The organism is Paenibacillus sp. FSL R5-0908, assembly GCF_038006245.1.
Classification (GTDB): Bacteria; Bacillota; Bacilli; order Paenibacillales; family Paenibacillaceae; genus Paenibacillus_AQ; species Paenibacillus_AQ odorifer.
The window spans coordinates 519,042-576,712 of record NZ_JBBOUV010000001.1 but is presented as its reverse complement, the minus strand read 5'-3'; the positions used below and the strand labels follow the sequence as shown (position 1 = coordinate 576,712).

General features: G+C 46.3%; 53 protein-coding genes, 1 tRNA gene, 3 pseudogenes and 1 riboswitch (1 of these 58 only partly in view). Of the genes and pseudogenes, 14 read left to right on the top strand and 43 right to left on the bottom strand.

All coding sequences use genetic code 11. From position 1 onward, the window contains the following. Positions 1–285 precede the first annotated feature (285 nt). The 9 genes from MKZ09_RS02620 to MKZ09_RS02580 form a co-directional block, all read right to left on the bottom strand. A complete protein-coding gene (locus tag MKZ09_RS02620) occupies positions 286–1,200 on the bottom strand; it encodes a M23 family metallopeptidase (RefSeq protein WP_076208726.1) in 915 nt (304 codons plus the stop codon). 13 nt (positions 1,201–1,213) lie between these two features. After that, complete coding sequence (locus MKZ09_RS02615) at positions 1,214–3,067, bottom strand: TraG/VirB4 family ATPase (RefSeq protein ID WP_076208725.1); 1,854 nt, start codon at positions 3,065–3,067, stop codon at positions 1,214–1,216. Next, entirely contained in the window at positions 3,033–5,105 is a 2,073-nt protein-coding gene (locus MKZ09_RS02610) for a hypothetical protein (RefSeq protein WP_076208724.1), read from the bottom strand. Before MKZ09_RS02610 ends, MKZ09_RS02615 begins: the two co-directional genes overlap by 35 nt. Further along, the gene (locus MKZ09_RS02605) at positions 5,106–7,202 is read right to left on the bottom strand and encodes a hypothetical protein (protein WP_143766280.1); all 2,097 of its coding nucleotides are present in this window, start codon (positions 7,200–7,202) and stop codon (positions 5,106–5,108) included. It lies immediately after the preceding gene. 109 nt (positions 7,203–7,311) lie between these two features. After that, positions 7,312–7,569 (bottom strand): hypothetical protein, encoded by a 258-nt coding sequence (locus MKZ09_RS02600; protein ID WP_143766281.1) that lies wholly within the window; start codon positions 7,567–7,569, stop codon positions 7,312–7,314. Further along, positions 7,535–7,852 carry a hypothetical protein gene (locus MKZ09_RS02595; RefSeq protein ID WP_076161862.1) on the bottom strand — a complete coding sequence of 106 codons (318 nt, stop codon included), beginning with the start codon at positions 7,850–7,852 and terminating at the stop codon, positions 7,535–7,537. Before MKZ09_RS02595 ends, MKZ09_RS02600 begins: the two co-directional genes overlap by 35 nt. Before the next feature lie 7 nt (positions 7,853–7,859). Beyond that, a complete protein-coding gene (locus MKZ09_RS02590; protein WP_076161860.1) occupies positions 7,860–8,303 on the bottom strand; it encodes a hypothetical protein in 444 nt (147 codons plus the stop codon). 20 nt (positions 8,304–8,323) lie between these two features. Further along, positions 8,324–9,043, bottom strand: a complete 720-nt coding sequence (locus MKZ09_RS02585) for a metal-dependent hydrolase (RefSeq protein ID WP_179089671.1) — start codon at positions 9,041–9,043, stop codon at positions 8,324–8,326. A gap of 91 nt (positions 9,044–9,134) precedes the next feature. Beyond that, positions 9,135–10,115 carry a hypothetical protein gene (locus tag MKZ09_RS02580; protein WP_076161856.1) on the bottom strand — a complete coding sequence of 327 codons (981 nt, stop codon included), beginning with the start codon at positions 10,113–10,115 and terminating at the stop codon, positions 9,135–9,137. A gap of 972 nt (positions 10,116–11,087) precedes the next feature. Here MKZ09_RS02580 and MKZ09_RS34325 point away from each other — a divergent pair. Next, positions 11,088–12,205, top strand: a pseudogene (locus MKZ09_RS34325) (ISL3 family transposase); the annotation flags it as partial. Positions 12,206–13,326: 1,121 nt separating this feature from the next. On the opposite strand, the gene MKZ09_RS02560 reads toward MKZ09_RS34325, so the two are convergent. The 3 genes and pseudogenes from MKZ09_RS02560 to tnpC form a co-directional block, all read right to left on the bottom strand. Beyond that, positions 13,327–13,611, bottom strand: coding sequence for a transposase (locus MKZ09_RS02560; RefSeq protein ID WP_256708029.1), 285 nt, complete (start codon positions 13,609–13,611; stop codon positions 13,327–13,329). Then, positions 13,566–14,144 carry a transposase zinc-binding domain-containing protein gene (locus MKZ09_RS02555; RefSeq protein WP_179089672.1) on the bottom strand — a complete coding sequence of 193 codons (579 nt, stop codon included), beginning with the start codon at positions 14,142–14,144 and terminating at the stop codon, positions 13,566–13,568. Before MKZ09_RS02555 ends, MKZ09_RS02560 begins: the two co-directional genes overlap by 46 nt. Positions 14,145–14,242: 98 nt before the next feature. Continuing rightward, positions 14,243–15,778: pseudogene (tnpC, locus tag MKZ09_RS02550) on the bottom strand (IS66 family transposase). Positions 15,779–16,121: 343 nt separating this feature from the next. Here tnpC and MKZ09_RS02545 point away from each other — a divergent pair. Continuing rightward, positions 16,122–16,886: an SDR family oxidoreductase gene (locus MKZ09_RS02545; protein WP_076161846.1), complete on the top strand. Its 765-nt coding sequence runs from the start codon at positions 16,122–16,124 to the stop codon at positions 16,884–16,886. A gap of 281 nt (positions 16,887–17,167) precedes the next feature. On the opposite strand, the gene tnpB is transcribed toward MKZ09_RS02545, so the two are convergent. From tnpB to MKZ09_RS02530, 3 genes are all read right to left on the bottom strand, one after another. Continuing rightward, entirely contained in the window at positions 17,168–17,599 is a 432-nt protein-coding gene (gene tnpB / locus MKZ09_RS02540; RefSeq protein WP_179090533.1) for an IS66 family insertion sequence element accessory protein TnpB, read from the bottom strand. Further along, on the bottom strand, positions 17,529–17,900 hold the full coding sequence (gene tnpA / locus MKZ09_RS02535; RefSeq protein WP_025027559.1) for an IS66 family insertion sequence element accessory protein TnpA: 372 nt from the start codon (positions 17,898–17,900) through the stop codon (positions 17,529–17,531). The genes tnpB and tnpA overlap by 71 nt, the downstream gene beginning before the upstream one ends. A 261-nt stretch (positions 17,901–18,161) precedes the next feature. After that, positions 18,162–18,947 (bottom strand): hypothetical protein, encoded by a 786-nt coding sequence (locus tag MKZ09_RS02530; RefSeq protein ID WP_076161842.1) that lies wholly within the window; start codon positions 18,945–18,947, stop codon positions 18,162–18,164. 303 nt (positions 18,948–19,250) lie between these two features. Between MKZ09_RS02530 and MKZ09_RS02525 the strand changes: the two are divergent. Beyond that, positions 19,251–19,976: pseudogene (locus MKZ09_RS02525) on the top strand (ISL3 family transposase); the annotation flags it as partial. A gap of 120 nt (positions 19,977–20,096) precedes the next feature. Here the strand turns inward: MKZ09_RS02525 and MKZ09_RS02520 are convergent. The 3 genes from MKZ09_RS02520 to MKZ09_RS02505 form a co-directional block, all read right to left on the bottom strand. Continuing rightward, a complete protein-coding gene (locus tag MKZ09_RS02520; protein WP_076160313.1) occupies positions 20,097–20,768 on the bottom strand; it encodes a DNA-methyltransferase in 672 nt (223 codons plus the stop codon). Between the two features lie 73 nt (positions 20,769–20,841). Then, on the bottom strand, positions 20,842–21,450 hold the full coding sequence (locus MKZ09_RS02515; RefSeq protein ID WP_076160311.1) for a recombinase family protein: 609 nt from the start codon (positions 21,448–21,450) through the stop codon (positions 20,842–20,844). Positions 21,451–22,092: 642 nt separating this feature from the next. Continuing rightward, positions 22,093–22,755 carry a nitroreductase family protein gene (locus MKZ09_RS02505; RefSeq protein ID WP_076160310.1) on the bottom strand — a complete coding sequence of 221 codons (663 nt, stop codon included), beginning with the start codon at positions 22,753–22,755 and terminating at the stop codon, positions 22,093–22,095. 190 nt (positions 22,756–22,945) lie between these two features. Between MKZ09_RS02505 and MKZ09_RS02500 the strand changes: the two genes are divergently transcribed. Further along, a complete protein-coding gene (locus tag MKZ09_RS02500) occupies positions 22,946–23,536 on the top strand; it encodes a TetR/AcrR family transcriptional regulator (RefSeq protein ID WP_076160308.1) in 591 nt (196 codons plus the stop codon). A gap of 93 nt (positions 23,537–23,629) precedes the next feature. Next, positions 23,630–23,758 (top strand): hypothetical protein, encoded by a 129-nt coding sequence (locus tag MKZ09_RS02495; RefSeq protein ID WP_256719184.1) that lies wholly within the window; start codon positions 23,630–23,632, stop codon positions 23,756–23,758. Positions 23,759–24,281: 523 nt separating this feature from the next. On the opposite strand, the gene MKZ09_RS02490 is transcribed toward MKZ09_RS02495, so the two are convergent. The 17 genes from MKZ09_RS02490 to MKZ09_RS02410 form a co-directional block, all read right to left on the bottom strand. Continuing rightward, the gene (locus MKZ09_RS02490) at positions 24,282–24,467 is read right to left on the bottom strand and encodes a hypothetical protein (protein ID WP_076160306.1); all 186 of its coding nucleotides are present in this window, start codon (positions 24,465–24,467) and stop codon (positions 24,282–24,284) included. 34 nt (positions 24,468–24,501) lie between these two features. Next, positions 24,502–24,804 (bottom strand): DUF7678 domain-containing protein, encoded by a 303-nt coding sequence (locus MKZ09_RS02485; protein WP_076160303.1) that lies wholly within the window; start codon positions 24,802–24,804, stop codon positions 24,502–24,504. Positions 24,805–25,068: 264 nt separating this feature from the next. Next, complete coding sequence (locus MKZ09_RS02480) at positions 25,069–25,728, bottom strand: hypothetical protein (protein ID WP_143766246.1); 660 nt, start codon at positions 25,726–25,728, stop codon at positions 25,069–25,071. 170 nt (positions 25,729–25,898) lie between these two features. Next, the gene (locus MKZ09_RS02475; protein ID WP_143766247.1) at positions 25,899–26,180 is read right to left on the bottom strand and encodes a hypothetical protein; all 282 of its coding nucleotides are present in this window, start codon (positions 26,178–26,180) and stop codon (positions 25,899–25,901) included. 170 nt (positions 26,181–26,350) lie between these two features. Further along, positions 26,351–26,533: a DUF6906 family protein gene (locus tag MKZ09_RS02470; RefSeq protein ID WP_076203630.1), complete on the bottom strand. Its 183-nt coding sequence runs from the start codon at positions 26,531–26,533 to the stop codon at positions 26,351–26,353. A 39-nt stretch (positions 26,534–26,572) separates the two neighbouring features. Further along, positions 26,573–27,775 (bottom strand): replication protein, encoded by a 1,203-nt coding sequence (locus MKZ09_RS02465; RefSeq protein WP_076160295.1) that lies wholly within the window; start codon positions 27,773–27,775, stop codon positions 26,573–26,575. A gap of 27 nt (positions 27,776–27,802) precedes the next feature. After that, on the bottom strand, positions 27,803–28,012 hold the full coding sequence (locus MKZ09_RS02460) for a hypothetical protein (RefSeq protein ID WP_076160293.1): 210 nt from the start codon (positions 28,010–28,012) through the stop codon (positions 27,803–27,805). A 75-nt stretch (positions 28,013–28,087) separates the two neighbouring features. Further along, positions 28,088–28,258, bottom strand: a complete 171-nt coding sequence (locus tag MKZ09_RS02455; RefSeq protein ID WP_179089543.1) for a hypothetical protein — start codon at positions 28,256–28,258, stop codon at positions 28,088–28,090. A gap of 225 nt (positions 28,259–28,483) precedes the next feature. Continuing rightward, positions 28,484–29,173: a Rha family transcriptional regulator gene (locus tag MKZ09_RS02450; RefSeq protein WP_076160335.1), complete on the bottom strand. Its 690-nt coding sequence runs from the start codon at positions 29,171–29,173 to the stop codon at positions 28,484–28,486. Positions 29,174–29,379: 206 nt separating this feature from the next. Beyond that, positions 29,380–29,655 carry a hypothetical protein gene (locus MKZ09_RS02445; RefSeq protein ID WP_076160290.1) on the bottom strand — a complete coding sequence of 92 codons (276 nt, stop codon included), beginning with the start codon at positions 29,653–29,655 and terminating at the stop codon, positions 29,380–29,382. A gap of 82 nt (positions 29,656–29,737) precedes the next feature. Beyond that, positions 29,738–29,905 (bottom strand): hypothetical protein, encoded by a 168-nt coding sequence (locus MKZ09_RS02440; protein WP_179089542.1) that lies wholly within the window; start codon positions 29,903–29,905, stop codon positions 29,738–29,740. An 84-nt stretch (positions 29,906–29,989) separates the two neighbouring features. Continuing rightward, complete coding sequence (locus MKZ09_RS02435) at positions 29,990–30,193, bottom strand: hypothetical protein (RefSeq protein WP_076160287.1); 204 nt, start codon at positions 30,191–30,193, stop codon at positions 29,990–29,992. A gap of 131 nt (positions 30,194–30,324) precedes the next feature. Then, positions 30,325–30,528: a hypothetical protein gene (locus MKZ09_RS02430; protein ID WP_076160285.1), complete on the bottom strand. Its 204-nt coding sequence runs from the start codon at positions 30,526–30,528 to the stop codon at positions 30,325–30,327. Between the two features lie 38 nt (positions 30,529–30,566). After that, positions 30,567–30,881 (bottom strand): hypothetical protein, encoded by a 315-nt coding sequence (locus tag MKZ09_RS02425; protein WP_076274735.1) that lies wholly within the window; start codon positions 30,879–30,881, stop codon positions 30,567–30,569. Then, positions 30,856–31,347, bottom strand: a complete 492-nt coding sequence (locus MKZ09_RS02420) for a hypothetical protein (protein ID WP_076160279.1) — start codon at positions 31,345–31,347, stop codon at positions 30,856–30,858. Before MKZ09_RS02420 ends, MKZ09_RS02425 begins: the two co-directional genes overlap by 26 nt. An 86-nt stretch (positions 31,348–31,433) precedes the next feature. Continuing rightward, positions 31,434–31,640, bottom strand: coding sequence for a hypothetical protein (locus MKZ09_RS02415; protein ID WP_076160277.1), 207 nt, complete (start codon positions 31,638–31,640; stop codon positions 31,434–31,436). Positions 31,641–31,694: 54 nt separating this feature from the next. After that, entirely contained in the window at positions 31,695–31,886 is a 192-nt protein-coding gene (locus tag MKZ09_RS02410; RefSeq protein ID WP_076160274.1) for a helix-turn-helix domain-containing protein, read from the bottom strand. 163 nt (positions 31,887–32,049) lie between these two features. Between MKZ09_RS02410 and MKZ09_RS02405 the strand changes: the two genes are divergently transcribed. The 3 genes from MKZ09_RS02405 (at position 32,050) to MKZ09_RS02395 (ending at position 34,649) form a co-directional block, all read left to right on the top strand. Further along, a complete protein-coding gene (locus MKZ09_RS02405) occupies positions 32,050–32,394 on the top strand; it encodes a helix-turn-helix domain-containing protein (RefSeq protein ID WP_076160271.1) in 345 nt (114 codons plus the stop codon). 209 nt (positions 32,395–32,603) lie between these two features. Next, positions 32,604–33,449, top strand: coding sequence for an ImmA/IrrE family metallo-endopeptidase (locus MKZ09_RS02400; protein ID WP_076160268.1), 846 nt, complete (start codon positions 32,604–32,606; stop codon positions 33,447–33,449). Positions 33,450–33,473: 24 nt separating this feature from the next. Beyond that, complete coding sequence (locus tag MKZ09_RS02395) at positions 33,474–34,649, top strand: site-specific integrase (RefSeq protein WP_076160265.1); 1,176 nt, start codon at positions 33,474–33,476, stop codon at positions 34,647–34,649. Positions 34,650–34,742: 93 nt separating this feature from the next. On the opposite strand, the gene MKZ09_RS02390 is transcribed toward MKZ09_RS02395, so the two are convergent. Both MKZ09_RS02390 and MKZ09_RS02385 read right to left on the bottom strand, forming a co-directional pair. Then, positions 34,743–34,814 (bottom strand) — tRNA-Thr (locus MKZ09_RS02390). Between the two features lie 93 nt (positions 34,815–34,907). After that, the gene (locus MKZ09_RS02385) at positions 34,908–35,216 is read right to left on the bottom strand and encodes an MTH1187 family thiamine-binding protein (protein WP_036682575.1); all 309 of its coding nucleotides are present in this window, start codon (positions 35,214–35,216) and stop codon (positions 34,908–34,910) included. Between the two features lie 378 nt (positions 35,217–35,594). Further along, a riboswitch (cobalamin riboswitch) is annotated at positions 35,595–35,829 on the top strand. Positions 35,830–36,071: 242 nt separating this feature from the next. Here MKZ09_RS02385 and MKZ09_RS02380 point away from each other — a divergent pair. From MKZ09_RS02380 to MKZ09_RS02365, 4 genes are all read left to right on the top strand, one after another. Then, entirely contained in the window at positions 36,072–38,057 is a 1,986-nt protein-coding gene (locus tag MKZ09_RS02380) for an anaerobic ribonucleoside triphosphate reductase (protein ID WP_076203622.1), read from the top strand. After that, a complete protein-coding gene (gene nrdG / locus MKZ09_RS02375) occupies positions 38,054–38,569 on the top strand; it encodes an anaerobic ribonucleoside-triphosphate reductase activating protein (RefSeq protein WP_076134890.1) in 516 nt (171 codons plus the stop codon). The genes MKZ09_RS02380 and nrdG overlap by 4 nt, the downstream gene beginning before the upstream one ends. 55 nt (positions 38,570–38,624) lie before the next feature. After that, complete coding sequence (locus MKZ09_RS02370) at positions 38,625–40,958, top strand: ribonucleoside-diphosphate reductase subunit alpha (protein WP_036682582.1); 2,334 nt, start codon at positions 38,625–38,627, stop codon at positions 40,956–40,958. Between the two features lie 285 nt (positions 40,959–41,243). Continuing rightward, positions 41,244–42,275 (top strand): ribonucleotide-diphosphate reductase subunit beta, encoded by a 1,032-nt coding sequence (locus MKZ09_RS02365; protein WP_036682584.1) that lies wholly within the window; start codon positions 41,244–41,246, stop codon positions 42,273–42,275. Between the two features lie 179 nt (positions 42,276–42,454). On the opposite strand, the gene ssuE is transcribed toward MKZ09_RS02365, so the two are convergent. After that, positions 42,455–43,003 carry an NADPH-dependent FMN reductase gene (gene ssuE, locus MKZ09_RS02360; RefSeq protein ID WP_036682586.1) on the bottom strand — a complete coding sequence of 183 codons (549 nt, stop codon included), beginning with the start codon at positions 43,001–43,003 and terminating at the stop codon, positions 42,455–42,457. Positions 43,004–43,404: 401 nt separating this feature from the next. Between ssuE and serS the strand changes: the two genes are divergently transcribed. Both serS and MKZ09_RS02350 read left to right on the top strand, forming a co-directional pair. Then, positions 43,405–44,691 (top strand): serine--tRNA ligase, encoded by a 1,287-nt coding sequence (gene serS / locus MKZ09_RS02355; protein ID WP_076203617.1) that lies wholly within the window; start codon positions 43,405–43,407, stop codon positions 44,689–44,691. 418 nt (positions 44,692–45,109) lie between these two features. Beyond that, the gene (locus MKZ09_RS02350) at positions 45,110–51,412 is read left to right on the top strand and encodes a 5'-nucleotidase C-terminal domain-containing protein (RefSeq protein ID WP_076203613.1); all 6,303 of its coding nucleotides are present in this window, start codon (positions 45,110–45,112) and stop codon (positions 51,410–51,412) included. 104 nt (positions 51,413–51,516) lie between these two features. On the opposite strand, the gene MKZ09_RS02345 is transcribed toward MKZ09_RS02350, so the two are convergent. The 5 genes from MKZ09_RS02345 to MKZ09_RS02325 form a co-directional block, all read right to left on the bottom strand. Continuing rightward, on the bottom strand, positions 51,517–52,155 hold the full coding sequence (locus MKZ09_RS02345) for a histidine phosphatase family protein (protein WP_076134887.1): 639 nt from the start codon (positions 52,153–52,155) through the stop codon (positions 51,517–51,519). A 38-nt stretch (positions 52,156–52,193) separates the two neighbouring features. Continuing rightward, the gene (locus tag MKZ09_RS02340) at positions 52,194–52,997 is read right to left on the bottom strand and encodes an aminoglycoside N(3)-acetyltransferase (protein WP_076203610.1); all 804 of its coding nucleotides are present in this window, start codon (positions 52,995–52,997) and stop codon (positions 52,194–52,196) included. A gap of 73 nt (positions 52,998–53,070) precedes the next feature. Continuing rightward, entirely contained in the window at positions 53,071–54,630 is a 1,560-nt protein-coding gene (locus MKZ09_RS02335) for a response regulator (protein ID WP_076134885.1), read from the bottom strand. Further along, positions 54,627–56,537: a histidine kinase gene (locus MKZ09_RS02330; protein ID WP_081394231.1), complete on the bottom strand. Its 1,911-nt coding sequence runs from the start codon at positions 56,535–56,537 to the stop codon at positions 54,627–54,629. Before MKZ09_RS02330 ends, MKZ09_RS02335 begins: the two co-directional genes overlap by 4 nt. Positions 56,538–56,655: 118 nt before the next feature. Next, positions 56,656–57,671: the 3' portion of an extracellular solute-binding protein gene (locus tag MKZ09_RS02325; RefSeq protein ID WP_036682600.1), read on the bottom strand. It continues 679 nt past the right edge of the window; 1,016 of the gene's 1,695 nt are visible here — the last part of the coding sequence; its start codon lies off the right edge, out of view; the stop codon is at positions 56,656–56,658.

The following is a 57,671-nucleotide window of genomic DNA, read 5'->3' as shown; positions in this document are numbered from 1 at the left end:
GCTCGGATATAGGCCCGTACATTCGGCAGTTCGTCAGACCCCTGGGTCATTCTCACCATCATTTACTTTTCAGCCGTCCGGCCTATCTGTCAGCATACCTTCCCTTTCGGGTGGCTGTAGCTTTCATTCAGCCGACTTCACCTGGCTTTGTACAGGATGGATTCGCCATCGATCCTGCACACAGGAGGATTAACGAGAGAGTTTCAGGAAACATGGCTCCGTCATTCCTCTCTTCAGTTACAAAGTTAGATTCTTATGAATCCCTGCTTTTCCCGTTCATGACGGTTATAGCAGAACAAGTCGCACCCAGCAGCCAAATACATTCCACGGATTACGGATAATCTCCGAGGCATGGTTATTGTTTCTCGGCACAAAAGACTGCTCTTGACCGGTAATGGCAATCAGCAGATATGGAGAGACATTTTTGGTTCGCCCCGCATCATCAATCATCTGCAGCAGGCTGCGGTCCGCCAGGGCTGATTTACGCTTCTCCAGAAACTGCAGCACAACTTCGATATTTAAAGACTGATATCCTAGCTCTCTAGGCAGAGTAGGCATCTCTGTACCTGGAGCAAAGACATACTCCAATGGATCAACCGGCACCCCGTTCAGTTCCACTTGAAAATGTAAATGGGGGCCGGTAGAGCGTCCGACGATGCCTTGCCCAATAGCTCCGATCAGTTGCCCTTTGCTCACCACATCGCCCACCGATACGTTCATCTGAGCAGAAAGATGCCCATAGGTGGTTACAAGCCCGTTGCCATGATCGATCATAATCGCCTGACCATAACCACTGGCGGCTCCAGCCAGCGTCACCGTTCCCGCAGCCATCGCATAGACCGCCTGTAGCTCGGTGTTTGCGGCACCGTTCGCAATATCAATCCCCTTGTGCATTCGGGTGGTGCCAAACAGATCGCGTAGCGCAAATGGGGAAGAAACCCGGTCAAGGGTCGGCACCGGCCAGACATATGCCGTTCCGTCCACGTCCAGCTGCACGGGAGCCATCCAGGCATACTGACCACTTGATTGTGGCTTATAGCTGTCCGCATCCGAAAAGATCATGAACGGCAAGAAGACAAACAACATGATCAGCGCGGCAAGTCCCAGGAAGATCAGCACCAAACCGATTCCCGGGGAACTAAGCGCCGACAGCAGACCGATGATTTTCTTCATCTCCCTGGCCTTTTTACTGACTTCCACCTGTTCCCCTCCTCTACCCTGCAGTCTTCAGTCCCCGCGTTTTGTACAGGACATGTTCTTCCGGAGGGACATGCATAATCAGTTCATCGTAGCGTTTGTGGTTCTCTAAGATGTAGCGTTGCGTGCCTTCATTCTGCGTAATGAGATCCTGAATCTCGCTCGGCAGATCCGCGTGGGAGGAGAGTAAACGTACTGCGGATTGCTCCATGTAAAAGTACACGCGCACGCTCGTGTTCTCCCACATGCCCACCCCAGCTGCGGTATCCAGCATAATCGCCGGAGAATTGCCTGCCAGGATCATCATGCCGTTCTGCTTGCGAATCGCTGTGTACCAGGTGAAGACATAACTACGCAGTTCCGGATTTTGCAGCTGCCGCTGCCCTTCATCCACCAGCACGGCAGAAAAGTCAGCACCGGCAATTTTGAGCAGATGAATGTTCGCATTGACTTGTTCAAAGGCCATCGACATCTTGATCTGTGCTTGCTTCGCTGATTCATCCTTTTTGGATTCGTCCTCCTCGCCGGAGCCGACCCGGTAGACGACCAACGGCGCTTTCTGATCAAAGCTGGAGGCCTCTTCGATTTGGAAAATATCATCGTAGATTCCGATGAAATAGATCTTAATTTTGTCGTACAAACTTTTGGCATCGGCATTACTATGAGCAGCGTCCTCAATTTCTGCGAACACTGCATGAATGGTCGGTTTCGGTCCGGTAGGCGCATTCCAGGTTTCCGGCTGCTTCTTCTCGATCCCTGCAGCATAGTAAACTCTACGAATAGCTTCGCCCACTTCAAAGATTTCCGGACGGGTTAAATTCTCCCCGAGCAGCGAGAAGGTGCGCACGCCGCTTTTCTCAGCCATCTTGTACCGGGAGCGATTATACTGCGCACATTCCTCATCAATCTCGGTGATAGCTGGCATGATCGTCAGCGGTTCAAAATACCGTCCTTCTTCTGTGGTGTGGTCAATATAGACACCGCCCACATACGCACAGAGCTCCCGCCATTCACCGTCCAGGTCAAAGACAAATACATGCACGCCTTCTTCCAGCAAAGAGACCACCAGCGCCTTCAGGAAGTAACTTTTGCCTTCCCCGGTCTTGCCGAACACGGTCACATTCTGCGCCCGGGGATCATCCGGATCACAGAGATTCACAAAACAAAAGCCGCCGTCCTCGGTCCGGCGACCAAAATACAGTCCTTCGCTATCCGAGAACGAGCCTCGGGTCATGGGGTAGGTGCGTGCCGCGACCGAATCAGTCGTGACCCGCCCATAATGGGTCTTGTTGAAAAATTCACTGTGCTCACTGTAGGGGTCAAAGGCCGGGGCGGTTTGCCGCATCGCCTCCTGCTGCTCACGCTTCAGTTCGCTGAGCTTCCCGGACATGTTATCGAACCACAGCTTCAGCCCCGCCTCTGCCGCCTCGATCTGGTGCTGCTTCGGTGCGGATATCGTTAAGAAGGTCTGCACTTCAACCAGCTTGTGATCACTGGACAGCGTGGAATCCCGCAAGGCTAAAATGGTCTCCTTCGCAGCAATCTCTGCATTCCGCGCCGGATCGGTTTCACTCTGATCCTGAATACTGGCCGTTAGCCGGTTCAGCTTGTACTTCATTCGGGTGTTGAATTTAATATCGCTTTGCGCATACCGGATCGTCTTCCGTAAGGTGGCCCCGGCATGGGTCACGATGCCATCCAGCTGATCCAGATACCCGGCGATGATCTCCGGCGGATACTCCTGGACCATGAGCACCCGCACATAATGGCCGGTCTTCCCATCCTTGCCGTCCACCATGTTCACCACCAGTTGCCGGGGCTGCTTCTTCCACTGTTTAACTAACCGCTTCGTATGTTTGAGCAGGCTCATTGGGGGTCTCCTCTCTATTTGCGTGTACGTTCAGTACACTGCGTTTGTCGGGATCAAGTGCCAGAGGCCGGCCCTGATACAAGCTATAGGTAGCCGATGGACAGTACGGATAGACTGCCGTATACGTCTGCTGATACTGTTCCTTGAGCAGGGAGGCCATCCGGGGAGCCATGTCCGGGGTACTCTGGTTCAGCCAGAACTCCCCTTCCCAGTGCTGGGCAGCTTCAACGAAGCGCAGCCAATGGTGGTAATCACAATCCAGCACTGCGATGGAACGATACCGCTGCATTAGCGTCTCCCGTTCAGGATAATTCCAGGGGATCTCGGCAATGACCAGTCCATCTTCCGCTGCCCGGCGCTGCAGCAGCTGCTCCACTTCCTGCAAGGCGGGATAACGTGTAGGGGTAAACAGCAGCCAGTCTGCTGCTTTCCCTGACCAGCTGTCCCAGGCGTCCAGTTCCGAAGGTTGCTGCAGCGGATTCAGCACCGTCCGGGTCCCCTGATCCGGTGATAGATCCACGATGCTCACGGTAGTACCGGATAGACTTTCCGCCACCCCAAGATTCGCAGCCAGAAAAGACTTGCCACTGGGTATGGGTGAGGTCAGCAGTACAACCCCTTGAAGTTGACTAGCTTCGGGTGTAGGCAGCACTTTTTGTGAAACTTCTGCTCCTGCCAGCTCATTTGTTGTGTGTTCTAACGTAGTTGCTGGAGATTCAACCTTTCGAGCTCTAACCTTCGTCCAGCCCACACGGCAATTCCGTTTCAGCCTGCTAAGCCAAGGGAGAAGCCTCGTACTCCAGGTTGTTCGAAGAAAGGAGATTCCATGTTTACCGCTTTGCAGCCATCGGGCTATAGGCCATTTCCCGAGCTGCAATGCGCTTCTCCATGACGACTCACGGACCGCATCCTCGAACACCAATGGTGCGGGGATTTTTTCCTCCTGAATGTCTGGCATGGCTTCATTCTCCGCGTGGTCTTCCACTGGAGGATCGTCTTGAATGAACTTGACTAGCGATGGACTGAATAGCGAACGCTTTTCATCTGGTTCTTGGCCTTCCGCTTCCAGTACATTCTGCTCTGTCTCCTGCTCATTTAACGGGTCTGAGTTTTCGGACACTTCATATGGGCTGGGTTCAGCCCATGAGTCTCCATTCATCTTCCAAGCCTCCCATGCCGTCCGGTCCCACCAACGCCCCACAATCTCCGGCAGCGAAAATCCGGATAATAGCGATGTGCTATGCCCACCATGTGAAGTGAGCGTATGGAGCACACGATCCTTTTTCTCCTGCAGCTCACTCAGCAGCCGGAAACGTTTCAGCGCTTCCGGATTCAGATCTGCTGGTTCATCTGCCCGTTCCCTGATCTTGATTTTCGGTTCCGTGGTCGTGAGGGTCAGCGTAAATTCACTGCGCAGCGCCTTTCCGTCTCTTGCCAGCCTCTCCCACATCTCGATGCGGTTCAGTTTCATGGCCTGGATGCCTGGACTCTTCGCCGGATGGTTTCGTTTCTGATTCCACAGCTCCAGCCGGACATCCGGGATCTGCTCCGCTGAGATTTGTGCCGAGAAGCCTTCCTGCACCATGGCACGCAGAAACTGTTCAAAGCCGCCGATCCGTGTCCGTTTCTGTGCATACACCGCCGTTTTCCACGGGGATGCCGATAACGAAGACACCACATGCAAGGTTTTTCCGCTGCGGTAGAGCCAGCCATCCTCCTCCACGCCAAGAAAGGAACCGAGGTCTTCCCCGGCTCCTTCCTTCTTTTGCTGTGCATCATGGATGTAGCGCTTCAGACGATACGGCCACTTGAGCCATTGCCCCAGTGTGCTCATCATGAAGATGGCTACGATCCAGGTCATTTTGAATACCACCGGAAACGGAAGTAAAAAGGGGAAGCCCCCGATCACGAGTGTGGTTCCTACGATCCAGCCGATATCTTTCAGCGACAATCCTAGAAACTGGACATCCTCACGGATATCGCCCATAAAGCTTGCGCGCAGCAGCTCCTCTTCCCGTTCCTGCTGTTCCTGATCCATTTACTTCACCTGCCCTTTACCTTTCGCTTTTCCAGCATCTTGAGCTTTCGCCGTGCTCGCCTGCTGAGCTTCCTTGCTCCGCTGCTGTTCATGCCGATGCAGCATTTCCTTCTGCAGCTGTTCAAAGCTGCCCATATCCAGACCATCCAGCGGCGGTTGTCCATAGTTGACCGGCACGCGGTCTTTAATGACATAGACTGCGCCATCTTTCGCTCGCCAGTAGGGAATCCGGTCTTTTCGGTAGCTGTCATACGCCTTTTGGAATTCGCTAAAATGTTCTTCTGGAATAAAGGCATGAGATTCATCTTTAGCCAGTTCCAGCACTTCCACCAGCGCCTCCGATATACCGGTACGCTCCCAATCCGCGATCATAATGGCGGCAAACCGGGAGTGACGCGGGAAGTTCACCCGGATCTTCCGGGTCGTTTGGGTAAGCATCCCTTCCAGCACTTCAGTAGCCTCTTCCAGGTCATCATCCGGTAGCCATAATACACCCTGCTCCAGCAGCAGCTCCTTCACCCATGGATATTCATCGGCACGTTCCTGCAGCGCATGGTAGGCCGAAGAGGCCTTGCCTTGGGGTAGCTTCGCCTGTGTGTAGAGCGGTAGGGCTTCTTTAATCCGCTCTGCTGCCTGCTCCGCTTCGGAGGAGCCTGAGAGCAGTGAAATCTTCGGTGTACTATTCAGATCTACAAAGGCTCCATCCTTGTACATGCCCTCACGTACCGCAGAGATATCGAATCCTTCCTGCTCCAGCTGGGGCAGCATATCCAGGGTAGGACCGGCCAGGATCAATTCACCGGTATCCTCATCCCACTGGACATCTTCCTGGTATTCCTTCTTCAGGGTACTAAGCTTCTTAGTCAGCTGTTTACGCTGGGCCACAGGTGCCTTCAGCAAGGAGACACTACGGAACCCTTCGTCTCCCAGTATCTCAGAGATATTCAGCGCCGAAGATTTGATTTCCGACTCACCCAGCGTCAGCTCATGCGAAGCCTCCACATGGATCTGACCGCCCTCTTGGAGCCATTCCTCCGGCTCATGATAAGCAATGCCTTGCACCGATTCAGAGAGTCCACCGCTAAGTGTCGAGGCCAGCTTGTCCTTGCCTACACTGCGCTGGGTACGCATCCGATCTGCCGCTTGCTGCATCCGTTTACTGGCTTCCTGCATGCTCAGCGCCTTCTTCTGTACGCCTTCCGAGCCCATCCGCTTGCCCATGGAATCCAGAGACGTTGACGTCCGTTCTCCCCATTTCCCCACGGAATCGAGCACCTGTGCTCCGTTCAGTGTCACCGGATGCTGCACGGCTTTCATCAGCGGCTTCAGCCAGAAAAAGAAGAAGAACACGAGTAATGCCAGCGCACTGAGAATCGCAAAGATGATGGGCGGTATACCTAACGCAGCACAAAATCCTTCACCCTCGCCGTAATCCGTCTGCATTTTCACAAAAATCGCCCAATGCAAACCGCAGATCAGGCCAACAAGGAGCGTCCGCAGATAGAGATTGGCAAACCCCAGCAGCGTCTCCATTTTTCCGGTATAGGCCGATTGGGTAATCCATAGATTGACCAACATTGCCATAAAGATGAGCACCAGGGTCTTGAGTACAGCAACCACATAAAGGGGCAATACGACCAGTAACAAATAACTGAGCAGATTAAAGATTCCGCCGCTGGTGGACACGGTCAGCTCACCGAGGGTTTGGGCGGCATATGCGGCATCTGTAATTCCATCGGCACCAACAATCATCGCTTTCAGAATCTGCTGTCCCTCTAAGCCTTCATAGGCAATACCGCTGGTGCCGATAATCCCCTCGAACATCTTGCTGGCAATCCAGTTGATGCCGACATTGGCGATATTCAGCACTGTGAGCGAGAAATACGTAGCAACAAAACAAACTAAAAAGACCTTGAGCAAACTGCCCAGGTCCTTTTTGCCTTGAATGATTTTGAAGGTTAACCACGAAATCCCGATAAAGAGCAGCACCAGGCCAATGATCATAAAGAGCGACCAGCCTGACTGCACCATTGCGATTTCTGCGATTTGCGGCGTGAACAAGTAACTTTTGGCAAAGGCATCATAGAGTGGGGACATGAGCTCATCCACCAGCAGGACGATGAGGCCTTCAATCGCATCTTTGATCAGCTTGCCGGACATGAGATCCTTGAACGACTGAATCATGTCATCGACTTTTTGAATCATATCATCTACCCAGCCGGGAATGTACCAGCTCGTTTCCCGTTCGGCAGGCTCCTCTGTACTGGTCGGCACTGTAGTTGGTGTTGGCAAAGCCGAGGCGATCTTCACATCCGTTTGTTTTGAAGCTACGATCTGACTGGGTGATGCGTGAACCGTTACGGTCAGCAGATGGTTCGTGAAACCGAGCAACAATAGCAGCAGAACGGCCAACACCCGAAATCGTTGTCTCAACCTCCCCACCCCCAAATCGCCATATAATCATAGAACTGTGACAGCAGGGTAAATACCGAGCCGGTCATGAATAACAGAATCAGCCCCAGCGCTACCGCCATCCGCTTCCAAAAGGTTGTATCCTTCAGGCTCTTTGCCCCCCGGCTGGCGGATAACAGGAACGCAAAAAAACGGATCAGCCAGTAGGCTAAGGCGAGAACACAGAGTATCGTCCCTGCGGCACCTGCCAGGACTAAGAACCAGTTCAAATCATCCACTACACCTAGATCAACGGTATACATTTTTTTCATTTTCGAGATATAATCGTTGTCCATCCCTGCGTTAGCCCCTTAATTTACGAATATCCGGCTGGGACCAAAAGGCTGACTTTTCACCTCCAAGATCCTGTGTGGATGTCCAGTTATAGATATTTTCCAGGAAGCTGAAGAAGGCTCCACTGATGAACAGGAACACGATAAATACAATGAGGCCTGCTTCAATCCAGAACCATTTATCCTTGATGGTGCCTTTCCCGGTACTGATTTTGACCAGTTTGATGATCACACGAACGACCACAAATACCAGCGTGGCTATCGTCAGTAAGGAGATCACGAGGCCAATCGGGGTAAATACAAAGTCGAGACCGTCCAGCACCTTCCAATTAAACTTCATTTTCTCCTTGATCTTAGTAATTGGATTGTTATCGTCGGCATACGCCAGCATGGGTAACATGAACATACTAAACAGGACCATCATGATGAGGGTCCCGGTCTTTTTGATTTTCATTTTTCTCTTCCTTTCCATTATCAATAGAATATCATCAGCCAAAGTACGATACTGCAGAGCCAGCAGCTTCTTGCGATCCACCGCTCGCCAGCCCCGCCATTTCGCAGCAGATTCAGCGCCACCTTCAGCCGTGGGAGAAGCACGGAACGAATGCCCTCCACCGTCACGGCATCCCCCGCCAAATGTGACCACCACCCTGCCAGCAAGCCTAAGCCGAGCGCCTGGAACAGAACCGGCTGTGTCGCGGTAAAAGAGACTACGCCAAGGCTCAAGGCACCGGCGAACTCCGGACTATGAATGATCCCGCGATGCTTGACGAAAGGCATTACCAGGAAGGCAGCGCCAGCAAGCAACATGATCCAATGCAGGCTGTACCATTCGTATCCGGCAAGTAGCAGCAGTCCAAGTCCGCTTAGGATTAGCATGCGCATTCGAGAGGCTAAGGCGAGGATCAGGCCAGCTGCTACCCATAGCCAAGGCATTGGTTGCTGCAGGACAAACCACAAGATACCCATCCCCAGCGACAACGCAGATAATCCCTTCAGTTGTTTCCGCGTCCTTGCCGAGAATTGAAGCTTATTACTAACCGTGCTGGTCTTATGGTCCAGATCAGGCAGCAGCCCACCGATGCCCGCAGCGGCAATCAATACGGCAGCAGGTAGTATGGACAGGGCTGGCGTAACATAGAGCACTGCCGAGCCTGCAAGTATGGCTAGTCCTATATGTCCTTGTCGATTCATTTTGAATTTCACCCCCTTTCCGGACAGCACAAAATACCGCTTCAATACTTGAAGCAGTTCGAGTCTTGCAATGATTGATTTGAATTTCCCGTTAGAAAAACCGGCCAAGACCCCGCTTTTTCTGTTTTTGCAAAATCGGAGATAAGAGACCTTCCAGGAATTCATCAGTATTCGCCTGGGGATGAAACGGATCTGGATGATTCGGAACCGCAAATACGGGCCTGCCGCTTAAGCATCCCGCCACCATCTCCCGATTCGGTTCATTCGCCAGTGGCAAAGCAATCCGCCAGTATTCCTGCGGCACTCGGCTATGCTCCCGGCAGAAGGAGATCAGTTCCTTCACCCGCCATTCACTGCCTGAACCCACCAGTACAGGAACGCTGGCTTGTACAAATAGGTCAGCCTGCTTGCTGCCCTGTAAACTCCCTAAGTCCAGCACCGTATAGCGGTAGTCGCTCATCAGCGATCCGATCCAGTACTCGGATACCTCTGCCTTATAGAGAGCCACATTATTCAATTCATAACGGGGATGATTCGAGAAATCACCTTCCTTAATATATTCCAGGAAAGAGAAACACGGATGATTCCCGCCTTCCCACACCGCTACTTTGGTTTTTGCATACCGGGCTAAATAGTGAGCAATGAGCAACGCTGTATGCGTGCTGCCAGCCCCTTCATACACACTGCCTACAGCGATAACGATCCTTTCCCCTGTTCGGCTAAAGTTCATTTCAGGCAGTGCGATCTGTTGAGGCTTAGCCTCTACCTGATGTTGGGCTTCAAGTAGTTTCTCTTGCCAGCTACCGTTCAGCCATACGTCCGAAGCGCCCAACGCGGTCCAGCTTCTTACCGCTGTTGAGGATAGGCTGATTGCCTCACTAATCACAACAAACTTTACGGGGATCACCTCCGCTAACGGTAAGATACTACGGGCCTCATCCTCATGGATCAGGACGTATTCCGGCATCAGGATCTGCGAGCTTTCTTTGACCTCCTCAAACGTACCACATACATGAAATTTAAAATGGGGATCACTGATTTCTGGCTTTACGCCAACAAGTACAATATGCAATGATGTCCTACCTCCTCTGAGCAATATGTCTACTGTATGATCTTAGCTCAGGGAGGCAAGTTGAACGTGTGAAGAATGTTCTGAAAAAGTATGATTTTTAAGGCCACACTCATTGTTTGTATAACTTTTTTAGAAATGAAGATTTCATCTAATGCAAAAGGCAAGTGACGCAACGCTCACTAAGAAGCGCAGGAGCATTCTCACTTGTGTACCATGAAGTTGTACGGGGCAAATGATACGTTGGTTCATACGTATAGGTTGTTGTATTCTTAGCCTTCAATGTTCCGCTGATCCTCTGTTAATGGCCGGGTCGTTGATAAGAGGCTCCCATAATCATCATACTCCATGAAGCTGGTTAGCTTGTTCGCCGAAGCATCAGTGTCCCCTGACCCATATTCCAACGTTTCAGATATAGTTGGTAACGTATCAATGACAGAGTAAAAGCTGGTGTTCTTCTGAACTATTTTTTCTCCAGTTGCCGCGAGTTTCGTAGTAGACAGTAACTGCCCTTTCCATTATATAAATATGTTACTTTCAAATTGTTGGTCACACTTGTAGCCGAGGTTGAATATTGATAAGCATCCGTTTTGTTCTCATAATATGTAGGATATCCGTCATGAATATCCACATAATCATAGTTTACCTTGTTATGTTCCCCACTATATAATCCATTTCGAATTACACGATCATAGCGAGACGAGTCAAATATACTCGCGGGAGAAGCGGATACAGGTTGTATTATATAAATTATTACACGGGTCTCCCTGATAATGTTTGGTGGGGAGTAACGACTTTATCTCTTAAGTCAATAACGCAAAATAACGAACAAATTCAATTTGCGTATGATCGAACTACATTTGACACACAATCAAGTCGAAAAGGATTCTCTGAAGGTGACGCGCCTAGTATTAATCATAATCAAGCGTACCAACTTAGAACCGTAACATATCCACATTCTCAAACTGTATATATCCCGTTTGTCAATCCGAACAAAGTGTCATTCGTAATGGACACAATAAGCCACGAAAGATTCGACATCTCAATCTCTTGGGCAAAAGATGCTATATCGTCGTACCATCTCTTCGTTTGTATTGTTCGCATTACCAAATTGGTTTTGGCTGGAACTATGCATTTGTAGGTCCGAAACAACGGTACAGCTATCTCTTTCGTCTGCAGACGGTAGAACAAGCACTCGGCTCCACAGCGGCTCACAGCGCGAGAATGCAAGAAGCGCCTGCCAGCATGGTACAGCGGATGCATCAGGACGCTCTGCCAGCAGAAAGCGAGCGCCTCTCTAAACAAGCTTGGTCCGAAGCCCGGCAGACGTCAAGCTTGGTGTTGGGGATCGATGACTTTGCGATTAAAAAGGACATACGTACAATAGGGGCATCCATAATCTTCGGGGAGAAACCCTGCTAGATGTACTGGCTGGACGCAAACTGGCGGATTTACGTGCGTATGCTCGTACGCCCCCTGACTTTCTTACGTTGAAGCCTAAAGCTGTTGTCATGGATTTGGCTCAGATGTATCACACGTGGATTAGTGAATGTTTTCCGGACGCGATTCGCATTGCCGACCACTTTCACGTACACGGCTATGTCATTGAGAGTGTCCAAGCTGTTCGTAAGTCCGTACAGCTTACGCTTTCGCCCCGGGCCAAAGGGATTTTAAAAAGGGATCATCGGTTGCTGAACCCTCCAGTTGACCGTCTTTCTGAAAAGAACAAGATCCAGCTAAACACCCTGCTTGCCTTCTCTTCTTTGCTACGGGAGGTTTGGGAATGGAAAGAAGCCTTTTCCCGCTGGTATGAGTACTCGCCGAATGTTCAAATCGCCACCCAAAGCTTTCACCGTTGGCTTCAGCAAGGCGAGCAGATGGAGCATGAAGCCGTTCAACGCACCTTTAAAACGATGCGTAACTGGCAAAATGAAATCATAAACTACCATCGTTGTCGGTGAACGAATGCTACGGTAGAAGGACGCCATAATCGCATTAAATCCTATCAGCGAAGACATTATTTCACTCGCAATCGTCTTTGTTACACAGCAGGTATTCTAATCGAATGCAACCGGCAACGCTTATCTGTTTGAAAAGTTCAACCACTGATTTTTAGTTTGAGCCTTATATATCATAGAAAAAGATTGAGACACTTATTAGCGTAAACAACGTTAATAAATGCTTCTTTAGATTATCGTTGTAATCATAACAATGTAAAACGTGTTAGATTTTATGGAAACGAAAAAAAACCAAATGAAGACGCCGAGGTTATGAATTATCGGGGTTAGTCAATATGAAATCTTGTTATACAATAAATATCCAAAAATACCATAATGAAGTGGTAATCCGTATCATTCTTTACTCATTTACCTTTTTCAATCATACACCACATGAGCTGGTGCAAATTGGGCATTAAGTTGAGAGGTGATGGTGGATAAAAGATTGATAAATTTGGTCATGTCGAAAGTGAAATGATTGTCAACGCTTCACCATAGCTGATTGCTCGGAGCTTTTCAATAGTGTGTGCTGCCGATGCACCAGCAGCGAAGGTCAAATAGAGTAGTCATCCAATTGTTAAAACTCTGAATTTGTTTTCTTTGAAAATCCAGAGAGTATATGCTATTCCCACACAAAAATGTTATAATTTTGTCAATGAGAAAATGAGAGATTGCATACAAGAGTAATGAAAGGAGGATTTATGATCGAGAAGATAATAAATGCAGTAATTTTGTTAACTATCTTCAGCTTAATTATATTTTATCCTTCGGAGTTAAATTTATGGTTGGCAGCTTCGATATTTGCTATTTGGATAATTGTTGATATTATTCGTAAACCTACCAAGACAAACATAATAACAATACTGCTTTTTTCTTTTGGAGCAGTCATTTTATTTACTGTATTTAGATGAATTAAGTAGATCCATAAAGAAATAGCCGATTTTAATGGAGAGAGTATGTAGCAAGAAACTAAAATAGAGGAACAAAATCACCCTACGGGTGAATAGGTTTTCTAGCCAGCGGTCATTTATCCCCTGGCTCTTCTTTTCTCACTAAGGTTCCATTACAAGCCGGACAGAAGAACTCCGGGGATTCGCCGGCTTCCAGTTCATACGAACATTCGGCCAATATAAATTCAGGTACGGGGTCCATCAATCCGCATCTCACACATACATAGTCAATCCATACCTCTGGCTCCTCTTCTTCCTCCCAGGGATCTAGCTCACGACCCGGTACTCCGCAATCGCCGGGCGCGCTAAGTAACGCCCTATGTATTTTGCGGCTCCACGTGCATCCTTCATCCGCTGCTCTGCATTCACATAAAACCCTTGCGGATAGCGTTGGTATAACTCATTCACTAGTCCCTTTACTCGTTCTTCTTCGGGATACCACTTCAGCATTAAATCAAGCAGCAGCTTCTGCCACGATTTCCGCAAGTACTCATACGAGATGTACTCTACCTTCTTCCACTCCTTATTCCGGTCAAGCGCCCCTTCCGTAATGAGCGCGTGGTTATGCGGGTGAATTTCAAATCACGCCCAAACGTATGAATCACTGTAATGACACCTACTTCGTATTTCTTGCTCTTGTTTTTCCGCCGGTAATAATATTGAATGACCTTGGCGACTTGGGTACTGAGTTCATTCAATATCCCTCGGTCTTGAAAGAACACCGTACGTAATTCTTGAGGCACGGTAAACACCATATGGCGATGCGGCACATTTAGGATTCGTTCTTGCTGCTTTTCCGCCCATTCAACCGTATATTTCTTCCCGCATCCATGACAAAAACGGCTCTTACAGGTAAAGCAAATAAACACGGGTTCCGGTGTTCCCTCCGTGCATCCCTTGCACTCATATCTGGCATAGCCCATATCCCGCGTACCACAGCGTATCGCTTTATTTACAGTTTCTATGATGCTACTGTGAAGTTCCTTGGGCAGATGATGTCCGTGCATTTCCATGAATCCATGAAAGTGATCTTTTAGAATCTGCCGGATGACTCCTCGTTTCTTCCACTTCTCCTGATTCTTCACGTCCATCCCTCCTCCTTTTTTCTTCGTAAGCGTCTAATAACCAGGTGTATTGAAAAAGAAAAACCCATGGCTCATGATGAGGATCCACAGGCTTTGCGTTATGTACAATGTTGCCTAACTGCCGGACTCCATGGAAGGTAATCATCAAGTAACTCCGGCCGCTGACGAAATGCAACCGCCGGTAACTGTTGCAACAGATAGACTAGATATTTGTAGGGGCTCAATCCATTTGCCTTTGCTGTCTCTACGATGCTGTAGATCGCTGCACTTGCGGCTGCACCCCGTGGACTTCCGCTAAACAACCAATTTTTGCGACCGACCGTAAAGGGGCGAATGCTGTTCTCAGCTAGATTGTTCGAGATCACACAGTTCCCATCTTGTAAATAATTCATCAACGCTTGTTTATGGTTACGCGCATACTTCAGAGCTTCGCCTAGCTTTGATTTGGGAAGAACTTTACCTTTGGCCGTTTCTACCCACGTCCAAAAAGCATCGAGTACAGGCTTTTCCTGCACCAGACGTTGTTCCTTTCGCTCTTCAGGGAGATGTGAGGCAAGCTGTGCCTCTAGCTCAAATAGCTTGTTGCAGTAGGCTACCCCATCCGTGGAAAGGGTCCCTTCCGGATTCTTCGCCTCCGGTGGCAATGCCTCAACAAACTTACGCCGAAGATGTGCCCAGCATAGACAAGAGATCGTTCCTGCTAGATTCGCATATCCAGAGTAGGCATCGCTATGTAAATATCCCTTGAATCCTTTCAGGAACGCTTGCGGGTATCTCGCCCCTCGTCCTGGCTGGTATTCAAAGATCCTTATGGGATGCGTACTATGCTGACCGCTGCTGTAGATCCACATGTAGGAGGAGGTCGTGTTCTTCCGACCCTTCTCATTCATTACCTGCAAGGGTGTCTCATCGGCATGCAGATATCGCTCTTGTACAAGCAGCTCATGCAGTCGATTCACCAGTGGCTTCAGCCAGTCTCTCGTGGTCGCGATCATCCAGTTGGCCATTGTGGCCCGGCTCAGATCCAGACCGATGCTCTTCCATTCCTTCTCCTGACGGTACAGCGGCATGCTGTTCACAAACTTCTGGTACATCACCCAGGCCACGGTGGAAGCGGAGGCTAACGAATGCTGGATGACCGGTGCTGGAGTGGTCGCCTTTTTCATCTGAGGCTTGTCCGCTATCCGACAGGTCCGGCACTCTAAGGTTTCTCTGTAGATATCAATGGCTTGAACGCGGGCAGGGATAAACTCCACTTCCGTACGAACAAACTCTTCGCCTACCAAGACAAGCTCACTATGGCATACGTCGCAACAACGATCCTGAACCTTAAAGAGTTGTTTTTCATGCGGAAGATCTTGAAGCAGCTCCGCTCGTTCGCCTACCCGCCTCTTTCGCTGGTAGCTTTGAATTTGCTCGATGGTCGGCTCCGGCGCAGTGCGTGAAGCTGCCGTCTCTGGCTCATCAAATAAAGACAGCTGCTCCACCCCTACTGGGAGGGAAGCTGTTTTCTCGGAGCTTTTACCGTACAGCTTCTGCGTTAGAAATTGTACGGTTTCCTGTAGCCGTTTATTCTCTTTTTACAGGTCGCCGATGCGATTCTCCATCTTTTGCAGCTGTTCCAAGGGGCTCATGAGATACTGTTCCTTCACTGTCTTCTATACCTATTATTATACCATAAAAGCAGGCATGAATCCAGATTTTACAAGGGTTTTTGACACTTTTTCGGCTTACATAGTGTCAGAAGAAAATAAAGTATTAGACTGAAAATAAAATATTAGACTGGGAAAATAAAGTTGTAGACTGAGAAAATAAAGTCTTAGACTGACGAAGGGCCATTAAACGGGCAGGATAGTTTAAGATTAACCACGGAAAAACCCACCAGTAGCCATCCCCTTGTAACCGAATAAGAGAGCAACATTTCAAATATTGTCCTGTGATAAAATTATATTTGAATTCGGACAAGGAGATGAAAACATGAGTAAGTTGGAAGGTAAAATCGCTTTAATAACCGGAGCGAGCCGAGGAATTGGCCGCAGCATCGCATTGCGTCTGGCACAAGAGGGCGCATTTGTCGTCGTGCACTATGGAAAAAGACGAAATGAAGCGGAGGCAGTCGTTCACCAGATCGAGCAAAGCGGAGGTAACGCGTGCGCGATTGGCGCTGACCTGAGCACTCTCGATGGCATTTATGATTTATTTGCGGTACTGGATGATGACATTCGGGAACGTACTGGCGGTAGCGGATTCGATATTCTTGTCAACAATGCTGGAATCGGTCAAATAGTTAGCCTAGATGAGACAACTGAAGAATCTTTTGAAGAGGTGATGAAGGTTAACGTCAAAGCACAGCTTTTTGTTACCCAGCAAGCTTTACCGCGTCTAAAAGACGGAGGGCGCATTATTAATATTTCATCCTTTGTGACGCGCGTAGCGTCTCCAAGTGTGTTCGCCTACAGCATGTCGAAAGGGGCCATCGACACATTTACGCATCTTCTGGCTAAACAGCTGGGTAGCCGCAATATTACGGTAAACGCCATCCAGCCCGGCATTATTAACACAGAGATGAATGCCGGGACGTTGCAAGATCCCAATGGGCAAAAATATGCGGCCGGTCTTTCAACCTTTAACAGATGGGGAGAACCCGAGGATGTAGCGGATATTGTTGCCTTTCTCGCTTCGTCGGACAGCCGTTGGGTAACCGGTCAATTGATCGATGCAAGCGGTGGATCTCATCTGTAAGTAAATTTATTAGATGAATCCCACACTTTACGTTCATTTCACTATTGCAGTCCCACCCCATTTTTGGGATGAAAAAGAGTGTTTCATGCAAGTATGTTTGTATCCTTGATTGAGTTAACGGAGTACGATAGCTCACTAAACCAGTGGCAGTCTAGGACTTTATTTTTCCGTCCATGGCTGCCGCTGGTTTGATTTTGGGGATCAGTCGAATACTTATTTTTCGGGGTCTAGCGGTTATGTAATGCGTAATGCCGCGTGTACTCTGCACATTCAGTCTAATACTATATTTTCATCAGACACATAGAAGGGGTGAAAGCAAGCTTTTTTACCGCTTTCGGCTGATGGAGCGACAGTCCTTCCAGCAACCATCGAAACTCCTGTGGCGTGATCGAGCGTACGGCCTCGGCATCCATGGGCCACTGGTATTGACCCGATTCCAATCGCTTGTACAACAGTACGAATCCATCGCCTTCCCAGTACAAGGCTTTCATACGATCACGCTTGCGACCGCAAAACAGAAACAAATGATTCTGAAACGGGTTCAATTGTAGCTGATGCTGCACCAAGTGAATCAGGCCGTCAATGGATTTTCGCATATCCGTATATCCACAGGCGATATACAGCTGATCGGCCTTCGAGATGTCACCGAACATACTGAAGGATGCGAAGCGTCTGTTCGAGAAGTGCGGTAGACGCATGCGGATGAATTTCAATCGTAACGGCATCCGTACGAAGGATGATCGCCGCTTGTTCATGACTCGCTTCGGAACGAGGAGCGTTCGTCCGCAAAGATGGATGGACCGGTACGAGAGTTGGTTCATTCGGGGATGAGAAGGCGGGGAGAGATTCACACGCGGCTTCACGAATTTTCCGAAGCCAGTAGTAATAGCTTTTCACACTAACTTCGTGATCGGCACACCAACGAACCACGGTCTGACCACTGGAACGGCAATCACGAATGATCTCCGTCCACTGCTGAAGTCGATAGCGATTCCTAATCTCTAAAGTTTGCAATTGGACATCCTCCCACTAGAGTTTTTCGAGTAGAGTCGAAAAACTCCAACGACTTACTCTAACGGAATTGTCTTAAAGTCTAGATTGGATTGGAATACACCTTCTTGTTTGACGCTTACCCACGACCGGACTTTCACCGGCTAGATGATGCGTGCTTGGCTGGGCACGCTACAATAAAAAAATAAAAACTGACACCCGAAATGCGTGTCAGTTTTTATTCATTTGCACAACACGAGTACATTTGTACTACTGAATTTTAACTTATGGCCCCCAACCTGGAGCATATGTCTCTTGCATTACAGGAGAGTCGTAAACATAATCAGTGTAGCTAGAATTGGTGTAGAAATAGGTGAATACACGTTCTGCCCGCGGCAACGGAGGACTAGTTAAGGTATATCTATAGTACCACTGCTTTTGCCAATAAACAGTTGGAGTGCCTAGCGCATAATAGGCACCTGATACAGTTGTAATCACCTTTACCGGTAAATATGGAAAATAATGATTGAGAACAACTACTATAGCAGCAACGGTAAGTTTCGCTGCAATGTTAGATCCTCTTGTGATGGTTTGGAAAGTCCAATCTGTTAGATCAGTATTACCAGCTAATAGTGAGATTTTATTGGAAGCAGCATTGTTTACTCCTTCAGTTATATTGGGGGCGGAGGAGTCTACACTTTCAACAGGTATCGTTTCAGTTGTGATAACACCATCTTTTGTAGTAGAAATAAGTACATTATTATCATCCAATAATTTTGTAGAAACCTTAGAACTTAATACATATTCACCATTTTCTTTTACGTAAATATCACTTGAAACATCCGTCATCGTTTCTAAATTAATACTCTCTACAATCCGGTAGGAAATCCCTTCTTCTTCGTAAGTGTATTCGTAGTTACTTAAATCGTCATTCACTACCCATTGAAAATTAGTTCTCTCTACCTTTGAAGACGCATTACTGGTCGTACTTTCTGCTGAAGAAATTGAGGTGGAAATGGATGTGGTGAAAATAGCCAAAACAAGAAACATAATGGAAATTGCCTTCTTCATTTATTTCAACATCTCCCTTATTTGGTATATTATATACAGTACATTGTTTTTTCTATAAATCCAATAGTTAGGAAGTAATAGATTAACATGATAAAAAGATTAAATTTAGATTATTATGTCGATTGATGTAATATATTGTTAATATAATAGACTCTAAACCGAAAATAGTGGTTTAAAAAATAAATTCAAGGATAGAAATGGAAAAACATCTGCCAATCCTGTATTGTTGTAAGTCCTACCCAACAACAACTAAGGAAATGACAGATGCCTATCCAGTATATCAATGAGCTACTTTATTTTTAAAAAGGACATACGTACAATACGGGCATCCATAAACTTCGGGGAGAAACCCTGCTAGATGTACTGGCTGGACGCAAACTGGCGGATTTACGTGCGTATGCTCGTACGCACCCTGACTTTCTTGCGCTGAAGCCTAAAGCTGTTGTCATGGATTTGGCTCAGATGTATCACACGTGGATTAATGAATGTTTTCCGGACGCGATTCGCATTGCCGACCACTTTCACGTACACGGCTATGTCATTGAGAGTGTCCAAGCTGTTCGTAAGTCCGTACAGCTTACGCTTTCGCCCCAGGCCAAAGGGATTTTAAAAAGGGATCATCGGTTGCTGAACCCTCCAGTTGACCGTCTTTCTGAAAAGAACAAGATCCAGCTAAACACCCTGCTTGCCTTCTCTCCTTTGCTACGGGAGGTTTGGGAATGGAAAGAAGCCTTTTCCCGCTGGTATGAGTACTCGCCGAATGTTCAAATCGCCACCCAAAGCTTTCACCGTTGGCTTCAGCAAGGCGAACAGATGGAGCATGAAGCCGTTCAACGCACCTTGAAAACGATGCGTAACTGGCAAAATGAAACCATAAACTACCATCGTTGTCGGTGGACGAATGCTACGGTAGAAGGCCGCCATAATCGCATTAAATCCTATCAGCGAAGACATTATTTCACTCGCAATCGTCTTTGTTACACAGCCGGTATTCTAATCGAATGCAACCGGCAACGCTTATCTGTTTGAAAAGTTCAACCACTGATTTTTAGTTTGAGCCTTAATATATTTTTATAATTTAAAATAATCTTTCCGCTTAGCTAAAACTGAAAGGAATTATTTATTGCATGTCTCTTTTATATGTAAGCCTCACTTTAAACGATTTGTTGAAATCGAAAACCAAGTCGGGTCTATCTCAAAAGCATCCCAACGGCGATTCAGGGTTTCTGCAGCATCCGGTACCACTCCGCTGCCTGCAAAGAAATCAACAACATATTCGCCTTCCTCACTACTGTTCTCAATGATCCGCTTCATCATATCTATCGGCTTCTCAGTAGGATGAATGGTTTGATTCCCTGGAATGCGTGGGATCTGCCATATATCTGTTTGATTCCGAGTGCGTATCCGTCGAACGTTCTTCGTACCTTTGACTGCCATTATGATAAATTCATGTTGGTAACGATATTGCCATCCCATGCCCATATTCTTCTTGTCCCATACAATACAGTTTTTGATCGTAAACCCGGTAATCTTAAGCCAGCGAGCCATATCCGGATATGTACGCCAATCGATAAAAATGTAGACATGACTACCTGGTTTCAAAATGCGATAGGCTTGTTTGAGCCAAGCAAGACAAAATCTGCGGTAGTCCGGAAACGGCAAGTTATCATTGGGGAAAATCTGAAAACGGGGTTTCTTATTCTTGGTTTGAGTCGTTCCTCTAAATTTTAAATTATACGGCGGGTCGGCAATTACTAAATCTACAGTTTCATCTGCAATTACTTTTTGAGCCCCTTCTATACAGCTATCCAAATATAACATTTGAAGCCCTCCCTTGGTGTAATGGTTCCAATGGTTATATACGGATTAACAGGAACGTAAGTTCCCATTATTATTATTCAAGATTACTTTCATATTCTTTCACTCTACGATAAAATGTAGGCTTCTTCATGCCGATCCTGCTCATCGCTTCCATTGCAGTAAACTCGCCGGATTTCCACGCATCATATACTTCAATGAATGTATTATCAATCTCATGTTTGGGTCGGCCAAAAGTAACCCCTTCCGTCCGGGCTACCTCAATGCCTTCTGCCTGCCTTGATCGGTTCTTCTTCCGTTCCTGTTCCGCCACGTATGCCAGGAGGCTAAGAAACTGATCCTCCATAACCTTTCCGAAGTCTCCCATGGTCTTAAACTTTCGGGAATCGAATAGTATTTCGTTATCCAAACATACAATGTCCGCGCCGATCTCTCGCGTGATATACTTCCACTCTGCAATGATGCCGTCATAGTCCCGGCCCAGCCGGTCCAGAGCATCCACATAAACCAAATCACCTTCCCGCAGCATGAGCCGCATTGCCTGATAGCGCGGACGTTTAAAATCTTTGCCGCTTTGCTTATCAACAAAAACAAACCGCTCCTCTATTCCTAATTCCCGAAACTTTAAAAGCTGCCGCTCTACATTTTGCTCTTTGGTTGAAACTCTTCCATATGCGATCTTCAATGGGACCCCTCCTAATAGAAAAACGTCTCAAATGATCCCTTGAATCACTGAGACGTTCCAAAACTGATTTTATGGTCTTTTGAAACGAACTATAACCAGTTATTCCGTTGTCTCAAAAAGCATGCTTTTTGGAACATACAAGAATGGGTGGTGCTCACTATCATTTCAAAATCAAAATTCCACTTTTTTATTGTAATGATCAGTCATTAGCTCTGGAGCCTTTAATATTCACTTAACGACTTTTGTCACATATTACAACTCCCTTTTTAGGTAAATAATAATCAAAACCCCTTATTTACCCTTTACAACAGCAAAGTATGCCGATTAGTGTAGTGACTTGCTTCGCTGAATCAGCTGCTTGCACCGCGAGTGCTCCTACTTCTCTGGTTACGACAGCAAAGTATTTGCCGTGCTAGCCTGCCCGTGCAGCCTCAATTGAAAGCATTCAAAGCCAATAATAAAGCTGTTGCTAAGGAGTTATCGGCGATATGGACGATTTGTGGTCATAAACCTGTTAAGTAGACAGAACAAAAAAGACACAAATCGAATCTAGCACCATCCTGCTAATATCTGATGCGTAGAACCTGTAAAAGACCTTAGCTCGCCGTTGTTTATGCGGACGCCAAGGTCTTTTACATTTATTTATTCCTTAGGCATTTCGTTAAAGAAAACCACATCATCGACTGCCAGCCTCACCGTCGGATGACCGGGCTTCGCCGCCTTGCCGATGGCGATCAGCATAATCGGAACGTAGCGTTCTGATATTCGGAAAGCTTCCATGAACTTTTGTTTGTCGTAACCGCCCATCGACACCGTGTCGTAGCCTTTAGCGCGGGCGACAAGCATGAGTTGCATCGATACTAACCCGCCGTCGGTATAAACTTTTTCGTGGATGGCCTCGGGCGGCATGCTCGAATACATCCCGGTATAGCGTTCCACGAACGATTTAGCCGTTTCTTCAGGCATGTAACCCGCTTCGACAGCCATTCCGTAAATTTTCTCGGCCAATGTATAACACTCCAAATCTCCGAGTACCGCAACGACAGCCGAAGCCTCGACCACTTGCTGTTGATTGAATGCGATCGGAAGCAGCTTCTGCTTCAGCTCCGGCGAGTCGATAACGAGAAAACGCCACGGCTGCAGGTTAGCGGCTGAAGGAGCCAGCGTGGCTTGCCGCAACATGTCGGTCAATTCCTCCCGCGAAATCTTGATCTCGGGATCATAGCTACGAACCGACCGGCGTTCTCCAATAACATCAAAAAAAAGTTGGTGCTCCATCGTTAGTGATGGCTGTGAAACCGACATGGTTCTCTCCTCCTTTTGGAAAAGCAGCATTCTGCTTTTTGTTTCAATACAACATTAGTAGTTTGAACAACACTTGTTGCATTTATATGTTATAATACCAACCGAATGGTACGCAATCATCAATAACCATAAACCGTTGGATAGACAACATCATTTCTATAATGTCGTTTTATTAGGGGAGATCTTAACGATGACAATTAAAAAGAATGAAGCTGATCCTCGTGTGATACGTACACGGCGACTCCTTCAAGACGCTTTTGCTTCATTAATTCAAGAAAAAGACTTTGAATCGATAACCGTTAGGGATATTGCAGAGCGGGCTACTGTTAACAGATCGACTTTTTATGCGCACTTTGTAGATAAATTCGAAATTCTTGAGGCCAAACTAATGGAATCATTTATGACAATCATAAATCGAAGAATAAATGGTCACGAAGTATTAAATGAAGAAACAATTCAGAGTATTTTTCTGGGTGTGTGTGATTTTCACAAGGGTCTAAGCACAATGTGCAAAAGAAGGTATACATCGCTTGGATCTGTATTCGAAATTCAAATAAAGGAAAAAATTCAAACGATACTTCTTTCCTTTATAGACAAAGACAAGATGCTATCGAGTCCAAACGCGCACTTCTTAATAAATACAGCTTCTATCATGTTAAGTTGGGGGATGTATGGTTCTGCTTACGTCTGGAACAATGAGGGGCATCCATTAAGTGCGGAATCATTCGTTAAACAGACTATGCCCTTAATGATGAACGGAGCCAAAGAACTACTGGGGTAGGACCTGTCGCTATTGCTCTATCCTGCCCGTTCAGATGAAACCATGCCTGTTGTGCCTGAAGAAAGCATACGTTGGATTGTATAGTAGCCCATCTTGGAAGAAGGTTTCACTAATACATGGCTCGGAATTGCAAGAGCGACCTACTACCGCTGGAAAGCAGCTGCGGGGAAAGAACAGACAGACAGTGGTGAAGAAGATTCGGGAGCTTTGCCTCCAGCATAGATTCCGGTATGGGTACCGAAAATAAATATCTTCAACTCATATCTCTGGTTTAGGAGTAGCTGGAAGGTGTGTTCCAATTTCACCTAATAAGGGATGGCCTTGCCCCATTCTTCTAATTTCATAAACGGTGTCCCAGGCATAGAGGCTAACAGTCAGTTAAGAGCCTCGGTAGCAATTAATAAACTCTTTTTCTTTTTCATTTCCTCCAATTTTGTGTTGATATCTCAATTTTTCACCAAATCCCTTATATGGATATATATGGTAATTTAATAACATTACAATATAAACCTATTAATGACAACTATGCCGATGCTGGAGTGTTCAGGCAACTTAAAGCGCTATGTGATCAGTCGGGAATGACAATCGAATTAGCTGCAAACGTAATTGTAACAAGGCATCAGAGGGCGCACGAATCTGCAGTTGGATATTCCTCTTGTTTGGACTTAAAATTCGTAAAGCGAACATTTCGTTTTGCCTCCTTTCTTTGCAGAACAGTTTACGTCAACCATGCAGCAAATCAGTCTCATCGAAACATCTGTTTATATTCTTTAGAATCGAATTTACCCGTTTCCCGATCAATAGCGACCAGGCCGATATCCGTATGAAAAACGTGACATCTATCATTCGAATGTGCATAATGGACTTCTTTATAATCTGCTTCCGTTAATACACGACACAGCATCATTTGTTCAAACAGACCCAGCTGCATAATTCACCTCTTAATCCGTTGGATTTTTCGCAATCTAGCGCAAAGCTTCAAACTGCCGATCCACTGCTTTATGATCAAATTGCTGAACTACTACTTCGATAACTGCACGAATCGTACTATCTTCCGGGGGCATACCATCCCAGCCGCGGTCATAGTTAGCCAGACGTTTACTGAACTCTTTTTGCCGATTCGGATACACGGTCAACCGGCTGATTCGACCTTCGGATATCCCATACGAGGATGGCTCAGAGAATACATGTGCTTGTACATAGAGACCTTGCACCTCTCCTTCAAAGACGTCCCCTGCGTACAGGGGACATTTATATTCCAGTGGCATTATTGTTTATCTCCTTTTTTAGCATATAACTCATACTCATCAGTCATGGCCGTATCTTCCAATACATTTCCGTTAAACAGGACTTCTAATGCTGTTTCAGAATCATGCCCTTTTTTCAAAAGATGGGCATACGTCCATTTTGAGATAAGCATCTTCATTTACAAATCTGAGCATTTGCGCTGCATTGAATACGGGATAATCAGATTCCATACGATTCATCCTTCCTGTCCTGTAGTTGAAATCTATTAGAGTCCTGAACGATCTCTAGATAATCCGCAGGGACTGGGCTAGTAGAATAAGAGCAGTTTTCTTCACCTGATAATACTTCGCTCGGTACCAGTTGAATTTATTCATGAGGTACTCGTCTAACTCTTCTTCCCGGCAAAAATACTTCGCTTCAACCAGCATAAGTTGATCGGGGTCAAGGCTACGCAAGGCTTTTTCCATGGGATATAACTGATCCTCCACCTCCCATATTTCATCCTGGAGCCGTTCGGCTTTATCGTACATACTCATGACAGCTTGCTCCGTGGAAGAGTGAGGGATTCCGGATCGTCCACTGATGCCGGTAAGTTCCATCCCGGCCGTAACCTTAGGCTCTTTCGGTTTGATCTGCATCAGCTCTGATTTCAACCAATTAATCCGTTTATTTGCCTGATAATATTGCTTCAAGCGATACTCTACGATAGATACGTATTGCTGCCGGATGGCTACAGGAATATTCATTTCAATCTGTTCCACTTCTTCATCGCAAGCACGGGCAGATGATCTACCCGTTTTCTCCAAATGCTCCTTAATAATCATCAGCTCTTGCTTCACGGCAGCTGTTATCTTTACTGACTTCTTCAACTTTTGGTACCTTGCAAATAACCAATCCACCGGTACCAATGAGATGTTGAGCTCCGTGACCTGAAAGTTCTTCAATTCCTCACACTCCCCCCTGGGTAAGCCCTCTGTCTCTTCCAACCCGAAATCCCAAGAGCTTTGTTCAAATCCCTTGTTACAAATAATGCACTGGAAAGCGTACTCTCCTACTTCCTGGCACTTATTGCCGCAATGAAGGCAGATCAATCACCTTCCCCCCCTTTAATGGTTCAATCTTGGCGAGTCACCCAGGCAAAACCGATCTCGCCGCGTCCCGGATCTTCCACCACATAAGCCACACCTTTCGTGATGTACGGGTTGGTCGTAATCCGCAGTGATCCGAACGAGGTCTCGACAGATTCATATTTGGCGATATCCGCATCCGGACACACGCACATTTTCAGGCGGTCAATGCTGCACCCCTTACTTGGGGACAATAGGGGCCGAATAGCCCTATTAATCATGTCCATAGCACGAGGATGAATCGGCTTGCTGGAGAGTTGACTCATCATCCCGCCCCTCCTTCCCACACATCAGAATAGTTGTACCTGGCCCACCTGTTCGGTAGTTGTAAACTGAGTACTTCCTATTGCAGAAGAGAGCATATGTTCTGATTAATATGCATGACTCTTCCTCTCGGAAGCCCAATCCTCTTCCAGCCTTCACTCCGTCTATAGCTTTACTAGCAGTTCAACAAACGTATCGTTCCCTTCTTTTTGTGCACAATCTCCATCTGCCCGGGAGTAGCACGTAATACCAGCCAGTTCTCTGGTGCCAACCGGTGCAGGCTGATCAATCCCTTTTGCTTCCGCGTGGGACGCACCGCTCTACTCTTCTTTTCCTGGGATTTCACATGAGTGCTCATCTGTTCCGTCCTTTCAATCCGTTGTTGGTATTTGAATTTTTATCGTTGACGCACTTTGGTTCGTTCCAGGGCTTTGGCTTCCTTGATCTCTTGTGCCTTACGCATCATCTCAGCCATTTCATCCGGGCTAGGCATCGATCCACCGCCATCATCAATCAGGATGGGGATCTGCGGCTTTCTGCTTCTTCCCCCCTGGCTGCGCGAACCTTCGTAGCTCTTTGGAACATGCGGCGTTGCCAAAGGCTCTACGGGTTTCCTGGTTTCCGGTTTATCTATGCCGCCCCGCTCACGATAGCCCCGGAGGATGCCTTGGACATAAGCCAGGTTCCGCTTATCCGCGCCGAGCCGGTAGGCCGCTCTCATGGCGGTATGCAGCCACTCTCCTCCGTAACTGTCGTATAAGGACTGCAGGTCTTTTTCGTCAAAAGGGGTTAACCTGCCGCCTGCGATAAAGTTATTTTTGTAGTCCAGCAAGATGTTCTGGAATGAATAATGCTCATAATCCGTCTTCAACGTGTCCGCGCTGGTTCTAGTTGTTGTTATTGTTGTAGTAGTAGTTCTTTTAAATCTTTTAATAGCTTTAATACTAGCTTTAGAAACGCTGAAACCCTTGATACGACTAGGATAATTGCGTGTGACGGTTCCCTTTTTGGGAACTGTGCGGTTCCCCTTTTGGGAACTGGCTAGTTCCCTTTTCAGGAACTCGGTTCCTTTTTCGGGAACTCGGTCCCCTTTTCGGGAACTCGGTTCCTCTTTTGGGAACTCGGTTCCTCTTTTGGGAACTCGGTCCCCTTTTAGGGAACTCGGTTCCTCTTTCGGGAACTCAGTTCCCTTTTCGGGAACGGTAGACTTCAGTAAATTAGGGGATGGCCTCGCCAGATTGAGATTGATCAGCTCCTTGAACCTGTTGGGATTCGCGCTGATGACTGACTCCATGCTCCAGAGATCGTAATGCTTATTCAGCTGAAACGTATTCAACTCTTTGTCCCAAAGAATGACGTTCCCTTGAAGAAGCTCTTCCAAGACACCACGGATATGATTTTTACCTATCCCTGTTTCGGCAAAATCCTTCAATTCCGGAATGATCGCCGATGGCTTCCCGCACCCCCAGCTCAGCGTCAGGATAAAATCTATGACATCACGCTGGCGCTGAGAAAACTTCCGCCGGATCAGCTCTCGGTGTATTTCATGCGATATTCTGATGTGAGCATCCGTTGGCTGAGGATTAACACTGGAATCCACGGCATCGCCTCCTGTATTCTGTCGGGCCTAGATCGCCCTGAATCGCTTGGTTCTCTCCTGCCATTCCCGGTTCAGACCGCAGCCCTTGGCGGGGATCTCATAATGCCTGCGACCGCATACAAACGACACGAATAGGCCGGTTGCCTGCTCATAGTACATTCCATTCAAGACCTCTGGCGGCTGCTCGATCTGAACATCGATGAGATCAAACAGATCCATTTGTTCGATATGTTTCATCGCATGGCCCCCTTGTCACTCCGGTCTACTGAACGCAAAATTGCGCTAAGTGAAGAAATTGCATTGCTGAATGTTTTATGAGATAATAGCCGCGCGTGTTGGACCAGGTACGTAAGCATTTGCGGTGCTTATGTACCTTTTTTGTTGTTCACTCCGCTTAATGTTCTTGACTAGCACATGATGCTGCAGCGGATTCCGTTCAAACCAGATGGTTGCGAGTAAGGGTAACGTCATCTCTTCCTGCATGAATTCCTCACCTCCCTCTTATGCCCCAGCACTGAGCGCAAAATTGCGTTCATCCCCTCTGCCAAGATCAGCGCAGGAATGCGTTCACTGTCCTGTAATTACTGAACGCAATACTGCGTTTAACCCAGAATGGATCGTTTCGCTTAACGACAGACTGCGTTCAGTCCACTGGACGCACAGAATCGCTCATTGGTGGAGTGAATAACAACTGAGCGCAGAACCGCGTTAAGTTAGCGGTGTCCAGCCTTCCACATATTGCAGTGCCTTCCCCAAGTCTTGTTTGCGGATGTCTCTGTAGCTAGTAACCTCAAACTCGGCATAGATAGCCCGGTACAATTGCCGGTAGAATCCCGGCTTCTGACTTGCCTGATTTGCAAACAAGATTACTCTGCGGCCTATAGCCGCATGCAGCTTCTTCTGCTCCACGGTCTTGAGTGTGACTTCCTTTACTACATCGCTAAGCCGCTGCCCTACTTCCTGCACGCGTTCCTTCATTTGAGTGAATGCCGCTTCGCTAATGAGCAATGGATTGGGTGGTCCCGAGTCAAGCCTATCTTGATGTTGTAGTTGGCTCTCCATTTGATTGAAGGCCGCAATATAATCTTCCTTGAATCTCGCCGCCTCACGTCCGGTAAAGCCCGTAATCAGGAACACAAAGCCGTCCCGGGTCACCTTGTAGTAGGGATTCTTGCGTCCCGACCGATCCGAATATTCACTAAGCGCAAAATTGCGTTCAGTAAATTCGGTACTGCATTCGAGTGTCTTAATGCTTCTCAGAATATCCGCATGACGCTTGCCGAACTTGTCCGCTATGCTTCGGCTATCGGTCATGGCTTGTCCATTCTCGACATAGACAAAATGACCATTCTCATCCTGGTTTGTTACAGACGATTGAACCGTGAGTCTGTTTGTCATTAACATCCACCCTTCGTTATGTAGTTCTAATGCGTCAAGCACCTAACTGTACATAGGGGATAGATTAGTCCTCCCACTATGGCGGATTCCGCGACCTTCCCGGCACTGACCGGTAGGTTTCGGCTGGTATCCCTCCAGCCATCATCAGGCGGTGTTTCATCTGAGGAAGCTATAGTCTCTCAGCCATAATGCATGGATCGGCTCCGTCAGCCCTGCCTCTTCACAGAGATCGCATCAGCCCATTCCCATTCTTCCGGTTGTTCGGGATTTGAAGGCCGTTCATAAATGTTGTGATAATCCGCTTCAGCCACCGTCTCCACGCGATATTCCATCCGTCTTCCGATCTGATCCTTGCCTCTGAAATAGAGATGCTTTCGGTCGTCAGACACAACCTTCACTATTGCAGAGATGTGCAGCCAGTCCTGCAGGTATTCTGCAGCAGCTCTGCCCGTGATCACCGGCAATAAGTTTGTATTCCCCACTTTTATTCACTCCTTTCGTTGTTATCTGATTTCCCTATTACATGTACAAGAGATCCCCTCGCCACATCTCCTTATATGCCTGTTAATCAAATGATCTTTCATACAGCTTGGCCGCTTCCTCAATGGTCTTGAAATCAAATTCAAAATACACGGCACGAACGACTTCACTAATCTGATCCTCAGCCCAGCCTTTACGTAGCAAAGCTGCGCGGACATACCCCAGGCATGCATTATTGCTCCACTGTTGCATTGACCTTCCTCCTTTAATTGGTGGGACACTCACAGAACCATATGAATATCGTAGTTAACTCCGAACGGCCCTCTGGGCCTGTATCTATCTCCCTGAGTCGGACACCCTTTCATCGCTCAAGAAGATATAAGGGTATTCATGGGATATCACTCTGAACCCTGGATAGCCTCTAGCAAAATAAGCTTCAAGCTCCTGTGCAAATACCTCTGAATCAAGCGGCTTCAAGGCCCATATCCGTTCTCCAACCATACTTTTGATTAGCGGTTTATCATTTACTAAGGATTGCACATCTACATCCCCGCTCTCATGATTGGGCTTAACGCAATTTTGCGTTGAGTATTTACAAATACCGAAGTTCTTTCATTACACCGAACTGAGCGCAAAATTGCGTTCAGTACAAATACAAGGCTTGTCCTATGCTATAAGGAGATACGTTGCCTCACTAAATCCAAAATGTCTTTGGGAAGATTCAGAATAACGGTACGTAGAAGGTGAAGTTCTTCCTCTGCCTTTTGGCGATCTGCTTCTTCAATCAAGGAGTTGGTGGCATCGGACAAAACTGTAAGCCGCATGTATCTAGTAGACAGCGCCTCTGCAAACTCCATTTTGTTCCACTCACTCATCTGATGCTCTCCAGATGAAGGGTCATTCGTAAACAAATTCACCTTGAATCACACCTTTGAGGCAGATTGGTTGGACCGGATGCTGTGTACTCCTTCACAAGCCCCCGCTTTTTCAATTCGAGACCATAACCTCCTTCAAAAATTCGTTTCAGTATGGATGAAATACACTTGTTTGTGATGGTTTCCAGACGTTCCAGCTGTTGTTGATAGACTTGTGGATTATAAACATCCTTATATTTTTTCAATTCCGCAATTTGTTCTTGTTTCAAATACATACATTCAAGCCGTTTAAACTCCATTTCATAATGCAGTTGAATGATCTGCTCCTCATTGGTCTTCACTTCTGAGAACAATGAGCGCCGCCATTCTTGAATTGCGTGGATCTCTTGTGAATGCTGTACCAGCCGGTGCGTAACACTTAATAACTTTCCCATGTGTCTCTGCTCCTGTTCTTATCTTATGGTCTGGCAAAAAACCCCGTTGCTTTAGTAATGTTCTGTATCCCTCTTCCGAGAGTCGCTTTACCAGCAGTTGAATACATCTTTCATTTACCGACTCCAACTTGCCTAACTGTTGGAGGTATTGCAATTTGCTATCCACCGGCTCAGTCGATGACTTTAATTCAATAAGCTGCTGCCTTTTTACATACATACGTTCAAGCTTTTTAAGCTCGATGTTCAAATAAAGTGTTTTCAAATCAGCATCGCTAGCATTTACGGAAGTAAATAAATCATTCCGTTCCTTCTTCAGTTGCTCAATTTCACTGTCTACATTCAACATTCGTCTTTCAATATCCAGTAAAAGGTTGAAAATCCCCAAATCTCCTTCTCCCTTCTATTTGAAATTCAACCATGTATGATATAGTTAAAAGTAGGGCATTAATATAGTGCCAAGACACATGATCGTTATTGTCGTACATAATGTGATCTGAACCAATCTAGAAAATCGCCCCAAATGATACGCTTTTGGCGTTCACCACCCAGTTCATACACCGGGCATCCATGAATAGATACCATCTCGTATGCCTGGAATTTAGACACCTTTAACCGTGTTGCCAACTCTGGAACGGTGATTACATCCGTCTCTGAAAAAGGTTTGCTTTCCTGTTGCATATCTCAATCCTCCTTTTGAATTAAAATTAGTATTTTACACTTTACGTGTAATTTTTAATTAAAAAAATTTACAACGGGCTCCTTTAACACAGCAGCAATTATTTCTAGCTCTACTGTGCTGATGGGTCTCTTACCGTTTTCTTTCATGTTATAATTTGAAATTGTCATTCCAGTTTGCTTCGCTACAAATGTTTGAGTAACACCTTTTGATTTTCGAATATCTCGAATTTTATTATGCAACTTCAATTTCCATCACCACCTTATTCCACGTTAAGTGTAACTCTTGTGGTTGATTATATATTCACTAAAAGTGAAAGTCAACGATAAATTACACTTTTTGTGTAATAAGTTTAACGTAAAGTGAAAATAATATATGATAGTTGTTAAGTAACTTACTGGTGGTGTTTCTATGAGTTTAGGACAGCGTTTAAAAAAAGAGCGAGAACGTAAAGGTTGGTCTCAACTTTATGTAGCGGAAAAACTCGGAATTGCTAATACCGTGCTCTCTAACTATGAGCGCGATTACCGTGATCCTGACACTGCAACCCTTTCACTGATTGCTGATCTGTACGAATGTGATACCGACTATTTATTAGGAAGAACTAGCACACGAAAAAATGAAGAATTCAATCTTTCTTTTTTCGGCGGTCCAAAGGGATGGACAGAGGATGAGCTTGAAGAAGCCGAAGCAGCCGTGCGCCGATATCGGGAAATGAAAGAACGTGCAGCCAGAGAAGCCGAAAAAAACAAATAAAGAAAACCATATCCAGGGAAACCTGGATTTTTATTTTCTTAAAATAAGAACGAACATATATTCTTTTTTTATTGAAATTTTTATTATATGTTATATTATGTATATAAGATAACTGTAGGCCACTTCAAAGATGTAATACAAGAAGCCACTAGTGGGCTTTTCTTTTTACTCCAAAAACAGAACATACGTTCTTGAAATGAGGGATTCAATTGGATTTATCAAACTACTTTAAAACTCCACTAGAGCAATCGGTTGAGGATGTTTACTTGGAGAATAAGTTATTCGATTCATGGGATTTGACTCTCGATAACCTAGCGGCTATTTTCAATGTAGAGGTTACCACCACGAAGTTCCAAACATTCTCGGACAATGAACAGCGAATTATCTTTCTTTCCAGCAATGATATACCTGATAAGCAACGAAGAAGCTTCTTTCATGAGTTAGGACACATTGTCCGTCATTCAGGTGATCAGCGCAGCATGCCGGATCTCTTCCAGCAAATGCAGGAGGCAGATGCTGAACAATTCAGCTTGTACGCCTCTATCCCCTTCTTTATGCTAGAGAAGTTGTCGTTCCCTAAGTCTGCGGAGCACGCAGCCGGGTATATTGGGTCCATATTTCACATTCCCCCAGCCTATGCTATGCGGCGTCTGAGGCAGATCCGCGAACGGATCTCTGGAACGGAGTACCTCTCCACCAGATGTACTAGGATACCCCATAAAGCACGTCCTACATACTTAGTAAGTACACATCCTGTCATCAAAGGCGTGTATGGCCTAGAAGATCTATCCCGCCCTCACACCCTTGTCATCGAACAACGTGGAGGGTTCGACTGGGAGAAGCCTTTGTACATTGAAGTCGATCACTCCATAAAAAGCTTCGATGCGTATTCATATTCACTTCGGGACGGCGCAGTTGTATATTCAGGAGATCTATCTATTGCCCATGAACGAGCCATGACAATAGACATGAAAAGAATTGCCTCAAGATGTGGTCAGGAAGCAAGCCGACTCTATCTGCCAATGGAGGCAATGAATGATGCACTCAATTTTTAGTTTGCAATTTTTTGGAGGGTTACTATGAGAGGGCACATAGCCAAAAAAGGGAAGAAGTATTATATCGTTGTAGATTTCGATAAGGATGACAACGGCGGAAAAAGAAATCAAAAATGGCTATCCGGATATGAGCGAAAAAAAGACGCTGAAAACGCAATGCCTGATATTCTTTCAAAAATGAAGAATGGGACATATGTTGAACCATCGCAAAAAAACTTTGGAGAGATCATGGAAACCTGGCTAGAGGACAAAAAAACATCAGTGAAATATGGGACATGGAAATCCTATGAATGGCTTGTTCACAAGCATATTGTTCCTCATTTGGGAAAGAAGAAAATAGCGAAGATAAAGCCACAGGATCTGCATAATTTCTACCATAAAACACTTCTTGAGACTCTATCCGTTGGATCGATCAGGAAGGCTCATGTGCTGATCATGGACGCACTTAACCGGGCAGTAACATGGGGAGAGATTCCGCACAATGTAGCATCTACCGTAGCCTTGCCTCAGGGGAAAAAGACAAAGTTTCAAGTATGGAATGAAGAACAGCTTAAGATATTTCTGGATGCCGCTGCAGACGATCAATATTTTGTTGCTTTTGAGCTTGCGGCCTCGACAGGCATGCGACAAAGTGAGATATTGGCTCTTCGATGGGTAGATACTGATCTGCAGACCAAGACCATATCCGTCCGACAGGCCTACACACTGGCCGTTAGAGGCCATGAAATGGATGATACGAAGAATGACAGCAGTGTCCGCTCCATCGCCTTATTTGAAAGCACAGTGCGTCTGCTGACCAGTCACACAGAGCAACGTGAACGGGAACTAGAAAATAAACAAACTTACAAGGATACCGGGTTGGTTGTCCAGACCAGCATTGGTACGCCAGTTGGCCCACGCCTCTTAATGCGTCATTATTACCGGATACTTGAGCAAATTACCAAGGAACAGCCATCATTCCCAAACATTCGATTCCATGATCTCAGGCATACTCACGCAACTCTGCTCTTGAAGGCCGGGGTTCATCCCAAGATCGTTCAGGAGAGACTAGGGCATTCCTCTATCAATGTTACCTTGGATACCTACTCTCATGTCCTGCCCAATCTGCAAGAAGCCGTCCTCCGAGGCATAGGTGACTCTATCTTAGGGACCCGCCATGAAGTTAAGGAAGAGGGTAAAATAACCACTTTAGTTGAGTAAAGGTTAGAAGAATGTTAGAAGTTCAGCTTTTCCCACAAAAAAAAGCGACTCCCAAAACCCCAGGAACCCGCGCCACTATCGACTTTGTAAGAATGCTGGTGAAGGGAATTGAACCCCCGGCCTACGCATTACGAGTGCGTTGCTCTACCCCTGAGCTACACCAGCCTAATGCTGTTTTTCTGTCAAACAAAAAATATTATACAACTTTCAGCCAGAAACGCAAGCCTATTTCTCCCTGTTTTCCGCCCTCCTAAACTGCTAATCCACCTGTAGCTTACGCTCCACAGACTCTAACTTTCCACGGCTAGTGGAGGGTTTATCGCGGCGGTCGTCTATTTTAAGTGAGGTAGAGACACGTTCTGCACCTGCGGCAAAAGGAGACTCATGCAAAGCTTCTACCGCGGCAAAAATACGTTGCAGAGGCCCTTCGATGATCGTCCCCATGGACGTAAGTTCATATGTAATCCCTTCTACTGTCTTCAGCACCCGCTGCATATCCGCAACATAACTGCTAAGACTGGTACTGCCTGTTCCAATCGGAATAACTGTAACTTCAGCAATAGGCATGAGAATACCTCCTCGAAATTTTATAGTACCTGTCTCCTTCCATTGTAACAATTCCACCGCTCTGTCACAAACTAAGCAAGACTATCCTCCCTTATCTCTTCTATTTCTTCTGATTACTCCAAAATATGACTTTGAGCTAAGGGTATTTTCTCATGCGCAAATTCTAGGGTCATCTGCACTATATTTATGGACTCTTTGTGGCATCTTTTCGGACAATTTATGAATCATTTCGCATCTCCCTGTGGATCAATTGTGGATTACTTATGGACAGCCTGTGGATCATTTGTGGAGTACTTTTAAAGAACCCGCTCCCCGCGCGGGTTTTCTAAAAAACTGTTTACAAACACAACATCTTGGGTTATTTTTATCTAACGACAACAAAATATAGTGGAGACAGGCGCTTTGATCCTTAACCGGATTTAGAGCTTAATAGGGAAGCGCGGTGAGAATCCGCTGCGGTCCCGCCACTGTAACCGGATGGCCTTCTTAAGCTTCTGGGAAGCTTGAGAATCCACATCTCTCGGCAGATGCCACTGAGGGTTAGGAACACCCTTGGGAAGGCGCCGAGAGATCCCACGGAAGCCAGGAGACCTACCTGTTTCGACGACACCAACTATTGATGCCTGCGAGGAACAGGGATGGTGTCCGCATGCGGTCATCTACGTAGAGACCACTGCAAATATCCGTGTGGATATTTACATAACGCATCGGGCATTTTCTGCCATCCTCGGGTAGGGGATGCTTTTTTTATGTAATCAGAACAAATATACGACTGCTTATGGCGGTCCAACTTCTTATGGATATATGGATTTGATGATAAATGTTTTTCTTTTATACTGAGAGGAGAGCTGTACAATGACGTTGTTGGAGAGACAATTTAATGGAGTAGAAAATGCACGGGAAGTTCTTTTAGAAGAGCTCATTGATTTAGGCCGGGATATTATCGACAGTCGGGATATGGACCTATTGCGCGAGAATGCCAATTTGAATGGAGAGAGTTTCTCCGGTAAAATGAGCAAGTTCGGCAGTGAATATTCAAAATGGTACGCCCGCAATTTTACGATGCCGCCACAGCTAGTGCAGGCTATTGACGACAATGTCGTCTATGTGCATGATCTGGATCAATACGCGATTGGAACGACGAACTGTATTTTTATCCCGTTTGATAAACTTCTCCGTGAAGGTTTCAATACCGGCAACGGCAGCGTTCGTCCTCCGAACTCAATAATGACAGCTATGTCTCTGGTAGCGATTATTTTCCAATCCCAGCAAAATGCTCAATATGGTGGTGTATCCGCCAATAAACTCGACTACGATCTGGCACCTTATGTAACCAAATCCTTCGCCAAGCTGTTCCGCAAGGGTCTGGATTATTTTGAAGAAGGACAAGCTGATGAATCTTTGGGCGAGATTACGATGAGCCGGACCGATCTGGCGGAGTTATATCCAAGAGCGTTCCGTTTTGCACTAAAGGAAACCGAAATCGAAACCCTGCAAGCGGCTGAAAGTATGGTACATAATCTGAATACCATGTCCAGCCGATCCGGTGGACAAATACCGTTTACCAGCATCAACTACGGTACTTGTACTACACCAGAAGGTCAGCTTGTGATCAGTTCTCTGCTAACCGCAACTATGAACGGACTTGGCAGCGGAGAAACACCAGTGTTCCCGATTCAAATCTTCAAATGCAAGCAAGGAATCAATCAACAGCAAGGCGATCCTAACTATGAACTGTTCCTAAAAGCAGCTGAATGTTCTGCGCGCAGACTATATCCAAACTTCGCTAATCTGGACGCTCCGCTCAACTTGCAGTATTATGATCCAAGTGATCCTGATACGGAGTTCGCTACAATGGGCTGCCGAACCCGAGTGCTCGGTGACCGTTTTGGGCGTAATCATTGCTCTGGAAAGGGCAACCTTTCCTTTAATACACTGAATCTGGTTCGGCTAGGTCTGGCACACGGCACAGTAACAGGCAGACGTACCGTCGCAGACGAAGCTGGCTTCTATGAAGATCTAAATCATTATATGGATATTGCGCTGGAAGGACTTCTTCATCGCTTCCACATCCAAACCGCACAAAAAGCTAAAGCTTCCGATTTCATGATGCGAGAAGGCGTCTGGGAAGGCGGCGAACATCTTGCACCTGATGACACTGTAGGCGATCTGCTGAAGCATGGCAGTCTGTCTCTTGGCTTCATCGGTATGGCGGAATGTATGAAAGCTATGTACGGCAAACATCATGGCGAGGATATGGAAGTTCATGCCAAGGCGCTGGCTATTGTGCGTCATATGCGGGACTATTGCGATCGGAAAAGTGAGGAACTGGATCTCAACATCACTCTGTTCGCAACGCCAGCAGAAGGTTTGTCCGGTAAATTCACCAAAGTTGATCGCAAGGTACTGGGTTCCATTCCGGGCGTAACCGACCGTGAATACTATACGAACTCTTTTCACATCCCTGTATACTTCGATCTGGGTGCTGCTCAGAAGATCAGCTTGGAAGCTCCTTTCCATGAATATTGCAATGCCGGGGCTATTTCTTATGTCGAATTAAACGGCAATGCCCGCAACAACCCATCGGCTTTTATCAAAATCATTAAATACGCGCTCGAACAACAGGTTAGCTATTTCAGCATTAACCATCCGATTGACCGCTGCTCCAGCTGTGGATACGAAGGCGTAATTGGGACAAACTGTCCTTCCTGCAACGCACATGAGAATGACGTGCACATCCGCCGTTTGCGCAGAGTTACAGGTTATTTAACTGGCGACTATCAGACCCGCTTTAATGCCGCCAAACAAGCTGAAGTACGGGATCGCGTTAAGCATCTATGAATATTTGCGGTTACTATCCGGAGTCGATTAACGAGGGAGAGGGCATGCGGGCCGTCCTCTTTCTCAGCGGCTGCCGTCATCGTTGCCCGGGATGTTTTAATCCCGAGACATGGAACTTTAAATATGGGGAAGTCTTCACCTTAGAACGACAACATGAAATCATTGCAGAAATCGCCGCTAACCCTTTGCTGGATGGTCTGACACTGGCAGGCGGCGATCCTTTTTTCTCAGCAGAAGAGTTGTTGGGGTTCATTCATGAGCTTCGCGCTGCACTGCCAGGTTTCTCAATCTGGATTTACAGTGGTTATACGTACGAAGAACTTACAGCCCTTCCCGGTACGCCGGAGTGGAATCTACTTAAGCAGTGTCAGGTGTTAATAGATGGAAGATTTGTAGAAGAACTGAAAGATACTACGCTTCTCTACCGGGGAAGCTCCAACCAACGCATTATCGACATTCCGGCCAGCATGAACGGCTCGGAGGTCTTTCTGTGGCAGCCTGCTGCGCTATAATATATCAATTTTTGATATTGAAAATTAATTTGAAATAAGAAGGGATGAACTAACCATGCCGCAATTCGTAGTAAAACCGGATAATCGCCAACTGGCTTTTGATGAGAACCGTCTTTCCGTCTACGCTGACCGTATTCTGGAAGGTCTCGATCAACTAAATAAAGAAACTTTGCTGCGTGGAGTGAATTCCAAACTGCGTCGTGACTCGGTAAGCGGAGAAGAAATCAGCAACGCCTTCACCATGAGCGCTCTAGAGCTTGTAACAAAAGAAGAGCCTACCTGGAAGTTCGCAGCTGCCCGCGCCCTTCTGACAACCCTTTATAAAAAAGCTGCCGTCCATCGCCGCTACAAAGCTTATCCAGAAGAGCCTTACGGTGAATTGTATCCACTAATTACGGATCTCGTGAAAAAAGGAATCTATCGCGAAGAACTTCTAAGCCATTACACCAAAGAACAAATTATCGAACTAGGTGGGTGTATCGATTATACACGCGACCTTTTGTTTGACTATATCGGTCTGCTTACGCTATCCGATCGTTATTTGGCGCATGATTTTGACGGCCGTGTGATGGAGCTTCCACAAGAACGTTATATGATTATTGCTATGTACCTGATGCATCGTGAACCAGCTGAGAAACGTCTTGAGCTTGTAAAAGAAGCTTATTGGGCTATGAGCAACATCTACATGACTGCTGCTACACCTACAATGTCCAATGCCGGCAAAAAGGTCGCTGGACAGCTATCCAGCTGCTTTATTGATACTGTAGACGATTCCCTAGAGGGTATCTTTGACTCCAATACAGACGTAGCACGTCTAAGCAAAATGGGCGGCGGCATCGGCGTTTACCTTGGAAAAGTACGGGCACGTGGTTCGGATATCCGTGGCCACAAGAACACAAGCTCCGGCGTAATCCCTTGGATTCGCCAGTTGAATAATACAGCAGTCAGCGTAGACCAGCTGGGCACACGTAAAGGTGCTGTAGCTGTTTATCTTGATGTATTCCATAAAGATATTCTCGCTTTCCTCGATCTTAAGCTGAACAACGGTGACGAGCGTATGCGTGCACATGACGTGTTCCATGGCGTCTCCCTGCCTGACCTGTTCATGGAAGCTGTAGAATCGCGCAGCCATTGGAACCTCTTCTGCCCTCATGAAGTGAAAAAGGTCATGGGCTGGACAGATAAAAATGGCCGTCCACTAGGATTGGAAGATTTCTACGATGAAGAGCTTGGCAAAGGTACTTTCCGTGAAAAATATGCTGAAGCTACAGCGAACCTGGAATTATCCCGGATCACTGTTCCTGCGATCGACATCATGAAACGGATTATGAAATCACAGCTAGAAACAGGTACACCATACATGTTCTACCGCGATACCGTGAACCGGACCAACCCAAACCGTCATCAAGGTATGGTTTTCTCCTCGAACCTGTGTACAGAAATTATGCAGAATCAGTCTGCAACAGTTATTGAGCAAGAAGAATTAGTAACTAAAGATGGCCAGACCCGGATCGTTATTTCCAAAATCCCTGGCGACTTCGTAGTCTGCAACCTGAATTCGATTCACTTGGCACGGGCGATTCCAGCTGGCGTATTAGAAAGACTTGTTCCGATCCAAGTTCGTATGCTTGATAACGTAATCGATATTAATAATATTGAAGTTCTGCAGGCACAATACACGAACAGCCAGTACCGCGCAGTAGGTCTCGGCACATTCGGCCTGCATCACCTATTGGCACTCAAGGGCATTCGTTGGGAATCCGATGAAGCCGTAGAATATAACAATCATTTATATGAACATATCAACTACCTGTTGGTTCGTTCGAGCATGGAGCTTGCCCGTGAAAAAGGCCGTTATCCGAAGTTTGCTGGCTCCGATTGGGAGACTGGCGCATACTTCACTTCCCGCGGGTATGTTAGCGGTGAGCAAGAAGGTAAATATGTAACGACCGAGCAATGGCGCGAGCTGCAAGAAGAAGTAGCTAAGGACGGCGTGCGTAATGCTTGGATGTTCGCCATTGCGCCGAATGGATCTACATCGATTATTGCCGGCTCCACCGCCAGCATTGATCCGCTGTATGAACTGCTATCCTATGAAGAGAAAACAACTTATAAGATCGCTAACCCAGCACCGGATCTGTCCGACAAAACGATCTGGTACTATAAGACAGCCTTTACGATTGACCAAAACTGGTCGATCCGCATGGCTTCTGCTCGCCAGCGTCACGTCGATCAAGGCCAAAGCTTCAACCTGTATGTCCGTCCTGACATCAAGGCTACTGAGTTCCTGGAACTGCATCTGAATGCCTGGAAGGGCGGCTTGAAATCAACTTATTATGTGCGTAGCCGTGCTTTGACTATAGAAGAGTGTGAATCTTGCGCTAGCTAATTATCTTAGTGCCCTAAATAGAAAAACGATGATGAATTTCGTAACTGCGAGGAATGTTTGGGCTTCCGGCCGCTGTTGTCATCAGATGTCTTGATCTTTACCGCTATTAGCGGATGACATCCGATGACAGCATATGCTTTCGATGCGAGCTTTCCTACGGAAAGCTTTCGGGCGAACGCTGACGCTCCTACAGCTCCAAACTTCCTCTGCGTTACTCTATCACCGTCTTTCTATGAACAAGACACCAAAGAAAGATTACCCGCGCAAAAAATGGAGGGATAAGAAATGCAATTACAAAAGATTTTTAATACTGAAGCACCTAACCAATCCACACGCATTATCGACGGTGAATGCTCAGGTATTCTGAACTGGAACGATATTCGCATGCCTCATATGTACAAGCTGTATAAGGTACTGCTGCTTAATCACTGGATCGCGGATGAAATTCCAATGTCCAAGGATGCGCAACAATTTCCGATGCTGGATGCCGAGGAACAACGCGTATTTAAGATTAATATCTCCCTACTCGCTGTGCTGGATTCGATGCAGACGATGTTCGTGAGCGACGTGAAGCGTTATTTCACCGATTCCTCTTTGGAAGCTATCTCCGCTATTATCGGGCAGCAAGAAGTGGTGCATAACCAATCCTATTCCTATGTTCTATCCTCTATCGTGTCAGAGAGTGAGCAGAAGGAAATTTTTGAATATTGGAAAAAAGACCCTGTCCTGCTGGAACGCAATCAGTTTATCTCTGATATTTATCAAGAGTTCCGTGATAACCCTACGAGACAAACCTTTTTCCATGCGCTGGTAGCAGATCTCATCTTGGAAGGGATTTTCTTTTACAGCACTTTCGCCTTCTTCTACAATCTGGCCCGTGACCAGAAGATGATGGCAACCAGCCAAATGATCTCTTATATTCAACGTGACGAGAATCAGCACTGCTACTTCTTCGCAGAAGTATTTAAGCAGCTGCTCGTAGACTTCCCTGAGCTGAACACCAAAGAAAACATGGATTACGTATACCGTACCATCGACCGCGCGGTAGAGCTCGAAACCAACTGGGCTTACTACACACTTACTAACGTGCGTGGCATTGATCTTAACGAGCTTAGCGACTACATCAAATATACAGCGAACAAACGTCTGACTTTGATGGGTATGGAAAAAGCTTACCAAGGTGTTGACGTTAACTGTATGCCTTGGATCAAACCTTTCTCCGATGATGCGCTTAATGCTACCAAAACTGACTTCTTCGAAGCCAAATCCCGCAACTATGGTAAGGTTGGCGATGATAACGGATTCGACGATTTGTAAGACCGGATTATAACGAGCCCTATATAAAAAAGAGGCCATTCTCTACTTTCATAGTGAGATGGCCTTTTTGCTATAGCCTATCTAATGCAAAAAGCGCCCCTCTCCCCTGGTATCAGGGATGAAAGAGACGCTTATACATTTGTTATTAGCACTAAGCACATAAGGCTTGCTACTCAGTCTTATGCCTTGCGTTCCACACGATGTGTAGTTTCTTCTGCAAGCTCATCTAATGCATCGTTCAGGCGCAGCTTCAGCTCCTCAGCAAGCTCTACCACTCCGTGATCATTACGAACCACTTGAGAATCCACGGCATAAACGCCGCCAAGAATGTAACGTGCGCCCAGTACGGACAACACAGGTTTCAATGCGTAATCAATTGTGAGCAGATGTGCAAGACTGCCGCCCATGAACAGCGGGAGTACAACCTTTCCGGCCAATCCCTTTTGTGGAACCAGATCTAAAAAGGTCTTCAGCACGCCTGTATAAGAAGCTTTGTAAACCGGGCTAACCACGATTACCGCATCAGCTTCCGCTACAAGGCCATTGGCTTTGACGATAGACTCACTTTCAAACTTAGTGTGAATCAAATCCTCCGCTGGTAGTTCTGCTACGTTAATACGCTCAACCTCGAAGCCCTGATTGGTTAAGCTGGCCTCCGCATATTCTATAGCTGCATTGATACGCGATACCAGGGAAGGCGTTCCGTTAATCACAACAATTTTAGCCACTTTTCCACCTCTTCCATCCCACTTAAGCAGCTCACACTGCTTTATTTATTATCCCGACAAAATTACTTTAAATTAATACTAATCCTAACGTAGAATTGATATTTTTGTCAAACCATAACCACTTGCGCTCCTCCCACTCTTACGTTATACTAAGCAACAATATTAAATCCAACAATCAGGCCAATGATCGGCATCCAACCGTGAGGCGTCTGCGACCGGAGTCTACAACAACTCCCTAAGTTCACCGGGTTTCGCCCGTTACCGCGAAGACCAAAGAGGATCGGATTGTTCCTGCAGTTAAGGAGATTCGATCAACCTGGGTGGCACCGCGAGCTGACGCTCCTCGTCCCATGGATGAGGGCGTTTTTTGCGTTTTTTTAACCAAAAAGGAGCGAAACGGTATGCTGGATATGAACTGGATCAAAGACAATCAGGAACTTGTAAGAAACATTACGGCTTGGAAAAGAGTCGACTTCCCACTGGATGAACTGCTGGAATGGGATGAGAAACGGCGCGAATTGCGCCAAGATACGGAACAGTTGAGAGCCCAGCGTAACGGGCTGACCAAAGAGGTTGAACGACTTTTACGCCAGGGTGACAACGTGGCAGGAGAAGCAGTTAAAGAACAAGTAAGAGAGCTGAACAACCGCCTGAATCTCTATGAGGCAGAACTAACTGAGGCAGACCGGCGCTGTGGAGAACTCATGCTGCTCGCACCAAACCCTGTATCGCAGGATACACCGATCGGCCATGATGATAAAGATAATGTAGAACTGCGACGAACCGGAACGTTGCCGGAATTCAGCTTTAAACCGCGTGATCATGTAGAGCTAGGCGAGCTCCACGATATCATCGATATCCCCCGTGGCGTCAAAGCAGGCGGCCCACGCAGCTATGTGCTGAAGGGTGCAGGGTTGTTGTTACATCTGGCTGTACAGCGGCTGGCCATTGATGTACTAACGGCCCGCGGGTTCACGGTGATGGATGTTCCCGTGATTGTCCGTCCGGAAGCGCTGGAACGTACGGGCTTCTTCCCCGGCGGGATGGATCAGACCTATGAGCTAAACGGAGACAATCGCTGGCTGGTAGGCACATCGGAGGTGTCGCTTGTTTCGCTGTATAGCGATGAGATTGTCGAACTGGGTTCGCCAATGCGACTCGCCGGAATGTCGGCCTGCTTCCGCCGTGAGGTAGGATCGGCGGGACGGGACGTGCGTGGCCTGTACCGTGTTCATCAATTCTCAAAAATTGAACAAGTCATCTTATGCCGGAATGATGAGGGCGTATCGGAAGGCATGCTGCAGGAGATTCTTGCGAATGCAGAGCATATTCTACAGCTTTTGGAACTCCCCTATCGGATCATGTCTGTCTGCACAGGAGATATGTCCCTGAAGACACATAAGCAGTATGACATCGAGACTTGGATGCCAAGCAGAGATGCCTATGGAGAGACACACTCGGCTTCCAACCTGCTCGATTTCCAAGCTCGTCGTTCGGGCATTCGTTACCGGGATGTTGACGGTAAGCTGCAATACTGCCACACCTTAAATAACACCGCAGTGGCTACACCAAGGATCCTAATTCCGCTGCTGGAGAACCATCAACTGGAGGATGGATCCATTTACATTCCACAGGCACTGCGTAAATATATGGATGGAATTGAACGGCTTGAGCTTCCGCACCAGTAATACTGTGTTGTCCAAATAGATTTAAAATTAATAATGCCCTTCCACTTCTCGATAAGAAGCTGGAGGGGCATTATTTTTGTTCCGATACATTCTATATAATTCTAATCTCTATTGTTTTCCCTATGTAAAAATTAACAAAACTCTAGAATAAATTTATCGTAATCCATAATAAATTCAACAATATATATAACATGTAATTAACATATTGGGGATTTATTAACCATAAAAATACTAAATTTATAATTAATATTGTATTTATGCACTGTTTTTATACTAAAATCACAACATTTCAATTTTTAGATTTAATTGATACAAACTTTAATATATATTCATGTAAGACAACCTTTCATTTTACATTTGAATGCTAAGATTTAATAGGTTGTAAATAAAAGATTCGAGGGGAGAATGACTTATCCAAATGATTATTTCTTCAAGAGTAAGGAAATGGTTCGCTACTGGACTGGCAATGTTAATGGTTGCCGGCAGTGTGTTACCAGCTGTCCAGACTGCCGAGGCAGCACCGGATAATAGCAATATTGTTATCTCGCAGGTCTATGGTGGTGGCGGAAACGGCGGAGCAGAGTTTAAAAGTGATTTTATTGAATTATACAATCCTACGAATCATCCAGTAGATTTGACTGGATGGAAAGTTCGCTATACCTCAGCGGCCGGAACCTTTAGTAGTGGAACAGACTTAAATGGAACCATCCCGGCAAATGGATATTTCCTAATTGAGGAGGCCGCTGGTGCTGGGGGAACTACCGACTTGCCTACTCCTGATGTTAGCAAGGGAATCCTTGCTATGAGTGGTACAAACGGAAAAGTCGACCTCGTTGATAAATCAGGTACAACGGTTGATTTAGTTGGCTACGGAACAGCCACAAATGTCGAGGGAAATGCGACCGCTGCTCTCTCCAATACTACAGCCGCTATACGTAAAGCTGCGGCTGGTGCACCGGCTGACAGCCGCGGTCTAGATACGGATAACAACTCTAAGGATTTTGTTGTCCAAGCACCAAGTCCACGGAACAGCGCCTACGGTACGTTACCTGAATTACCGGAAACCGCTAGTTCTGCAGTAGCTTTACCAGCCCCTAATGCCTGGCCGGCTGGTACAGAAATATCTTTGAATTCTCCAACGGTTGGAGCATCCGTCTATGCAGCTGTTTATGGATCAGGTGGTTCAACTAATTTCCAACCTTACACAGGACCTATTACCTTAACTGAGGACACTACGATTAAAGCGTATGCTTCAGAACCAAATATGCCAGACAGCCCTGTATCGACTTTTGATTACACCATTCTGGCCAAAACAGATGTTGCAACAGCACGCCTTGCTAGTAAAGGTCAGAATATTTTAACAGAAGGTATCGTAACTCACATTAATGCAGCAAAAATGTATATTCAGGATGAATCCGGCGGGATCGTACTTTATGGTTTCCCAGAGTTCGCAAACGTTGGAGATCGTGTTGAAGTAAGCGGAACAATGGATATTTACAGCAATCTGCAAGAAATCAAATTCCAAAGTGGACTTCAATACAATGTAGCTGCACAAAATGTTGGGGTGCCTGCCCCAAAATTGATTACAGCAACCGACTTGTCTGCCGCGAACGGCGAAAGCCACGAAGCTCAGCTGGTAACTATGAATAATGTGACCATAGACAATGTAAATGGCAGCACGGTGACTGCTAGCCAAGGTGGACAACCATTCACAATTTTCTCAACCCTGCCTAAACTAGTTAAGGGTAAAACCTTTGACAATATCACCGGGGTTATCGAGCAATATAGTACGACTTATCAATTCATTCCACTTAATGAAAATGCTTTGGTGGAAGAAACTTTTTCCGTTATGGCCAGTCCTGGCGCAGGTCGCATCATCAAAGGAAGTTCTGTGACCCTATCCAGCCCTACTCTTGGAGCACAGATCTACTACACGACCAACGGAACTGAACCAACAACAGCAAGCAAGCTTTATTCAGATCCGATTACAGTTCATCAAGATCTTACCATCCATGCAATTGTCGTAGCAGATGGCAAGACAAGTAAGGTTTATACCTTTGCGTATAAAGCATCTGAGCTCCCTCGTATACATGATATTCAAGGAGAATCTCATACCTCTGAGTATGCAGGTCAGAACGTTTCCGATGTAGAAGGCATCGTTACCCAATATGGGTACACCTTCGCCACTGGCGCTTATAGAGGTTTCTTTATGCAAGACCCTCAGCCAGACGATAATGTCAACACTTCGGAAGGTATTTTTGTATACAGCACTAATTCATCCCTTAAGCCTCAAATTGGAGATTTAGTCCAAGTTAGTGGAGCTGTTTCCGAATACAACGAAGGTAACGCAAGTAATTTAACCTCTACTCAAATTACTATGACTTCAATAAAAGCAGACTCCTCTTCAAGCTATACTGTGCCGGAGCCTGTCGTACTTGGTAAAGGCGGGAGAGCCATTCCGTCTTCCATAATTGACAATGACGGCATGGCTGATTTTGAGCCTAATGAAGATGCAATTGATTTCTACGAATCGTTAGAAGGTATGCTCGTCAAGCTCCCTACCCCTACGATTATCAGTCCTTACTGGACAAGTGGTAGCGGAAATTCCATGCTGTATAACATCCCTACAAGAGTAGAAAATGATACACCTGATGTCATTACACCAGCTGGTGGACTAGTTCTCAAAGAATACAACCAATACAATCCTCAGCGCCTCATCATTGCTTACGGAAACCCGGGTCAAGAAGTCATCACCGGAGATAAGTTCGCGGGAGATGTAACTGGCGTCATCGGATACAACAACGGTAACTTCAAAGTGATTCCGGAAAACGGTAAGCTTCCAGCCATCACTCCAAGTACCTTTAAGCAAGAAACAACTACTCTTGAAGTCAATGATAGTAAGTTGTTGATCGCATCGTATAACATTGAAAACTTCTACCCGGGTGTCGGAGCAACAAAAATCCAGAAACTAGCCGACTCCATCACAAACAATATGAAAAAACCTGACATTATCGGCGTTGTCGAAATGCAGGACAGCAATGGTGAAACCAATAATGGAATCACTGAAGCAAGTGCAGCCGAACTGATTAAAGCCATTGAAACCGCTGGAGGTCCTGTATATAAATACACAGACATCGCTCCGGAGAACAATATGGATGGCGGTGCCCCAGGCGGAAACATTCGCGTAGGATTCCTGTACAATCCAGCAAGAGTGCAGCTTGCAGACAGTGTGAGCGGACAAAAAGGTACAGCTACACAATCCGTTGGATATAATGCAGCGGCAGATCAATTGACCTACAATCCAGGACGAATTGATCCAACAAACTCTGCCTTTACAAGTTCACGTAAACCCCTTGCTGCACAGTTCGTATTCGGTGGCGAAACAGTAATTGTGATCGCTAACCATTTCAATTCAAAAGGCGGCGATACCGCTCCTTTCGGAAACGTTCAGCCCCCTGTATTGTCCAGTGAAACACAACGCCATAAAATAGCGGCGGTCGTCAACGGATTTGTCAAAGAGGTTCTGACTGCAAATCCTAAAGCCAACATCGTAGCTCTTGGCGATTTGAATGATTTCCAATTTACTAAAACTGCAACCCTCTTAAAAGGAACAGAACTAGACAATTTGATCGATACATTGCCTTTAAATGAGCAGTATACGTACACCTATGACGGAAACTCTCAAGTGCTAGATCATATTCTTGTCAGTAAAAATCTAACGGCTTCTTCTAAAGTAGATGTCGTTCATCTAAATGCCGACTTCTCACCATCGAACGGTCGGGTATCCGATCACGATGCGGTTTTGGCACAGATTGATTTTAATACTGCTGAAGACTTCCCACTAACCATTCTGCACACCAACGATACACATGCAGGATTAGATACTGTCAGCTCGCCAAACAACATCTTGCGCCGTGTAACAGCAATCAAAGAGGCCAAGGCGACTACAGAAAATCCTATTCTTGTAGACGCAGGTGATGTGTTCTCCGGAACACTTTACTTCAATAAGTATCTGGGTCAAGCAGACCTGGCCTTTATGAATCTGGTCAAATATGATGCTATGACTTTCGGTAATCATGAGTTTGATAAAGATTCTGATATACTGTCCAAATTCATTGGCAACGCTAAGTTCCCATTTGTCTCCTCCAATGTGAACTTCTCAGCGGATGATATTCTTAGCAAAATGTTCGCCAATGAAATCGGCCGGTCAGGTAATGCTGGAACCATCTACCCTGCGCTGATCAAAGAAGTAGACGGCCAACAGGTCGGTATCATGGGTCTGACGACAGAAGATACGGCGAACATTGCTTCACCAGGTAAAGTGACCTTTGAGAATGCCTTCGCTAAAGCGGAAGCAACGGTTGCTATGCTTGAAAAAGAGAAAGTTAACAAGATTATTGTTCTCTCTCACCTTGGCTATGAAGAAGATCTCAAGCTAGCCAAAGCCGTTAACGGCATTGATATTATCGTTGGGGGTCACAGCCACACACAACTGAATCAAGCCGTTGTAGATAACACCGATCCTAACGCACCGAAGCTTATTGTACAAACCGGTGAAAAAGGTCTTTTCCTTGGCCAACTTGAAGTTAAATTTAACCAAGATGGCGTACTGACCGATTGGAAAGATCAATTAATCTCCATCGATGCTAAGAACGGTACTAATTACGTTATCGCAGAGGATCCTGAAGCTAAACAGATCCTGGATACCGAGTATAAACCGGGGATTCAAGAACTAACCAATGAAGTAGTAGGAAATTCAGAGGTTGTTCTAAACGGCGTTCGCGATAATGTGCGCACAAAGGAAACTAATCTTGGTAACCTGATTGCCGATGGCATGCTTTATGCAGCTCAAAAAGCGGGCACTAATGCCGTAATCGCCCTGCAAAACGGCGGCGGTATTCGCGAATCCATCAACGAAGGACCGATCACACAAGGCGAAGTACTCGGCGTACTTCCATTCAACAACGATCTGGTTACGATCACTCTGACCGGACAAGAAATTAAGGATGCTATGGAGAACGGGGTTTCTAAAACGCCAGCAGCAGACGGGCGTTTCCCACACGTTGCAGGGTTGAAATTCTATTACGACTCTACGAAACCTGTGAACGAACGGGTATTGCGTATTGAAGTGAAAAACGGGGATAAATACGTTCCTCTGGATCTGAACGCATCCTATGAAGTAGCTACGAATGCTTTCACAGCGAAGGGTGGAGATTTCTATACTTCACTTGAAAAGGCCTATAAAGAAGGCCGCGTGAATCTGCTGTACCTACCGGACTTTGATGTATTTACGAAGTATCTGCAGAAGGTTGGAACGGTCACTGCGAACACTTCCGCCGTTGAGGGCCGGATTGTTGATCTAAAAGGTGCACCACTGCCGGAGACAACTCCAACTCCGACACCAGTACCAACACCAGATCCAACTTCAGTGCCTACATCAGTACCAACATCAGTACCAACATCAGTACCAACATCTGCTCCAACAGTACCAACCGCTACAGCTACACCATCACCAACTGTTGCTCCAACTGCGGCACCAATTGCTTCAGCACAAGTAACAACAATTAATGCTGCTGATCTAACTAAACAACTTGCTGAACTGCCAGCGGGTAGCCAAGAGCTGGTTATTCCGGTTAAAGCTACTACAGGTGGCGCTCAAGTAGTGCTTCCAGGCAGTGTGCTTGTAAAACAAGCAGCAGCACAGCCTAACACAGTTCTTACCTTTACTACTGATGGCGCTTCTTATTCCTTGCCACTCCGTGTTGTAAACAGCGCAGCACTTGCCGCTCAATTAGGCACCAGCGACTTTACAATTACGGTCTCCATTCTAGTAGCGAATTCGGGAACACTAAGCAGCACAAACCAAGCTATCGCCTCACAGCTAGGTAATGCTACTTTAGCTGCTCCAGTAATCGAATTCAGCGTTTCAGCGCAAGCCGGAACTAAGAGTGTGCCGCTGAACAATTTCGGCAGCACTTACGTGAAGCGCACGATCAATGTATCTGCCGTCTTAAATTCAAATAACGCAACGGCAGTGGTCTTCGATCCTGCTTCAGGTAAGATCTCCTTCGTGCCTGCTATCTTTGTTCCTAAAACAGATGGAACAACGGACGTTACGATTAAACGGAACAGCAACAGCTACTACACCGTTGTTAAGTCTTCCAAAACGTTCGCAGATATTAACGGACACTGGGCTAAATCATCCATTGATCTATTAGCTACCAAACTAATTGTCAGCGGAACAAGCAACGATACGTTCTCTCCTTCACAGTCGATCACACGTGCTGAGTTCGCCGCATTAATTACGCGTTCTCTGGGACTTGCGACAGGTAATGGTGAGATCACATTTAAAGATGTAAACTCAAGTGCTTGGTATGCTGATGCTATACGCACCGCAGCAGAAGCCGGATTGATTTCCGGTTATACCGATGGCAGCTTTAAGCCGGGTAGCCCAATCACTCGCCAGGAAATGGCCTCGGTATTAGCAAAAGCTATTAAGTACACAGGGAAAACCTTAAATGCCGATCCTGCGGCACTGGCTAAATTCAGTGACGCAGCAAGCATTCCTGCTTGGTCCCAAGCAGCAGTAGCAGAAATCGCTGCTGAGGGAATTATCCAAGGAGCTACCGACGGTTCCTTTGCTCCACAGAAGCTGGCAACTCGTGCCGAAGCGGTTACGATGCTGGAGAAGACATTGAAATCTCTCCAATTTATCAACTAGCAAAAGCTGATCTCCAGCTCTGAAGATAAAAGGCGGTTTCCCGAGTGCGTAATGCACCCGAGGAACCGCCTTTTTTAATAAACCAACCTGATCTGTAGGAAGTGTTATGATTCCATCCCAGCTTCACTCTCTTCGTAATGGCTCGTATCCCCGTGCAGCAGGATTTCCGGCACACCATCCGTAAAATCAACCCTGCATAAGCAGGTCGGATAAATGTAAGGCAGATCCCAGAGCTTAGGCAGCGCTCTGCCCTCAAAATAGGCCATTAACAGCTTAATCACTACTGTATGTGTGACAATAAGAATGGTCTCACCTTGATGGTCAACGAGAATTTCCTGAAGCTTGCCCAGCGCCCGTGCCTGCACCTCTGCGAAGGTCTCACTACCCTCCACTTTAAACTGCTCAGGGTCTTGCCAGAAATTGCGATGCTGCTCCGAATACTCGCTCTCCAGCTCAGTAGAATCACGGCCTTCCCACACACCCATGCCAATCTCTTTGAACGCCTCAGAGGTCTTAAGCGGAGTACTCCGCTCTCCACGAATAATCTCAGCTGTGCGCAGCGCCCTTGGGCTGGGGCTTGCATAGATGACATCCAACTGTTGAGTGCGCATTCCCCGGCTTAGCCATTCTGCCTGTTGCACACCAAGAGCCGTCAGTTCAGAATCCATATGTCCCTGCATCCGATGCTGCACGTTCCATTCCGTTTGACCATGCCGGGTTAAAAATATCGTTGTTGTACTCATGCCAGCTTCTCCTTCCGTTTCCCCTATCCAATGAGGTTCTACTTCCTGTTCTGTTCCATCCAGTTCACTGCATAATCTACGATTTCCCGTTGCGGAAGCAATTGAGCGGTTGCGGAAGCAACCTGTCCATATGTAATAAGCCCCGTCTCTTGTCCAAACTGATCTGCCAGCTGAACGAAATCGTCAGAATCCCAATCTAGCTCCTTAAATTCCACCCACTGTCTAACTCCATCCACCATAATGGGCGCCCCGCCAAGGGTTTCCTTCTTGCCAGCATAAGATGCGCGGCATTCGGCAAGATGCAGGGAAGTATTATTAAGATTGCCTACTCCCAGCAACAGTACATGTCCGCCTAAATCGTAAATACGAGCCAGCGGAGAATCTTCCCCCAGCCCCATTTCAAGCGAATGACCATACATAATTTCGTCTCTATGCTTGCCCCAAGCGGCAAACGAATGTATCGGATGGTCACTGCGTTTTACTCCTTTTTGTTTACGGAAGCAGTCCGGAATAACCCCCATTCCTCTAAGTTGGGTCAGGTCTGGATCATAAGGCGGCATCTGCTCGCGGATACTCTGCCACCACGCCTCCGGCACCGGTGGGTTGCTCCAGCCTGCGGGATCAGTTAGGTCACTTGAATGAGTAGGCATTACCAGCGTGCCAGATTCTCCGAGGACCTCCTCCAATGCCAAAATAACAGCGACCGGGCCCCCGGCTACCCATTTGCCTAACGATTTAAAAGAAGAATGCAATAAAATCGTCATGCCCGCCTTAACGCCCAGTCGACGAAAATCCGCTGCTAATGTCTGAACCGTAATCAAATTGCCTTGTATTTCTTCCACCCTTCATTCCTCCAATAAATCTTCTCAAATCCATTATATAGGAGGGCCGCTTCTAAATGCATCTTCAATAGCCTCAACACTCTTCGGATACTATTTTCGCTCTATAATCACCTGGGGAAATCCCCTCCAGCTCTTTAAAAACACGGGCAAATTGTTTACTATTCTCGAAGCCTACCTCTTCTGAGACTGTTGCGAGCTTACTGCAGCCTTTTGCCAATAGCTCTTTAGCGTGACGGATGCGGACCTTTTTTAAATAGATAACAAAATTCTCACCGGTATATGCCTTAAAAGCTTCGCTGAAATAAGAATAATTCAGGGATACATGATTGCTGACCATAGCCATATTCAGTGGACGGGCGTAGTTGGCTTCAATATAGCTCAGTGCCTCTTCCATATCCGCATGCTCGGTATGCGCAGACCTTACGCCTACAATGTATTCATTCACACTCAAGAGTAAGTTCTCCAGCGCACGATAATATTCGTGGAAATGACGATAGTTGTACATATTGCCTACCGTACGATACAGCTTCAATACCTCTACCGAGGCTTCGCCATGCACCCGAAACACTTCATCCAACACCAGCTCGTTTACATTCTGTCCCACGGACTCCAGATAAGCTAGGTCCAGTTCCTTCAAATGCTCAGTTTGAAAAATCACAGATAGAAGATGCTTCATCTCCTTCTCGCGTTCTGTTCCCAGCATATTGAGCAGCTTGCGAAGCTCCTCCTTCGGTAACGGAAAGTTAGACCGTCCCTGGCCAACATCCCCATAATCCAATAAACTCACTTGCGGATATAAAAAAGTATATTGCAGTGCCCGGCAGGCTTCCTTATAACAGGAACGGAGGTCCTCAAGACTTCCTCCTTCGCTGCTAATCCCAATCGATAATCCCTTTATTTCCTTAGCTTCAGCTTGTCTGGACAGCTCCATAAAATCCTGTTTTCTGCTCCCGATCAAGACTAATTTGCCATCCCAATCCGTTGTGATTTCCGAGAAAAACTTTTCAAGCGGACCGATCAATCGTTCCGCCAGTCCCTGAACATCCCCCGACTTCATTCTTGTTCCGTCATTGTAATAGTAATTCAACACACCAACTGTAAAAGGTGCTTGCAGATCACTTAGCCACTCTTGCTGCTCACGCTCCAGCGGAACCTCCTGCTGCATTAGCAGTCCCCGTAAACGACTGGACCGCAGTTCCCTGCGGAAGTGTTCCGTTTCCTGTTCCAGCTGCCTTGCGCTGAGATCCTGTTCTTCCTGTTCCTTATCGATATTCTTCAAAATTTCGAACAACTCATCTCGGCGGATCGGCTTCAGCAAGTAATCCTTCACGCGATAACGAATCGCGCTTTTGGCATATTCGAAATCATCATACCCGCTTAAGATCAGCACTGCCGGGCTTTTCTCACCACTTGTTACCTTAGATATCTGCTCCAACAGCGTAATTCCATCCATCACTGGCATACGTATATCTGTAATAATAATATCTGCACCTTCGGTCTTAAAGATCTCGAAACCCTCTGCGCCATTACTCGCCATTGTGATGGTATACACGGACGGAAATTCTCTTTCTATCATAGTCTTGAGACCGTAACGGATATTCTTTTCATCATCAATGATCAGTAGCTTCTTCATAGTTGTTTTTCTCCTGTCAAAAGAACTTTCGGCAAGGTCAGACGTACCATCGTCCAACTCCCTGCTTCACTCTGTACTACAAGCCCATATTCATCACCATAAAAGATTTGCAGTCGCTGATGTACATTCCTCAGTCCAATACCACCTGTTCGGCGGTCAACATCCCTCTGTTCTGAGGCACTCTCACAGCGCTCATCTTTCGCATAAATCGCCTCGTTCAAAGCAACCAAACACTCTGGAGTTAAGCCGATGCCATTATCACGAAGCTCTATGCAAATATCACCTTCCGTTTCCGAAATATGAATATGAATGTTCGGGTCCTGTAAATTCTCTTTCCCGTCGCACCAAGCATGCTTAACACTGTTCTCTACAATAGGCTGCAGTGACATTTTCAGCACCTCCAGCTCCAAATATCGAGGTTCAATATGAAGCACTAACTTAACCGGATATTCAAAACGAATATTCATCACTTCAATGTAATTTTCGATATGGCGGACTTCATCCCGCAGCTTCACATACTCTCCGGACCATTTAAAATTATAGCGCATCATCCCACCCAGCGAAGTCAGTGCATCCGAGATCGTTCGCTGATTCTCAATTTCAGCCAGCATTTTTATATTTTCCAGCGTATTATATAAAAAATGTGCGTCAATCTGGTTATGCAGCGTACGCAGCTCTGCCTCTTTAGACAACGCCTGCTTGCTCACTGCCTGAGCCACCAACGTATTGATGGTGTTCATCAGCTTGGAGAAATGATGGGCAAGCTCCCCGACTTCCCCTCCACCACGAATCATTATTCCAGTGTACGCTTCACCTCTGCGCACTTTTTTCATCGTTTCGGTCAATCTACGTAGATTTTTTAGAATAAAGGCATTTGTCACATAAGCGATCAGCGTTAGTAAAGTAATAAAACCAACATTGGCTCCAATGATTAAGTTGCGCGTGCGGGAGATATCCTTCATCACCCCCTCCATTGACACTACATTTAGCAAATAAGCATCAATTCGTTCTAGCGGAGTGTTAATTAACAAAAACGATTTACCATTCTCCGAGTAATTACTGTCCCATTCGCCAGTTTCCCGGAACTGCTTATACCGTTCTGCAATCATATCAGCCATCTCTAGATTATCCTGCAAAAAAGAGTTGTCCGGCCTGGTGAAAAGCTGCAGCTCACTATCCACAAGGAACATCTGGGTCTGATTATCCCGTACATCTGTATACGTCTTGGGTGTAAACCGACTCAGCAGCATATCCACCTGCACCATGCCAATATGATTGTCTGCTGGCCGACTCTTCTCACGCAGCAAAGAAACCTTTGGCAGACTCTCCGTCGGTGCTCCCAAGTATCTCTGCATCAAATCCGGATCATTTTTCTGAAAAGACCAGTATTCCTGCCCCTTCAATTGAAGCGCTTTCTGAAACCATGGGGTGGAAGAAACCCGCTCTTCGCGAAAGATAATCGGCCAAATTTCATGCACCTTATTACTTCTCGAATACAGCCGTAAATGCTCAATATTCGGATTATTAAATTGAATACGAGTCATATTCACATAAGCATTTGTATTAAAATCAACCAAATCTACTAGCTGCGGTTCGGTTTCATTCGCTAAGAATTTTTCTACTTCGGCATCAGAATAAGCCATTTGCGCCGCCCGTTCCATCGCTTCAATCTGATTATGAATATGCAGCTTCTCCATTTGCGACAAATAATCATTTTTCTCGACGGCATCGCGGAGATAGGTATTATTAATGGCTTTATAGGAATAGACAGAAACCAGCATACACGGGCCTAAAACAATAAAAACATACGCTGCAATTAAACGGCTCTGAAGTGATCTTCGCCCCCACCAATAACTAAATGAATGCCATAATGCTCTGGTTCGATCTCGCCTATTCACTTTATACACTTCTGTCCTGTCCACCTCGCTAAAATAGTGAATATTCAAATACTTGATATCTATTCCTTATTATAATTCGAAAATAACCCAAAAGCCCGCAGTTAGCGGGCATTTTGGGTCATGCTTTTTATTTTATGGACAGCTTCACTTTATTCTCTTCATATTTCTTTTGTTGGTAGGCATCAAATACATCTTCGCCTTCCTTCTTTCTCTTCTCTAAATACTCATTCCAAATCTTATCGAACTCCGCATCGGAGGAAGCCATGAGCAACTTCGGCATAGTTTTACCGCGCAGCTGTTTCAGCTTCGAAGCGATGATGCCTTCAGGAGAGTTTCCTGTTGGTTCGATTTGTTGGAACTCGGAGGAGCCTATGGATTTACCTCTAGTCCAATCTTCCAATTGCTTAAATGGTTCTACCGATTTAGGAGCCCATTGGTCCGTGATGTTCGTATTTTGCAGCATCCAGAATGTAAAGGAAGATCCGATTTGCTTATCAAACGTCGAACGGTCTTTATTCATCAAATCAAACACTTCTGGTTTAAATTGATCTTTTCCATCAATCGTATCGTAGCTGACACCTTTTTCGCCTAAGAACAAGTCTTTGTTGCCTTCTTCACTGTTCAAGTAGCTGAGGAAGCGGATAGCACGTGCTTTATCCTTAACATCTTTGGAGATCAGTGTTACCGTCCAACCGGAGATACCAGGGCCATCAAGGGTTGGTTTATCCAAATTCGTATTGGAAGGTCCGTCAACAGCGATATACGTTTTGGTTGGATCCTGTTGGTAAATCGTTCCTAGCTGTGCTGCAAAGTCTGTACGTTGATACAGCATTGCGAAATAACGGCCTTGGGCAATTTTTTCTTCCATTTGTGGGCGTTTGTCGATAAAGATATCTTTAGCCAGCAGACCGTCTTGATTCGCTTGACGAAGTGCCTTCATCCAGCGGATATATTCAGGATCGGTTTCACGAGCATATACCTTGCCATCTTTTTCTCTTGGGATTGCCAAGAAGTTCTGCAGATAACCTTCCAAAGAATCGTTACCGTTCTCGGTAAATTCATGCAAACCAAGTGGAATAAGCGGCTGTCCATTTACGTCAGGGAATTTCTCTTTCGCTAATTTAAGCGCATTCAAGAAACCTT

What these genes read in the sequence shown, in the direction of transcription:
- MKZ09_RS02500 (WP_076160308.1), top strand. Translation starts at nt 22,946, where the DNA reads ATGACAATTAAAAAGAATGAAGCTGATCCTCGTGTGATACGTACACGG.
- MKZ09_RS02430 (WP_076160285.1), bottom strand. Translation starts at nt 30,528, where the DNA reads ATGAGTGAGTGGAACAAAATGGAGTTTGCAGAGGCGCTGTCTACTAGA.
- MKZ09_RS02335 (WP_076134885.1), bottom strand. Translation starts at nt 54,630, where the DNA reads ATGAAGAAGCTACTGATCATTGATGATGAAAAGAATATCCGTTACGGT.
- serS (WP_076203617.1), top strand. Translation starts at nt 43,405, where the DNA reads ATGCTGGATATGAACTGGATCAAAGACAATCAGGAACTTGTAAGAAAC.
- MKZ09_RS02610 (WP_076208724.1), bottom strand. Translation starts at nt 5,105, where the DNA reads ATGGATCAGGAACAGCAGGAACGGGAAGAGGAGCTGCTGCGCGCAAGC.
- MKZ09_RS02470 (WP_076203630.1), bottom strand. Translation starts at nt 26,533, where the DNA reads ATGAGCACTCATGTGAAATCCCAGGAAAAGAAGAGTAGAGCGGTGCGT.
- MKZ09_RS02460 (WP_076160293.1), bottom strand. Translation starts at nt 28,012, where the DNA reads ATGAAACATATCGAACAAATGGATCTGTTTGATCTCATCGATGTTCAG.
- MKZ09_RS02520 (WP_076160313.1), bottom strand. Translation starts at nt 20,768, where the DNA reads ATGTTATATTTGGATAGCTGTATAGAAGGGGCTCAAAAAGTAATTGCA.
- MKZ09_RS02545 (WP_076161846.1), top strand. Translation starts at nt 16,122, where the DNA reads ATGAGTAAGTTGGAAGGTAAAATCGCTTTAATAACCGGAGCGAGCCGA.
- MKZ09_RS02605 (WP_143766280.1), bottom strand. Translation starts at nt 7,202, where the DNA reads ATGTCCCCACTCTATGATGCCTTTGCCAAAAGTTACTTGTTCACGCCG.
- MKZ09_RS02380 (WP_076203622.1), top strand. Translation starts at nt 36,072, where the DNA reads ATGACGTTGTTGGAGAGACAATTTAATGGAGTAGAAAATGCACGGGAA.
- MKZ09_RS02585 (WP_179089671.1), bottom strand. Translation starts at nt 9,043, where the DNA reads ATGAATCGACAAGGACATATAGGACTAGCCATACTTGCAGGCTCGGCA.
- MKZ09_RS02345 (WP_076134887.1), bottom strand. Translation starts at nt 52,155, where the DNA reads ATGAGTACAACAACGATATTTTTAACCCGGCATGGTCAAACGGAATGG.
- MKZ09_RS02600 (WP_143766281.1), bottom strand. Translation starts at nt 7,569, where the DNA reads ATGATTATATGGCGATTTGGGGGTGGGGAGGTTGAGACAACGATTTCG.
- nrdG (WP_076134890.1), top strand. Translation starts at nt 38,054, where the DNA reads ATGAATATTTGCGGTTACTATCCGGAGTCGATTAACGAGGGAGAGGGC.
- MKZ09_RS02455 (WP_179089543.1), bottom strand. Translation starts at nt 28,258, where the DNA reads ATGCAGGAAGAGATGACGTTACCCTTACTCGCAACCATCTGGTTTGAA.
- MKZ09_RS02590 (WP_076161860.1), bottom strand. Translation starts at nt 8,303, where the DNA reads ATGAAAATCAAAAAGACCGGGACCCTCATCATGATGGTCCTGTTTAGT.
- MKZ09_RS02450 (WP_076160335.1), bottom strand. Translation starts at nt 29,173, where the DNA reads ATGACAAACAGACTCACGGTTCAATCGTCTGTAACAAACCAGGATGAG.
- MKZ09_RS02370 (WP_036682582.1), top strand. Translation starts at nt 38,625, where the DNA reads ATGCCGCAATTCGTAGTAAAACCGGATAATCGCCAACTGGCTTTTGAT.
- MKZ09_RS02615 (WP_076208725.1), bottom strand. Translation starts at nt 3,067, where the DNA reads ATGAGCCTGCTCAAACATACGAAGCGGTTAGTTAAACAGTGGAAGAAG.
- MKZ09_RS02530 (WP_076161842.1), bottom strand. Translation starts at nt 18,947, where the DNA reads ATGAAGAAGGCAATTTCCATTATGTTTCTTGTTTTGGCTATTTTCACC.
- MKZ09_RS02475 (WP_143766247.1), bottom strand. Translation starts at nt 26,180, where the DNA reads ATGATGAGTCAACTCTCCAGCAAGCCGATTCATCCTCGTGCTATGGAC.
- MKZ09_RS02365 (WP_036682584.1), top strand. Translation starts at nt 41,244, where the DNA reads ATGCAATTACAAAAGATTTTTAATACTGAAGCACCTAACCAATCCACA.
- MKZ09_RS02350 (WP_076203613.1), top strand. Translation starts at nt 45,110, where the DNA reads ATGATTATTTCTTCAAGAGTAAGGAAATGGTTCGCTACTGGACTGGCA.
- MKZ09_RS02405 (WP_076160271.1), top strand. Translation starts at nt 32,050, where the DNA reads ATGAGTTTAGGACAGCGTTTAAAAAAAGAGCGAGAACGTAAAGGTTGG.
- MKZ09_RS02490 (WP_076160306.1), bottom strand. Translation starts at nt 24,467, where the DNA reads ATGCAGCTGGGTCTGTTTGAACAAATGATGCTGTGTCGTGTATTAACG.
- MKZ09_RS02395 (WP_076160265.1), top strand. Translation starts at nt 33,474, where the DNA reads ATGAGAGGGCACATAGCCAAAAAAGGGAAGAAGTATTATATCGTTGTA.
- MKZ09_RS02440 (WP_179089542.1), bottom strand. Translation starts at nt 29,905, where the DNA reads ATGCAACAGTGGAGCAATAATGCATGCCTGGGGTATGTCCGCGCAGCT.
- MKZ09_RS02595 (WP_076161862.1), bottom strand. Translation starts at nt 7,852, where the DNA reads ATGGACAACGATTATATCTCGAAAATGAAAAAAATGTATACCGTTGAT.
- MKZ09_RS02505 (WP_076160310.1), bottom strand. Translation starts at nt 22,755, where the DNA reads ATGTCGGTTTCACAGCCATCACTAACGATGGAGCACCAACTTTTTTTT.
- MKZ09_RS02485 (WP_076160303.1), bottom strand. Translation starts at nt 24,804, where the DNA reads ATGCCACTGGAATATAAATGTCCCCTGTACGCAGGGGACGTCTTTGAA.
- MKZ09_RS02415 (WP_076160277.1), bottom strand. Translation starts at nt 31,640, where the DNA reads ATGCAACAGGAAAGCAAACCTTTTTCAGAGACGGATGTAATCACCGTT.
- MKZ09_RS02385 (WP_036682575.1), bottom strand. Translation starts at nt 35,216, where the DNA reads ATGCCTATTGCTGAAGTTACAGTTATTCCGATTGGAACAGGCAGTACC.